Raw genomic sequence first — 46,158 nt, 5'->3', positions numbered from 1 at the left:
GGTCTTTATGAACAAGACCGACCTGGTCGACGACGAAGAGCTGATCGAGTTGGTTGAGCTGGAAGTCCGCGAGCTGCTGAGCTCCTATGAGTTTGACGGCGACAATATTCCCGTGGTCCAGGGATCAGCCCTGAAAGCCCTTGAAGGCGAGGAAGAGCACGAGCAGGCGATCCTGGATCTGATGGACGCCGTCGATGAGACGATTCCGACGCCCGAGCGCGACGTCGATAAGCCGTTCTTGATGCCGGTCGAAGATATTTTCTCGATTACCGGCCGCGGTACCGTCGCAACAGGACGTATCGAGCGCGGGGTAGTGAAGCTGAATGACGAGATTGAAATTGTAGGAATTATTGAAGATCCGATGGACTCGGTTGTGACCGGCATTGAGATGTTCCGCCGGATGCTCGACGAGGGCCAGGCCGGCGATAACGCCGGAATCCTGCTGCGCGGGGTCGACAAAGAAGACCTCCAGCGCGGGATGGTACTCTGCGAGCCGGGTTCCATTACCCCGCACAAGAAGTTCGAATGTGAGGTGTATGTATTGAGCAAGGACGAAGGCGGCCGACACACGCCGTTTTTTGACGGCTATCGCCCGCAGTTCTACTTCCGGACCACAGATGTGACCGGAAGCTGTGAGCTACCCGACGGGGTAGAGATGGTAATGCCGGGCGACAACGTGACGATGGAAGTCAGCCTGATTCAGCCGGTGGCGATGGAAGAAGGCCTGCGATTTGCGATCCGCGAGGGCGGTCGCACGGTAGGCGCCGGTGTTGTAACTGAAATTATTGAGTAATAAGTCGCGTTTCTGCACGTAAAATTGCATGAAAGAATGGGCTTCTTAGAGGTCTGTTCTTTCGGCATATACGGGTGTAGCTCAATTGGCAGAGCAGCGGTCTCCAAAACCGAAGGTTGTGGGTTCAAGTCCTTCCACCCGTGCAAGTTTAGAATTGGATAAAAATTCATGAATAAGATTAAAGAATATTTAGAAGATGTGCGCAAGGAGATGAAGAAAGTCTCCTGGCCAGATCAGGACGAGTTGGTTGACTATACTATTGTTGTGGTAGTGTTTACGATACTCTTGTCTACATTTATTTTTGCGATAGATCAAGTTTATAGCACGATATTAGAAGCCATTTATCAATGACACAAGAAGATCAGCATCAGTGGTACATAGTCCGTGTTTTTTCAAATCACGAGAAGAAAGTAAAGCGTTATTTGGACCGTGAGATTGAAATGCAGGGATTGGAAGATAAGATCAGCGAGGTGTTGATTCCTACTGAAACGGTAATTGAAATACGCTCGGGAAAGAAAAAGACGCGCGAAAAGAACTTTCTTCCGGGTTATATTATGTTAAAGACGATATACGACGAAGAAGTAAATAATCTTATTCAGGGTGCTCCTTCAACGATAGGATTTTTGAAGAATAAAAAGGAGCCCAAGCCCAAGCCCCTTCGTAAGTCTGAGGTAAATAGAATTCTTGGGCAGGTTCAGGATAATGAAGATATGGCTGAACAAGGGGGAAAGATTGAAATCCCCTATGACGAAGGAGATATTGTAAAAGTTATTGATGGACCATTTAAAGATTTTGATGGAACCGTACAAGAGGTTAATACTGATAAACTCAAACTACGTGTTCTTGTAAGTATTTTCGGTCGAAAGACCCCGGTTGAAGTTGGTGTGAACCAGGTAGAACCTGCAACTTGACCATATATTATTAATCACTTGATGCAAAGTGAGCTATTACGCGGCAAATAAAAAATAAGTACAAGCAGTAAATTAAAATGGCAAAAAAAGTAGATCAAGTACTTAAGCTCCAGATTCGTGGCGGGCAGGCAAACCCTGCACCACCTGTTGGACCTGCATTAGGTCAGGCTGGAATCAATATTATGGAGTTTTGTAAGGCATTTAATGCTGCTACACAGGAAGATGCAGGAACAATTATTCCGGTTGAAATTACTGTGTATCAGGATAAATCCTTCACTTTCATAACTAAGACTCCACCTGCTGCAGTACTGCTAAAACAAGCTGCTGGGATTGAATCCGGTTCCGGAGAGCCAAATAGAAACAAAGTTGGCCAAGTGACCTGGACCCAGTGCAAAGAGATAGCAGAACAAAAGATGCAGGATCTCAATGCTTTTGAGATTGAGAATGCTGCAGAAATGATTGCAGGTACTGCCAGAAGCATGGGGCTTCGAGTACAAAGAGATAAATAGAAGGTAAAATTAATTTATGTCAACTAAACGAGGAAAGAAATACCAAGAGGCCGCAGAGCTCATTGATCCCGAGTTGGAATATACTCTGGAGGAAGCTTGTGATCTTGTGAAGAAGACCTCTAAGGTTAACTTTGATGCATCCGTCGATCTGGATTTACGTCTGGGAGTTGATCCCCGACATGCCGATCAGATGGTACGTGGTTCTGTTACTCTGCCGCATGGCACGGGTAAAGAGATAAGCGTATTGGCTTTAGTTAATGAAGCTAAGCAAGAAGAAGCCGAAGAGGCCGGAGCAGATCATGTAGGTCTTGACGAGTATATAGAAAAAATTGAAGAAGGATGGACAGACGTTGATGTAATCATTGCTACTCCGGATGTTATGGGGCAGATAGGAAAGCTTGGACGCATTTTGGGTCCACGTGGACTAATGCCGAATCCGAAAAGTGGTACTGTTACAAACGATGTAGCCGAGGCAGTTGAAGAAGCTAAATCCGGTAAGATTGATTTTCGTGTAGACAAGTATGGTATATTGCACGCTTCAATCGGACGAGTAAGCTTCGATGCCCGCGAAATCCGTGAAAACGCTCTGGAATTTTTGCGTACGGTCATGAGACTCAGACCCGCTTCTGCTAAAGGATTATATATCCGAAGCGCGTTTATGAGTTCAACAATGGGCCCAAGCATTCCGTTGAGTCGTTCATCCGTAATTTCTGCATAAAGACAAAATAGGAACTGAATAATGCCAACATTAGCAGAAAAGAAACAAACTGTTGAAGCAATTACCGAAGATCTGAAAAGTTCAGGTGCTGTATATATCACCAACTACTCAGGTATGTCGGTAAAAGAAATCAACAACATGCGTGGCGAATTCTTTGAAGGCGATATCAAGTATAAAGTGTATAAAAACACCTTGGTAAAACGAGCCATGGACGAAGTGGGAGGATATGAAGATTTGTACCCCCACTTGGTTGAGCAAAATGGTTTTGCCTTTGTAGAAGAAGAGCTTGCCGCACCCGCAAAAGTGATTAAAAAACTTTACGAAGAAACAGAAAGGCCACAATTTAAAGCTGCAGTCATCGATGGAGATTATTACGGTGAGGATGAGCTTGAAAAACTGGCCGCTATGAAGTCTAAGACTGAGGTTATTGGAGACATTGTTGGTCTCTTGCTTGGTCCTGTTTCTAACGTTGTAGGTGCTTTACAAGCTCCCGGTCGAAATATTGCCGGAGCCCTTGAAACAATCGCCGAAGAAGGCGACAAATAACAAATACTAACACTACGAATTTTCAATTCACAAAGATCAATCGGAGATATAAACAATGGCTGACGTTAAAGATTTAGCTGAACAATTAGTCAACTTAACTGTAAAAGAAGCAAACGAACTCGCTGACTTTCTTGAAGAAGAATACGGCATTGAACCTGCAACCGGAGGTGCTGTAGTAGCAGCCGGTGGCGGAGAAGGCGGTGGCGAAGAAGAACAAACAGAATTTGATGTTGTTCTTACCGGAGCCGGAGACAAAAAGATTGCTGTTATTAAAGAAGTACGCAGCATCACTGGTCTCGGTCTTAAAGAAGCCAAGGAATTGGTTGATAACGCACCGAACCCAATTAAAGAAGCTGTCTCTAAAGAAGAAGCTGAAGACCTTAAGTCTAAGCTTGAAGAAGCAGGCGCTGAAGTTGAGCTTAAGTAATTGAGGCTCAATAAAATAACTTATTTGTCATTAGCCAATATCGTTTTACGGTATTGGCTATTGGCGTCTATTTGCATGCTACCCATTCACTTTGTATAAAGTGCTTAGAAGCGGCAAATTCAGCTCATCATCATCTAATTAATTTTAAAGGAGAGGTTCCTTTTGAATAAACAAAGTAAAATGGAGAAAATACCTTTCACCGACCGCTTATCATTTGGCAGTACCGAACATGTGCTTGACTATCCCGACTTTCTGGATATTCAGCTTGAATCATTTTCGGACTTTACTCAATTAGATATTGCACCGGAGGACCGTAAAAATCAAGGTCTCCAAAAAATATTTAATAATAACTTTCCAATTCAGGATTCTAGGGAAACTCATATTTTGGAATTCATGCATTACAGCGTGGATACCCCAAAATACAGTATCAAAGAATGCCAGGAACGAGGACTTTCGTATGCTGTACCACTGAAGGCAAAGCTTCGTCTCTCTGCTGTTGACGATGATGACGAGACTACTGAAACAATTGAACAGGAAGTATTTTTGGGAGATCTTCCCTGGATGACGGAAAAAGGAAGCTTTATTGTCAACGGATCTGAACGAGTGATTGTAAGTCAACTTCATCGTTCACCGGGTGCATTTTTTGGTCAAAATGTTCATCCCAATGGTACACAGCTTTATAATGCCAAGGTAATTCCTTTTAAAGGGTCTTGGATTGAGTTCTCTACAGATATTCGAGATGTACTTTGGGCCTATATAGATCGTAAGAAGAAGGTTCCATTTACGACCTTACTTCGAGCACTTGGATACTCCAGTGATGAAGAGCTGTTTAACCTCTTTGGTGGCACTGAGCTTATTGAAATTGAATCCAAAAAGCAATTCAAGAAAGAGCTTGTCGGTCGACGTCTTGCTACGGATGTCGTAGAAGAAAAAATTGAAGAGGTCATTGATGATGAAACGGGAGAAGTAACTGAGGCAGAAAGCCGAGATGTGCTTCTCGAAGTTGATCATGAGTTGACGGAAGATGATTATGGACTGCTAAAAGAAGCAGATTTAGATAAGATTCGAGTTCAAACGCTTGAGCCGGAAGAGTCTGAGCGTGACGTATTTATGAATACGATGCGTAAAGATCCTTCCCATGATGAAGAATCTGCACTTGCAGAAATTTATCGTCAGATTAGAACCGGTGAAATGCCGGATGCAGAAACGGCACGACAAGTGCTTGAACGTCTTTTCTTTAGTGATAAGAAATATGACCTTGGTGAAGTTGGTCGTTATCGTCTGAATAAACGTCTGAAAATTGACGTGGATATGGATATTCGTTATCTGACGAAAGATGATATTCTGGCTATTATCAGGGAGATTATCAGGCTGAAGAATATGAAAGCTCAGGTTGATGATATTGATCACTTGAGTAATCGTCGCGTTCGTACTATTGGTGAGCAGATTTCACAACAGTTTTCTATTGGTCTTGCCCGGATGTCGCGGACCATTAAAGAACGGATGAACTCACGTGATGCGGAGCAGTTGACACCCCAAGATTTGGTTAACGCACGGACTATTTCGTCTGTTATTAATACATTCTTCGGTACCAATCAGCTGTCGCAGTTTATGGATCAAACGAATCCGATGGCGACATTGACCCACAAACGTCGTATGTCGGCACTTGGGCCGGGTGGATTGACCCGTGAACGGGCCGGTTTTGAGGTTCGTGACGTTCACTATACTCACTATGGACGTTTGTGTCCTATTGAAACTCCAGAGGGACCAAATATCGGTCTTATCACATCACTATGTGTGCACTCTAAAGTGAATGACTTTGGTTTCCTCGAAACTCCTTATCGTAAGATTGAGGATGGAAGGGCAACGAAAGATATTGAGTATCTATCTGCGGAGCAGGAAGATGAAACGATTATTGCTCAGGCAAACGCTCCTATCGATGAGAACGGAGTCTTCAAGAATGATAATATCTTCTCTCGATTCCGTGATGGTGAAGTTGGTTTGGCCGATCCGGAAGAAATTCATTTTATGGACGTGTCAACGAATCAGATTGCATCAGTTGCCGCATCGTTGATTCCATTTGTAGAACACAACGATGCCAACCGTGCTCTTATGGGTGCTAACATGCAGCGTCAGGCTGTACCGTTGCTTCGTCCCAAATCGCCGGTCGTTGGTACTGGATTGGAGCATCGTGCTGCAAAAGACTCACGTGCTATTATTACCGCTGACGAAGATGGTGAAGTGGTATATGTCAGTGCAAAAGAGATCCATGTTAAGTACGATCGTACTGATATGGAGCAGCAATGCTACTTTGATGAAGGAATTAAAAAGTACGATCTGACAAAGTTCGAGCGTACTAATCAGGACACGACAATTAACCAGACGCCAATTGTTGAAGTTGGTGACAAGGTTAAGAAAGGTCAAACACTGGCCGACGGTTGTGCTACTGATCAAGGGGAACTTGCGTTAGGACGTAATGTTCTTATTGGCTTTGTGCCATGGAGAGGATACAACTTTGAGGATGCGATTGTAGTAAGTGAACGTGTTGTCCAAGAAGATATGTACACCTCAATTCATATTGAGGAATTTGAGCAAGAAGTCCGTGACACCAAGCGTGGTGAAGAAGAGTTAACCCGCGAGATTCCGAATGTAAGTGAAGATGCTACCAAAGATCTTGATGAGCAGGGAATCGTCCGAACGGGTGCTAAGATTAGCCACGGCGATATTCTTGTTGGAAAGATTACTCCTAAAGGAGAAACTGATCCTACGCCGGAAGAGAAACTGCTGCGTGCAATCTTTGGTGACAAAGCCGGTGATGTCAAGGACGCATCATTGAAAGTTCCTCCGGGAGTATCAGGTACCGTAATTGATACGAAGCTCTTTAGCCGCAAGCGAGATGAGCAAATTTCCCGAAAAGAGGAGAAGAAACAGGTTGAGCTGGAAAATGAGCGCCACCAGGAAAAAGTTGATGAGCTGAATAGTAAAATGGTGGACAAACTTTATACCCTACTGAGAGACAAAACATCTCCCGGTGTGTACGATTTCAGCGGCGTTGAGCTTATTCCGAAGGGTGAAAAATATCGTAAGTCAGACTTTGAAGAGCTCGATCCCGTTAGAATTAATGAAAATATACAGTGGGCTACTGATGATGAATTGGTAGAACACGTGCGATTACTCTTTAAGAACTATCGTTCGCTTCGTAGAGAAATTGATACCGAAGCCAAGCGAAGAAAATATCAGATTCAGGTTGGAGACGATCTACCGCCCGGAATCATACAGAAAGCAAAAGTCTATGTTGCCAAGAAGCGTAAGCTTCAGGTAGGTGACAAGCTTTCCGGTCGCCACGGTAACAAGGGTGTGATCGCTAAGATCGTACCGGAAGAAGATATGCCGTATATGAAAGACGGAACGCCTGTTGATATTTGTCTCAATCCGTTGGGTGTACCATCGCGTATGAACCTCGGACAGATTTATGAGACTATTCTTGGATGGGCCGGTAAGAAACTGGGTGTTAAATTTGCATCGCCCATTTTTGACGGTGCCAGTGAAGAGCAGGTAAAAGACAAAATGCGTGAAGCGGGCTTGCCCGAAGATGGCCGAGTTACATTGTATGATGGCCGTACCGGTGAGCCTATGGATCAGAAATCGACCGTTGGATATATGTATATCCTTAAATTGAATCACTTGATTCAGGATAAGATGCATGCTCGTTCGATTGGACCATACTCTCTTATTACGCAACAGCCACTGGGTGGTAAAGCACAGTTTGGTGGTCAGCGTCTTGGTGAGATGGAGGTTTGGGCACTGTATGCTTATGGTGCTTCCAGTATCCTAAAAGAAATGCTTACTGTAAAAAGTGATGATGTAAAAGGTCGTTCTCGCGTTTACGAAGCTATTGTAAAAGGCGAAAACTTGCCTGAAGGTGATGTGCCAGAATCATTCAAGGTACTGCTGCGCGAAATGATGGGTCTTGGCCTTGAAATTCACATCGACTAATTAGAACAACAGAATTTATACTGTTAAATAAAGTCAATCCGGAGGTACTTCCTTGCCGACTACTAACACATTAACAGTTTCGAAAGACTTCGATAAAATTGGTATTTCCCTTGCGTCACCTGAGACAATCTTGTCTCGGTCGCACGGCGAAGTCTTAACTCCCGAAACAATCAATTATCGTACATTTAAACCGGAAATGGATGGTCTTTTCTGTGAAAAGATCTTCGGTCCGGTCAAAGACTATGAATGCCATTGTGGCAAATACAAACGGATCCGCTACAAAGGGATTATTTGTGACCGCTGTGGTGTAGAAGTTACCAGAAAAGCTGTTCGTCGTGAACGTATGGGACACATTTCCCTGACCGTTCCCGTCGTACATATCTGGTACTTCAAATCATTGCCAAACAAACTTGCATACCTCCTTGGATATTCTTCTAAAAATCTTGAGAAGATTGTCTATTATGAAACTTATGTGATCATGAATCCCGGCGTTGCCCGTGATCTTGGTTATAAGAAGGGAGATCTTATTTCTGAAGAAGAGTATTATGATATTCAGGAGCAGCTTCCCGAAGATCAGTGGGAGATGGATGAGGATGATGAGGACAAGTTCAGAGCTAAAGAAGGTGCTGAGGCTATTGAAGAATTGTTAGCCACGCAGGATCTGGATGAACTTGCTTATCGTCTGCGTTACGAAGCTCGTAATGAAACTTCGCAGATGCGTAAGAAGAAGAAGCTAAAGCGTCTGCAGGTTATTGAATCATTCCGTGCGGCAAACCAACACACCGAAAACCGTCCGGAGTGGATGGTCCAAAGTGTAATTCCTGTGATACCTCCGGAATTGAGACCATTGGTACCTTTGGAAGGTGGCCGATTTGCGACTTCGGATCTCAACGATCTTTATCGACGAGTTATTATCAGAAATAACCGACTTAAGCGTCTTATTGATATTAAGGCGCCTGATGTGATCCTGCGTAATGAGAAGCGTATGTTGCAGGAAGCGGTTGATTCACTTTATGATAATTCCCGTAAATCCAATGCAGTTCGAAATAATAATCGTCCTCTGAAATCTCTCAGTGATATGCTGAAGGGGAAGAGCGGGCGATTCCGACAGAACTTGCTCGGTAAGCGTGTTGATTATTCCGGCCGTTCAGTTATTGTGGTTGGTCCCGAGCTGAAAATGCATCAGTGTGGACTGCCCAAAGAGATGGCTGTAGAACTATACAAGCCGTTCATTATACGCCGCTTGATTGAGCGTGGATATGTCAAAACAGTTAAGTCGGCTAAGAAAGTTGTTGATCGCCGTGACGCGGTTGTTTGGGAAGTGCTCGAAAATGTTATTGACGGCCATCCCGTTCTTCTTAACCGAGCACCAACATTGCACAGGCTTGGTATTCAGGCATTTCAGCCGGTACTGATTGAGGAAAAGGCAATACGATTGCATCCCCTCGCATGTACCGCTTATAATGCTGACTTTGACGGTGACCAGATGGCTGTTCACTTGCCATTGAGCCATGATGCTGTTCTTGAAGCATCCGTTCTTATGCTCGGCTCTCATAACTTGTTGAGCCCTGCAAGTGGTGGACCTATTGCGGTGCCATCGCAGGATATGGTTCTTGGTATCTATTATATGACCAAGATGGCCAGCGACAAGCGTGGTGAGGGAAAAACCTTTGCCAATTTAGATGAGGTGTTGATTGCATATGATCGCGATCGCATTGATATGCATGCGAAGATTAATCTCCGTATCACCAAAGAAAATGAAGACGGAGAGCAAGTTCAGGAGATTATTAAGACGACAACAGGACGAGTGTTGTTCAATAAGATTCTTCCTGAACCAATGGAATTCGTGAATAAGACGCTCGGCAAGAAAGAGCTGCGTGTGTTAATTGGCGATATTCATTATGAGGTTGGAACAGCTCGTACTGCTGAATTCCTTGATGACATGAAGCGTCTTGGTTTTGAGGAAGCTACAACAGGCGGTATATCCTTTAGTCTCGAAGATATTGTAACACCTGACGAAAAAGATCAGCTGCTTGAAAAAGCGAAAAATGATGTAGCTGAAATTGATGAGCGTTACGAGATGGGTTTCATTACCGACAACGAGCGCTATAATCAGGTTATTGATAAGTGGACAAGTACCACGAACCGTGTTTCTGAATCCTTGTTCAACGCATTGACCGAAGATAAGGATGGATTTAACCCGGTATTTATGATGGCTGATTCCGGTGCTCGAGGTTCTAAAGAGCAGATCCGTCAGCTTGGTGGTATGCGTGGACTGATGGCGAAGCCGCAGAAAAGTTCCCAACAGGAAGGAAACGAAGTAATTGAGAATCCTATTCTCTCATCCTTTAAGGAGGGACTAACGGTACTTGAATACTTTATTTCTACTCACGGTGCCCGTAAGGGACTGGCCGATACGGCTCTTAAAACTGCTGATGCCGGCTATCTGACACGTCGACTTGTTGATGTTTCTCAGGATATAATTATCAACGAAAAAGATTGTGGAACGCTCCGAGGTATTAAAATGAAGGCTCTAAAAGATAACGAGGATGTTATCGAGAGTCTGGAAGATCGTATTCTTGGTCGTGTTTCACTGCACGATATTTATGATCCTATTACTGATGAACTTCTCTGTGAAGCTAATCAGATGATTGATGAAGGTGTGGCTCAGAGTATTGCTGAAACTTCAATTGAGGAAGTTGAAATTCGATCGGTACTTACCTGTGAAACGGAACGCGGAGTGTGTTCTATGTGCTATGGTCGAGACTTGTCTCGCGGCACAATGGTTCAGGTTGGTGAAGCTGTAGGAGTTATTGCAGCACAATCAATTGGTGAGCCCGGTACTCAGCTGACACTGCGTACTTTCCACGTTGGTGGTACGGCCTCTCGCGTTGAGTCAGAATCAATGCACAAGGCCAAGTTCGAAGGTGAGGTTGAGTTCGAAAATATCCGCGTTGTAGAATACGATGACGGAGAAGAGATTCATGATGTCGTGCTTAGTCGTGCCGGTGAAATCAAGATTAAGGATGAGGAAGGGAAAGAACTTATATCCTATAACATTCCTTACGGTTCTGAACTCTTGGTTGAAGAAGGCGATGAGGTTCCCAAAGGAGTACCACTTTGTACTTGGGATCCCTACAACGCCAATATCTATGCTGAGATCGACGGAACTGTTGAGTATAAAGATATCCTCGAAGATATTACCTTTTCGGAAGAAACAGATGCTCAAACAGGTCACCGTGAAAAGGTTGTTATCGACTCCAAAGATCGTTCGCTGATACCGACATTATTGGTTAAAGGTGAAGACGATAGAGTTCGGGAGAAAACACTCCCCGTTGATACACACATTGTTGTGGAGGACGAACAAGAGGTTGCTGCCGGACAGGTGCTCGCTAAAATTCCACGATCTACCGGTCAATCCAAAGATATTACAGCGGGTCTGCCGCGTGTTACGGAACTCTTTGAGGCCCGTTCGCCAAGCGATCCTGCTGCTGTATCAGAAATTGACGGTATTGTCAAGATGGGTGGACGTAAGCGAGGTAAGCAGGAAGTTATCGTTGAAAGTAAAGACGGCAAGACCGAAAAAACCTATCTCATTTCCCTGTCCAAGCACATTCTTGTGCAGGAGAATGATTATGTTGAAGCGGGTCAGCAGTTGTCTGACGGTACTATTCCGGCCGAAGAAATTCTGAATATTCTCGGACCTTATGCAGTACAGTCGTACCTTGTGAATGAAATTCAGGAGGTTTATCGACTACAGGGTGTGAAGATCAATGACAAGCATATTGAGACCATTGTTCGCACCATGATGCAGAAGGTTGAGGTAACAGATCCCGGCGATACAATGTATCTCGAGGGAGATAAAGTTGACCGATTTGAGCTGAACAACAAGAACGATGAGCTTATCGGAAAATATGTTGTTACTGATACCGGCGGAAGTGATCTTAAGCAGGGAACATTGCTTACACGTCGCGAAGTTCGAGAAACAAATAATGAACTAATTAAAGAAGGAGTGGATGAAATTGAAACACGTGAAGCCGAACCGGCTATTTCTAAGCCAATACTACTTGGTATTACGCGTGCTGCTCTCTCTACAGAAAGCTGGTTGTCTGCTGCTTCATTCCAGGAGACTACTAAAGTACTGACACAAGCATCTATTGAGGCCAAAAAGGATCACCTTCAGGGTCTCAAAGAAAATGTAATTGTTGGACACAAAGTACCTGCTGGTACTGGTCTCCGTAAATATGATGATCTGATTGTTGGCAAGAAAGAAGAGCTTGACGAGGATGAGCAAGAAGTTGCAAAAGTCTTCGATGAGCTTGCCGGATCTGAAGGCAATGGAGAAAAAGCGGAACCAACGGCAGAAGCTGATGTAGAGGATGATGAATCCTAATTAATTACTCCATACTAATAATTGGATAAAAAAAAGTGCCCGTCAGTGATGATGGGCACTTTTTTTATTTTAATAAGTTCTGTAAAGGTATAGCTTGACAAATAAGCTATTTATAGCTGGTTAGAAAATCAGGATCGAATAATTATTAGGTAGACTTTTCAGCTTGCTGCTGAGTTGGATTATTTTTTTCGCTACCCTCTGAATCTTCAATGGTGTCCAGTAGATCTTCTGCTTCGCGGATAAGATCCTCGGCCCGGTGACGTGCATCTTCAACAACGAGGTCACCCTGTCGCTTAGCTTCTGATATAGCTTCCTTTTCTTCCGAAAGACGATCAATAAGATGGGTAAGTTCATCCAGATAAGAACTTAGCCTGTAAGAAAGAATATCACGGGTATTACTACCTTTGTCAGGAGCATATAAAAGGGCAACGACCGAACCTACCAGGGCACCGGATAATAAACCAAGGGTAAAATCTTTTGACTTACTCATAATATATAACCTCTTAAACTGTAGCTTCTTTATTCAAGTATATTACTATTAGTAACGATTATGGTGTTTCTTTAATATGCAATTTACTGAACTTATTTAAAAGTGATTGCAAGAATTAATATTTACTTTTTATGTTGGCGTATTGCTTCTCGTCTTTCCTTTTTATTCCCCATAATAAAAGCAGGAATTACATAGAGCGTTAGGATAGAACCGAAAAGAAGTCCGCCAATGACAGCTCGTGCAAGGGGCGCCCAGATCTCTGCTCCGGTACCGATTCCCAATGAAAGCGGTATCATTGAACAAATAGTCGTGATAGCAGTTAAAAGAATGGGCCTGAGACGTCTTTTACAGGCTTCAATGGCATTATTGAGTAAAGAATCAGAATGTGCATTATGTTTGGTATAGAGATGCATATAGTCGACTAATACGATGCCATTATTAACAATAATTCCGACAAGCATGAACATGCCAATAAAGGCAGTAGCACTCAGTGGGGTTCCTATTACCCAAAGCCCAAATAAGGCTCCAAAGAATGCCAAGGGTATGCTGAACCATATTACAAAAGGGTCGACGAAATTTTCAAACAGTGATGCCATAATCATATAAGTCAGCAATACGGCGAAGAGCAGAGCCCATAAAATTTCGTTACTTCCTTCATCGGATTCTTGAAGAGATCCGGTAAATTCATAGCGATATCCTTCAGGTAAAACCACCTGGTCCTGTATAATACCGATAATTTCCTCACGAAATTCATTGGGATTTCCATCTACCTCAATATTTACATCCAGTACGGTTTCGCGATTACGGCGAGAAATTTGATCAACGCCTTCAACGCTTTCAAGAGTACCCAGGGCGGCCACAGGCAATCGCTGATCTTCTATTTGTAATAACTGAAGATCAAGGAGTTGAGCTCGGCTGGTAAGGTCGTTTTTGGAGGCCCGGACTTCTATGGGAATTTCACGGCCTTGCTGACGTAAAAAGCCTACCCGCGTTCCCTGCACCTGCGTTTTAAGCGAATTCGCAACGTCATTGAGAGAGCTCCCCATTCTACTGATCCGTTGTCGATTAACATGGTAATGTAATTCGGGGGTAGGATCAGAACGCCCGTTATCTACAGATATCACATTGGGATTTGAAAGTAGTGTGCGTTCGATTTTGTCTGAAATTGCTTTCAGTACATCTATTTCCGGTCCAACAAGGCTGAGGGTTATGCCTCCGCCAAAGCCGCCAAATCCACCTCCGCCACCGCTTATATTGACGTCCACTCCCGGGGATTGTAATTCCTGACGCAATTGCGCAGAAAAGCGGTTGGTAGTAATGTCGCGTTTTTCTTCATCGACGAGGGTGATCGTCATTTGTCCTACACTTGTTCGGGTGGTGAAGCCTCTCTGGCCAATCTGAGTGACCACGGTTTCAACGACGTCTTTTTGCTGGAGTTGGTCACTAAAGCCCCGCAAGACCTCAGCTGTTTTTACAAGTTTTGTTCCCGAGGGTAACTCTATATTGACGGATACACTTCCCGAATCGGATTGCGGAAAGAACTCAAATTTTAAATTATTATATAGCAGGTATGTGCATCCCAAGATAGCGAGTGCAGTAATGACAGCAGTCCATTTTCGGAACATGACCCACCGCAGAGAACGGGCATACCATTGTTCCAGTTTACCCATACTTGCAGAAGTACCTGCTTGCGAGTTGAATTGGTTGCTGTTTAAGAATAAAAGGGCAAGAACGGGAACTAATATAATTGAAGATATGAAGGATATCCCGATGGCAATACTAATGGTAATGGCAAATTCTACAAATAGTTGAGCCTGAATACCGGACAAGCCAATAATGGGAACAAAAACTCCGAGTGTAGTTAGGGTTGCCCCCAGGAGCGCACCAACCACTTCATTGGTGCCTTCGAGAACTGCCTGCATTTTACTTGAATGCTCTTCCAGCTTCCGGGCAATACTTTCAGAGACGACAATGGCATTATCCACTAATAGGCCTATGGCCAGTGCCAAGGCAGTAATAGTCAAAATATTCAGTGAAAGTCCAGCGGCGTACATCGCCCCAAAACTCGCTGTTATGGATACTGGTATGGTAGCTGCAACAACCAGTGAGATTCGCCATCCCCCCATAAAAAGCAGCAGAACGACAATAACAACAAGTAGGGCGGCAAGTGCTGATTGTGTGAGGTTCGATATCGAATTTTCAATATTTTCTCCGTCATCGGTCAAAACCTGTAGGCTAACACCAGGCGGAAGATTGTTATTGATGTTTGACAGCTGATCTTTGACAGCGTTGACGACATCCAGGGTATTGGCATCGGATTTCTTTTGAACTTCCAGAGAGACACTGTTTTTCCCGTTTATTTCTACAAGCGTTGTAATTTCAGCGAAACTGTCTTCAACCTCGGCTATATCCTTAATGCGAACGGGTACTCCTTCTTCAGTAACCGTTACAATCGTTTGCCTTATTTGTTCTACATCGGAATACATAGAGGTAGCACGAAGACTGAAACTATTTTGGCCATTTCGTATATCTCCTATAGGGACCTGAACATTATTTGATCGCAGAGCCGACTCGATATCAGAAGGGATAAGGCGATGTTGTGCCAGTGACATGGGGGATACATTGATAAATACTTTACGTTCAAGCCCCCCGCGAGTATCTGCCGAGGCTACTCCCTCCAACCGTTCAATACGCGGTTCTATGAATTCTACTCCCAGGCGCCGCAGCTCATCCAGACCAGTGTGATCAGAGTCCAAGCTCAGCCGCATAATGGGAAAGTTATCAGGATCGAACTGAAATATCACAGGTTCTGCGGCTTCTTCGGGCAGTTCATTGCGAATACGCGATAATTCTTCTCGTACTTTTAGTTCTGTATGACGAATATCCACACCTGTTTTCAAACGCAGGATAATAAAAGCACTTCCCTTGCTTATGTTCGATTCAAGTGTTTCTATACCCTCAATTGCCGAAACTGCACCTTCAATAGGTTCAACAACAAGGGTTTGCATATCTTTAGGAGCTACATTGCTGTAGTTGGTCGAGATCGCAAGTATAGGGATGTTTAAAGAGGGGGTGAGTGTCACTTTTAAATTAGAAAGTGAAAATACACCGAATCCGATAATAACCAGCGTAACCATTATTACACTGATCGGTCGTTTTAAAATGCTGCCGGCTAATGTGAATTTCTTCATAGCGTACTTATTGTTTCAATTCCGATTGCAGCAAAGGATCTTCTTTATGGACTGAATCGAATCCAAAATGCTCTACCATGATATTAATCAGCTGATAGAGGCAGGGAACAACAAAAAGCATCAAGAAGGTAGACATAGCCAGTCCGCCGATAACCGTTCGGGCCATGGGGCTCCACGTCTCGGAACCTGAGCCCAGCTCTAAGGCAAGGGGGACCATTGACAGGATCGTTGTAAAAGCGGTCATGAGTATCGGTCGGAGGCGTCGTCCGGCCCCTTCGATAATAGCGTTATCACGCTCCATTTTACGTGCCTGTAGGATTTTAATATAGTCGATCATAACAATGCCATTATTAACAACAATACCTGACAGAAGTATCAGCCCCACCATCGACGTAACGCTGATAGAAGTACTCGTTATCCAGAGCATTAGTAAAACACCAGTTAGGGCCAGTGGAATGGTGAGAATAATGATAAACGGCTCTACCAGGCTTTCAAATTGTGAGGCCATGACCATATAGGTAAGAATACCGGCAATGATAAATGCAATCATTAAATAATTAAATGATGCTTGTTGGTCTTCGGCCGTGCCTGAAATTTCATATCGATATCCGTCCGGCCAGTTAATGGTATCCAGTTGCTGGCGTACCCGAGAGCTGGCTTCTTTGAGGTCCATGTCAGCCAGATCAGCGGTTACCTCCGTAATACGTTCTTGATTAATTCTTTGGATATTGGTTGGACCGCTATAGCGTTCTATGCGGGCCAGGTTTGAGAGTGGTACCCATTCTCCACCGGGTGTTTCTACCTGTAAATTTCTGAGATCATCAATACTCGTTTTGTCCGACTCTTCAAGTTGAACCATAACTTCAAATTCTATTCCCTGATCTACATAAGTAGTTGCTAAATTGCCCTTAACAGCATTTCCGAGGGCTGAAGCGACCTGAGAAGTGTTCATATCCAGCCGAGAAATGCGTTCCCTATCCATTGTAATTTGTAGCTCTGGACGTCCCTCTTCAGCAGCACTATATACATTAGCAATGCCATCGATATCCTGTAATCTGTTTTTAGCAACATTTGCCAGTTCTTCTCTTTGTTCAGATTCATACCCGTATATTTGTACGATAAGTCCGCTTTCTCCTTCTGGACTTAGGGGATCTTCTTGGACTTCTTTAATCTCTGTACCAGGGACCTGTGTAAGTTGTTCGAGCAGGGAAGCTACAATAACTTTCTCGGACCTGGAGCGCTCACTTTGCGGAACTAATTCAACACGAACTCTACCATTGTATCCACCGGGATTTTCTGCCCCCTCAATGCCTTCCTTATCTCCGAAATCGGATACCACAAGGCGTGCCTCCGGTATTTCTCTGTCGATGATTTTCTCAATCCGAGAAACTGAACGCCCCAGTTCAACTAAACTTACTCCCGGTTCCCGTTGAACGTCTAAGATAAATGTATCATCATCTACCTTCGGGAAAAATTCTCCGCCGAGTAAACCAAATATTGGTAATGTCAGAAGAAATAGCAGTACTGCTGATATTACAACGGTACCGCTGTGATTTAAAAGAGTTGTTAACTGCCGTTGGTATGAGGATTCTATACGGTTAAGCCCTCTGTTGATCAATGGCCCCACTTTTTTACTGAAAAACGATCCGAGTTTCTTGCCGATGTATTTGAATCCCCAGATAATCGGATAAATGAGTGCGCCTACTAAAAGTAAGGGTGAAGCTAATATTCGTTTGAAGGTGCTACCCCGGCTCCAGTCAAGTAGTTGTTTAAGGTAGGAATCTTTAACCTTATTGGATGCCTTAGTACCTAATAGTTGAGAACTCATCATCGGGATCAGACTAAGAGCAACAATAGAGGATACCGAAAGCGCAAAAGAGATAGTGAGGGCCAAATCACGGAACAGGAATCCGGCGATACCCGGGACAAACAGGATGGGGAGAAAGACCACAAGCGTAGTCAGGGTAGATATAACGACAGGTACTGCTACCTCCTGCGCGCCCCATACCGAGGCCTTTTTACGATCGTGCCCCTCTTCTTTAAAGCGAAAAATATTTTCCAGGACAACTACAGCATCGTCCACAACCATTCCCACAGCCAGCGTAAGGCCCGAGAGTGAAATGATATTCAGGCTCAGATCTGCCCAATCCATAATACTGAATGTAGAAATTATGGAAACGGGTATGGAAATTGCGATGATGAGAGCTGAACGTCCACTTCGAAGGAAGGCCAGCAATATAAGCACTACCAATATGACGGCCTGCAGCCCCGTCCAGAGCAAGTTATCGATCGAAGTTTTAATAAAGCTTGCCTTATTAGTGAGCACTTTAACAGAAACGTCGTCGGGGAGGATACGATTTAAATTGTTAATATTATCGACTACAGCATTGGCGGTCGTTACTACATTGGCATCGCTTTGGCGATAAATATTCAGGATGACTCCCTCTTCACCATTAACGTGTACGTTGCCAATGGGTTGTGCAATACCGTCTTCTACTGTGGCTACATCTCTTAGCATCAGTGGTTCACCTTCACGAACGGCAATAATAGTATTGCGAATTTGATCTACGTTTTTGAATTCACCGATCGTACGTAGGGAATAGATGGTACGCCCCTCAATAAGCTCACCAGCGGGGACCTGTATGTTTTCTTGCTGCAGCTTATTTGCAATGGTTGAAATGCTGAGGTTATAGGCCCGCATCTGCTTATTGCTGATATCAATATTTATTTGCCGTTCATAACCACCGGATGTTTCACTGGATGCTACACCAGAAATACGTTCTAAGTGTTGCTCGAGGTCTTGTTCGGCAATAGTTCGGAGTTCCCGGGAACTCCTTAAATCAGAAGTCAGCGTTAGGACTACAATAGGTTCCTGGTTGGGATCGTACGAAAAGACGATAGGTTGTTCTGCATCATTTGGAATTGTTCGGCGTACGAAATCAAGTTCTTTCCGCACATCCGATTCCGCATTATAAAGATTGGTTCCCCAATTAAAATCCAGTTTAACAATCGAAGTTCCCTGGTTAGACATTGACCGTACTTCCCTAACCCCACTGATGCTTCCTACCGCTTCCTCTATGGGGCGTGTAACGAGTGTTTCCATATCTCCTGGAGCTACTCCCTCGTATGTGGTGTAAACGGTTATGGTTGGAAATGATACATCAGGATAGAGGTTAAGCCTGAGATTGGAGAGCCCGAAGAGTCCGAAACCAATGACGATCAAGCTCACCATGAAAAAGGTAACCGGACGCTCAACCGCTTTTTTTGCAAGTGCTTTCATAAAAAATGTGGGGTCCTTTTTGGTGAGCTTTTATTCGTCAGATTCAAGATCTGCTGATTGTGCTGTGCTATCTGGAGCTGAGTTTTCAATCGGGATTCGTGAGGGTTCATTGAAATTCTGCTGATTAGCAATCCGAACTTTCGTGCTGTCTCCCAATGATCGTTGACCCGTTATGACTACTTCATCTCCTGCCTCAATACCCTCTAAAATTTCTACTTGGTCTCCTTGTTCAATACCAAGCTCTAATTCACGCTGAAGTGCCAGAGAATCTCCTTCTACCAGGAAAACAGAATAGGAGCGCTGTAGCTGTATTGAATTTGATTCCGGTTCTATGAATGTTTGCACGTTTTCTACCAGCGTTGAGCGTGGAACTACTACGGCATTCTCATGGGTTTCAACATTAATTGTAGATTCCACTAAAACCCCTTGGGCAATGAGAGAGCTTTTTTCGGTAAGACTGATAACTACCTCTCCCAATCCGGTTGTCGGGTCCAGACGAGGACTTATTCGACTGACGCGTCCACGCCCACTGATATCAGACTCGTTGGAGAGTCGAAAATTAACTTGTTGTCCTACCTTCACCTTCCGCCATTCTTCTGCAGGTAAATAGATACGCGTCTGATAGCCCGTCAGGTTGGCAATTTCAAATGCTGTCTGGCCTGTTGCGGCGACATCACCTACGGATACTTCCTTGCTAAGAACAACACCATAGACGGGGGAAGTAATTTCTGTATTATTTAAATTTTCACGGCTTTGCGTCAGGTTAGCCCGTGAAGATTCGTACTGGGCTTTGCTATTTTGAAAGGTTGCGTGTGCCTCATCAAATTCTGAGGAACTGATGAGTTCCTGTTCATAAAGTTTTTTCTGTCGGTTAAACTGCAGGCTGTCCCTCACATAAGCAGACCGGCTCTGTTCTAATTGAGATTTTGCTTGCTCAAATTGATCGCGAAAAGGGGTATCATATATTTTGGCTAAGACATCGCCCTGCCGCACCGTATCTCCCAGATCAGCATAAATATGGGTTATTCTGTTAGAAACCTGTGGGGTAATATTTACAATTTCCTCAGCTTTGATATTTCCGAACGATTTAATTTGATCAGAAATACTCTTTGTTTCAGCGGTAACTGTTTCCACACTGGTACGCTGCTGTTGTTTTCCCGGATTGTTAAAATTAGCCGGTGGGCTATTACTATCACTGCATGCTTGTAAAACAACCAGGGAGATAACGGCAAAACAATAGGATAACTTCTTCACTTGTATGATTTTTTTGAGCATTGTTAATGTCTGTAAGACATGGCCTTACGTAAGCGACTGGAAAATGATACAGGATAATAGGGATAATTCTTAAACTATTATTTTTTAACTTTTTTAATAAGTCTGGGATTGTAGTTGCATTTTATTCGAAGTGTAAGTCTTGGGATAATTAATCAAGAGATAATTAAGAAAGAGAACCAATTTTTTTATCTTAACCTTAGCAAAAACAACCAACAAAGAACAAATTTCTTATGAAGTTTTTTATTGACACCGCTGATCTTGATGAAATCAAGGAAGCAAATGATTTAGGGGTATTAGACGGCGTAACAACAAATCCAAGTCTATGTGCGAAAATTGGAGTTGCAGATTTTGAAGGACACATAGCCAAGATTTGTAATCTTGTGGACGGAGATGTTTCAGCCGAGGTCGTTTCTACAGAATATGATGAGATTGTTTCTGAAGCGCGACATTTAGCAGAGATTGCTGATAATGTTGTAGTGAAAGTACCGCTTATTAAAGAGGGGATTAAAGCAATTAAAACGTTGTCTGATGAAGGTATTCGAACCAACTGTACACTCTGCTTCTCAGCAACACAGGCTCTGTTAGCAGCTAAAGCGGGTGCTACCTATATTTCTCCATTTATCGGACGATTAGATGATATTTCGGACGATGGTATGCAGCTTATCGAAGATGTAGTAACGGTGTACGATAATTATGGTTATGAGACAGAAGTTCTCGCAGCCAGCATTCGTCACCCAATGCATGTTCTTGAATCTGCCCGACTGGGAGCCGATGTTGCAACAATGCCTCTTAATGTGATTGATCAGCTATTACACCATCCATTAACAGATCGTGGACTCGAGCGTTTTCTTGATGACTGGAATGCTCTGCAAGAAGAATTGAACAACAAGTAATCAGATAGCTTTTTCAAGGATTAATGCTCGGTATATTTCATGCCGGGCATTTTTTATTCTTAGTGAGAAGAGAAAGTGAAATTTAAAGCGTTAGGTAACATTGGAAATTAGTGAGCAATTATAATGGATTTGTTTAATGAAGAATCCGATTCTGAAAATGATGAGGGAAAAACGAACTTTGTAAATCCCCACGAACCTCTTGCTACGCGTATGCGGCCTCGTTCTCTCGACGAGTTTGTAGGACAAAATCATATCGTCGGTGAAGGTAAAATGCTGCGCCGGATGATCGAATCGGGAGTTATTGGCTCGCTAATTTTTTATGGTCCGCCCAGTTCCGGAAAAACCACTTTGGCTCACGTAATTTCACGCGAAATTAACGCTCAATATGTGGAACTTAATGCAGTACTTGATGGCATTAAGGATCTTCGGAAAGTGGTAGCAAAAGCCGAAAAAGTACAGCAGATGAATGGACGAAAGACCATCCTGTTTGTGGATGAGATCCACCGTTGGAACAAAGCTCAGCAAGATGCGTTGCTTCCCCACCTGGAATCGGGAGTGATAACCCTTATTGGGGCAACAACGGAAAACCCGTTTTATTCCTTAGTCAGTCCATTGTTATCCCGCTGCCAATTATTTGAATTGTATGATTTGACTACTGATCATGTGCTAATCATGATTGATAGATCGTTAAAGGATGAAGAGCGTGGCTTGGGTAAAAAGGATGTGAAAGTAACGGATGAGGCCAAGCAGCATCTCGCAGAATTTGCTGGTGGCGATATCCGTAATGCGATTAATGCCTTGGAAGTAGCGGTGCTATCCAGTGATCCCGATGATGAGGGAGTTATCCATATCGATCTGGAAATAGCAAAGGAATGTATTCAGCGTCGAGGTGTTCGATACGATGGTGGAGGTGATGAGCATTATCACTATGCATCAGCTTTTATAAAGTCGTTGCGCGGTTCGGATGTGGATGCCGCCCTGTATTGGATGGTGGCGATGTTGGAAGGGGGAGAAGATCCCAACTTTATTTTTCGCAGAATGCTTATTCAATCTTCAGAGGATGTGGGAATGGCTGATCCGCATGCCCTGTCGTTGGTTAATTCGGCCCACGAAGCGTTTACGAAATGCGGGATGCCAGAGGGACTTTATTTTTTGGCTCATGCCTGTATTTATGTTGCCCTTGCTCCCAAGAGCAACAGTGCCGGAGCCGTCTTTTCCGTCCGAAGGGAAATCCAGAATAGTGGTATTGGGGAGGTGCCTCCTCATTTACGGGATAAAACGGCTAATTCTAAACAGTCGCGGTACCTTGGTGTTGAGAATGCTTCAGATGATTATCACTATCCGCATTCGTATGATCATCACTGGGTTCCCCAAAACTATGTGCCGGATAATGTTAAGAATAAACAGTGGTATGAGCCCGGAAATATTGGTCGTGAGGGCAAGCTTTGGGATCGTCTTGAGAAGATCAAGGAAGCCTACGAAAAAGCATCCAAAAAGAAACGATAGCATAGGCGATTGAGTTGAATATGCTTGAATAGGTAGGGACTGAGTGATCCCATCTTTCATCTAAAAAATAATACCTTTGGATATAGTTTGTAGTTAATGAAATATTATGATTGATCTTAAAATTATTAGCGGTACTGATCGACCTAATTCCAATGCTCTACGTGTTTCAAAGTATGTACAGCAGTTATATCAAAAGGAAAGTATTGATGCTGAAATTATAGATTTGCAGGAGTTCCCGTTGGAAAAAGTCAGTGGAGGGAGGTATGGAGAAGAACTACCCGAAGTTGAGAGTTTTGTTGGTGAGGCGGTTACTGCGGATGCATTAGTGGTGGTATGTCCCGAGTATAACGGGGGGTATCCGGGAATTTTGAAACTATTCATTGACTATTTACCGTTTCCGAATAGTCTGGATAAAAAACCGATTGCATTAATCGGAGAGGCCAATGGTGCATTTGGAGCCATGCGTGCAGTGGAGCAGCTGCAACAGGTGTTTGGTTATCGAAATGCTCACATCTTTCCCGAACGAGTTTTTATATCCCGCGTTAATGAAAATTTTGATGTTAAAGAAGGGATTAAAGATGATTTTCAACAGCAGCTGCTAAATACTCAAATCGATGGCTTTCCAAAATTTATCAGAAATTTGCAGGCAGATGGGACTCTCATAACTGACGGATAATTTCCCCGTCTTATTAGTTGTTCCAAAGACCGTTAGAACTATTAGTCCATTTTAAGCATGTAGCCAACACCGTGTAGGGTAACCAAGTATGTGGGATCATCGGGGTGTTGCTCAATCTTTGATCTGAGCTTTGATATATGAACATCAACAGTACGTGTATTTGTGCTGAATTCATATCGCCATACATTTTCCAGCAGATCATCGCGCGAAACCGGTTCATTAGAGTGGGCTACGAGATAGCGTATAAGTTCTACTTCTCTGGTAGTGAGCTCAAGATCACCTTTTTCAGGATGTTCGGCAATCGCATTCTTTAGGTTAATATGGATCGGATCGAGATCAACTTCTTTAATGGGTTTCATTTTGGAATAAGTCTCAGTCCGACGCAAACGTGCTTTTATACGAGCAAGGAGTTCTTTAACGCCGAAGGGTTTGGTGATATAATCGTCTGCGCCAATATTGAGACCGGTAACCTTGTCAATTTCCTGATCTCTGGCTGTAAGAATAATAATTGGGAAGGTGTAATTCTGATCCCGCACCGTACGACAAACATCAAAACCACTCATGCCCGGTAGCATGAGATCTAAAATCATTAAGTCGGGCTGCTGTTTTTTGACGGTTTTAATAGCTTTATCGCCGTTTTCGGCAATATAAACGTCATATCCCTCGCTTTCTAAGGTGTCTTGCAATGTAAATACCAAGCTGGGTTCATCCTCGACGATAACAATTTTTTTGGGATCAGCTGACATGTTCCTCAAGCTCTTTATTTCTTGACTTTGATTCAGGTTGCATTGATACCGAATTGGGTGAACCTTTTTGTTCGGACTCACTTAAGATAGGAAATGTTATGATAAAAGTAGATCCCTCACCTGGTTTACTTTCAACATCAATAGATCCTGAATTGAGTTCAACTAAATTTTTAACAATCGATAGGCCTAACCCATGTCCCTTGGTTTTGGCTGTTAATGAATCTTCAACTCTGAAAAACTTAGTAAAAATATCAGATAGACTTTTCTTGTCAATGCCAATTCCGTGGTCTTCAATGCAAAGTTTTACCTGATTGTTTTGGGCAGTAACTTTGATACCAAGATACTTTTCATCAGCACTGTACTTGATAGCATTATCAATTAAATTACTGAGAATGGTTTCTAAGCTATTTCGATCTATATTGACTTTGGGAAGGTTGTCATTAATGGTGAGATCAAGATGAAAACCCTTTTCCCGGAAAAATTTCTGATGTCTTTCGAGATAAGACTGTACGACATCTCCAACATCAGTAGGTTGAGGTTCTATAAGTGATTCCTCCGCATTAGATTTTGCTACATCAAGAAGTTTGTCGATCATCTTTCGCAGACGTACCGCCTCGCTGAAAATATGATTACCGTAGCTTTTAAGTCTCTGCTGATCTTGTACTCGTCCGTCGGCAAGGTTTTCACCGGCCGCTTGCATTACTGATAAAGGTGTTTTGAGCTCGTGGGTGACATTAGCCAGAAATTCTGACTGTCGTTCGGCAAGAGCTCGTTCTTTTTGGGCAGATATAAACATGAACACCAGGGCACCCAAAAGCAGTAGCATTGCCGCACCCAAGACAATAAGATTTTGAATTAGTGATGCGTTACTGGCTGCGAGAGTAGATTCATCCGTAAAAGCAACTTCGACAGTCCAATAGTCAAAAAAATCGGGAAAATTTTCTACAAACTGTATTTGCTCACTTTCGTATTTTGCATTGGGACTACTGCTGGCAATAATTTTGTTGTTTGTCCAATCTCGCAACCAGACATTCAGACCGGGATGCTCATCGGGTCCAAACTTCTGTTCCAGTATTTTTGGGAGATAAGAATTACGGAGAAAGTCTTGATTAAAAGGCATTGTAAGATAGCCTAAGACTTCCCGATCAGACGGATCTATAAGGACAATTGTAATACTGCGGTGGGAATCAAAAATTACCTTATTATTGTATTGGTAATCCGCCAACAGACTTTTTATTTGTGTTCGAGCAATACCCATCCCATCACAAACCACTTCTGGGTAATTAGAGGTTAGCTCAAATTTCTGGTTGGAAGTGTATTTGTGGATAGGAGTGTGTTGTTGGCAAGCATCAGAGCCAGAGGGGATAAAAAAGATATCTTTGTAAATAGAATCTTTAGCTGCTTTTTTTAGTAGATTGTTTACTTCGGATGTGAATTGCCCCGTCTTCCTATAGTTATCTTGCAGCCGATCAATATCAACAGATCCAAGTCCCATGAATTTCTCAAAAAATCGATATCGGATTTTATCTGTAAACTCGGCGATCTGGAGCTTTTTATTCTCTCTGGATGATTCCAGCGTATTTTCATGTAGCGCATATAGCGAATACACATTCATTCCAGTGAGCCCTAAAATGGCAACTACACCGGCAGCAAGTAAGATCCATCGAAGTGATCCGTATCGCTTCATCTTTTAGAAAGTTATTGACTTTAAGAAAAGCAAGGTAATAAATTTGTGGTGGGATTTAATGTTATTAACGCACCATTTTACGTGATTTAATACAAGAAATCTTAATAACTGTAAAATAACAAAAAGGGGCACAAAAAGTGCCCCTTTAATATGCTCAATAATTTACTTGATGCTATTTCTTCCAGCTATTGTTTTGCCGATTAGTATCAGGATAGTTCTTGTCGGGATCGATTAATACATTGGTAACTTCTCCATCAACGGTGATTACTGCTTGTGTTGCCCCTTCTAACCATTTTTTGACGGGAATGGTACGGCTAAGGGTAGATCCGTCACTTTTGGTAATTTCAACATTGGCCGGCATTGGGGCTTGGCCATGATCTTCAATTATGATGCGGGTGGTACCATCTTGTGTGCTAACATTGCCAACAGCCTGGTCAAGCGTCCAGGTTTCGTAGTACCAAGCTCTCCAAAACCAGTCCAGATCTTGTCCTGCGACATCTTCAAAAGTATTAAACATATCCCAGGGATAAGGGTGTTTGTACTTCCACCGCTCGATAAATTCGTGCAAAGCCTTGTTGAATGTCTCTTCGCCTAAAAGGCTGCGCAGACTTACAAGCATTGTTGCTGGTTTGGGATAAGAAGCGATGCCATAAGCAAACCCATTATAGTGATGATTAGACCATCGCATTATTGGTCCTTCGGCATCCGTATTCGTGATTTGCAGGTAGCTGTTTATATCTTGCAGATCAAAATCCAGTCCTTCCGGATAGGATGCTTTTTTGGCCTGGTTTTCATTATAGGTAGTGGTACCCTCATCCATCCAGGCATAATGACGCTCGTTTGTGCTTACAATCATCGGCACCCACATATGTGCCAATTCATGTGCTATTACTCCGTAAAGGGCTTGCGAGGATTGATTATTATAATCACCAATAATGGTAATCATTGGAAACTCCATGCCCCCGCCGATGATGCCTCCCCCTTCTACCGAGGTCATGTGAGGCCAGGGATATTCGAGGTCAGTCTGTTCTGACAAGAAGGTGATAGCATGCTGCGTAAACTTAGCGCCATCTGTCCATTTTGGAGCAGAACTGCGATAAATAGCATTGATATCTGTATACTCTTCTTCGCCGTCGTTATCAAGATCACCAACACTTGCGCGGGTGGCATCCCATTTGGATTCTTTGGTTACGCTAAAAGCAAAATCTCGTACTTTTTGGGCTTCGAAGCTCCAGGTAAGGGTACCATTCTCAGGTGATTTTGTTGCCGATCCGAAATCATCTTCAGTAACAACAGATACTACTGTATCGCTTTTATGAGCTTTATCAAGCCGTTGAAAAATGTCTTTGGTAAGAACTTCTTGTCCATTTGTAAGCTGACCGGTAGAGCCCACCACCCATTGTTCGGGGACGGTAATGTCAACGTTATAACCTGCAAAGTCGTGGTAGAATTCGGAAGTTCCGGTAAACTGGTCAGTCATCCATCCGAAAACATCATCATAAACGCGCATCTGCGGGTACCAGTATGCAATATAGAAAAGATTGTCTTCATTATATCCCATGCGTCCACTTGCCCCTCGCTGGGGGATTTTGAAATCCCAAGCGACCTGTATTTTAGCAGAGTCACCGGGTGTAACAGCATTTTGGGGTCGAATAAAAAGATGTGTTCCATTAACACCATATCCCGTTGGATCTCTGCGTGTTTGCAGCTGGCTGACCTCATCACCATTAAGGCCAACCTTATGTAGGTTTATACCTCCGGTAACTTCCTGGGGGCTGCTTCGTTGTGCTCCTTCGGCATGCAGATTTTGCGCCAGTTCCATATGAAGAGCATCTAACGTATCGGGAGAATTGTTGTAATAGGTAATGGTTGCACTTCCCTTTACAAGCGTATCGGCGGGGATTAGCTCAACATCAATATCATAATTGGCCGTTTGTGTCCAATAATTGTTGCCTGGTTCGCCAGACATGGTCCGGGTACCATTATCGATAGCATTAAAAAATGCATTGGGGATTTCTTCGGTGATTGGGTTGGGGACCAATCGATCTAATTCCGAAGGTTTTTGAACGGCTTTTTCTTCGGATGTTTGTTGAGGATCTTCAGTAGTTTGTTGTGGTCCGGTGCATCCAAAAAATAGAAATGCAGCAAAAACCACTGGCAATATCACATTCTTTGATGATGGCAATGGTGTAAACATAGGTTGGGTGGTTCAGGAAATTATAATTCCGGATCTTAGGAGTTGGAAGAAAAGTGTTTTTGAATAGACTTTTTTAAATCCTCGAACTCTATGGGTTTGGTGAGGTAATCCAAAGGATCTGTTTCTTTGGCTCGTTCAACATGATAGGGATCAGAATTACCGGTGATATAAATGACCGGTACTTCAGAAAACTCGCGGATTTTAAGCATAGCGTCGATACCGTCTATCTCTCCTTCCAGAGAAATATCCATGACCACTAAATCCGGGTCAATTTTTTTTGCTGTTTCAATAGCTGTTTTACCGTAAACAAGCTCACCTTCCGTTTCGAATCCGAGCCTCTCCAAATAACTCTCGTACAGTAAATTGAGAATGAGATCGTCTTCTACAATGATGACCTTCTTCTTTTCTTTACTCATATAATATTAGTAATCGTTTTTAGATAATGTATTTAAAATAGTAAAATCGTGGTATAAGACAATCTATTTATTTGACGAGGAATTTATCACAAGAGTTTTTGTAAGTTTAGAATAGTAAATAAATGTAATCCCTTATAACCTTTGAAAAGTATAAACATGCAGATCAATATAGTCATATTCAAGGAGTAAAATGAAGCATTTATGTAATGATTATTTATGACGTCTTTATCTAAAATCACATAGGCAATAGTACTACATTCCCAAAAATTTTTATTCGGATAAACGTTTTGGATAGTAGTATTGTTTGAAAGTCGTCTTTCGGAAATATAGTAAGCATAAATGCTTCAAACTTCCTATAGATTTGGGTGCTATAATAAACAACCCACAAATAATTTTTTATAAAGTGGCAGAGAAATCGCAGGATGAGCAGAGATCTCTTTATGAATGTTAACTATTTGCTGTGGGGATCTATTTTCCTATTGGTACTGGGGTGTGCACCTCAAAAAGAGACGTTGGAACCTCCTGTTCAGGAATCGGCTTCTTTTTCACAAAGTGGTGAAGCGGAAGTCTCTTCCCGTTGGTGGACCTCTTTTGAGAATGACCAACTAAATACCCTCGTTGATACGGCGTTAAGTTCCAATTTTGATATTCAAACGGCATGGCAGCGCCTGCAGGCATCAGAGGCCGTAATTGATCGTGAAACGGGCGGTCTTTTCCCTACGTTGGATGCAAATGCAGAAGCTCAAACGACGCGCAACCAGCAATCACCCTTTGGAAGCTCCGATGATTTTAGCGCGGGATTAAGTTCTTCGTATGAAATTGATTTATGGGGGCGAATTGGTTCACAGGTAGATGCTGAAGAATATCGTGCGCAGGCTACATTGGCTGACTACCAAACAGCAGCACTTACCGTTTCGGCAGAAGTGGTACGAACCTGGACTCGGCTGGCTGAGGCAAAAAAGCAGTTGGCACTTGTTGAAAGCCAGATCGAAACAAATAAAAAAGTGTTGGAGCTGCTGAAGAATCGATTTGGGACCGGGCAGATCAGAGGTGTTGATATTCTTCGTCAGCAGCAATTGTTGGAGTCCACGCGTGAACAGAAATCAAATGCCGAAGCAAATTTGGATGTATTACAGCATGAGCTTTCGGTGTTACTTGGACGATCGCCTCAGGATACAATTGATATTGTACCGGAACAACTGCCTGAGCTACCACCATTGCCAAGCACGGGCGTCCCGATAGATCTTGTTCAGCGTCGTCCCGATGTTAAAAGCGCTTTTAATCTGGTTAAGGCTGCCGACCGTGATCTGGCTTCGGCAATCAGCAACCAGTACCCACGCCTGACGTTGTCAGCCTCACTGACTTCTTCAAGTAATACGGTCGAGGATCTTTTTGAGAATTGGGCTGCCTCGTTTGCCGGGAATCTGTTGGCACCTATTTTTCGTGGCGGTGAGCTAAGCGCCGAGGTTGACCGGTTAGAAGCCGTTAAAAAACAGCGACTCTATGAATATGGACAAACCATACTTACGGCTTTTCAAGAAGTGGAGGATGCGTTGATCCGTGAGCAAAAACAGCGCGAAAGTATTGAACGATTGGAAGAACAGGTAACATTGGCTGAACAGGCCTATGATCAGCTGCGACTGGAATATCTCAATGGAACATCGAATTATCTGGATGTACTTACGGCACTTGATGAGGTTCAGCAATTGCAAAGAGATTTATTAACAGCAGAGCTGACACTCGTTGAATACCGTATTGGACTATACCGGGCATTGGCCGGTTCTTTTGAAACTGAACGTGAAAATGAGAATTGACGATTTTATTTAAGCAGTTTACTTAATCATATAAAGGGGCTTGGACACTAAACCATTTTAAAAATGAGTTGGAAACAGACACTTTTTATTAGTATCGGTATTTTAGCAACAGCCGGTGTGGTGACAGTACTAATCTTTTCGACTGAACCAACGGCAGAGCAGGCGGGAGCCACCCGGGCAACCCCTATGCTTGTGGATGTGATAGAGGTGGAAAGGGATAACTATCGGCCGACAATTCAGGCTATGGGAACGGTTCGCCCGTCACAGGAAGTAAACTTGAGTCCCAGAGTGAGTGGGGAAGTGGAAGCCCTGTCGGACGCATTTACCCCCGGCGGTTATATTGAAAAAGGAGAACAGTTGCTGCAAATTGATTCTTCTGACTATAGAAATACACTGGAACAGCGAAAAAGTGAATTACGCCAGGCCCGGGCTGATCTCAATATTGAAATGGGTCGACAGGATGTGGCCCGGCAGGATTACCAGTTATTTGCTGATACCTTGTCAGAAGAAAATAAATCGCTGGTTTTACGTGAACCGCAGCTGGAATCTGCCCGATCGAGCGTAGAATCTGCCCAGGCAGCTGTTGATCAGGCCCAACTGGATCTTGAACGAACGACAATTAAAGCCCCATTTGATGCCCATATTTTAACTCGTAATGTAAATGTAGGATCGCAAGTGTCTACGAGCGAAACTTTGGCTCGTTTAGTGGGGCTCGATACCTATTGGATTGAAGCAACCGTGCCTGTTTCCAAGCTTCGGTGGATTACCATTCCAGAGGGAAATGAACAGCGTGGTTCCGAAGTGAGAGTTAGAAACAGAACCGCCTGGCCTCCTGAAACCTACCGACAGGGGTATTTGTATCGATTGATTGGTACGCTTGAAGATCAGACGCGGATGGCCCGAGTGTTGGTTTCGGTACCAGATCCGCAGGCATATAAAACAGACGAGCCCGATGTGCCGCGATTAATGCTGGGATCATTTGTAGAAGTGCATATTAAGGCCGATGCGCTTGAGGATGTAATTCGGTTGAATCGCGATTATGTAAGAGATGATGACACGGTTTGGGTTATGAATGATGGTGAATTGAATATCAGTGATGTACAAATAGTGTTTCAGGATGCCCAGTATGCTTATATCAAAAGTGGCTTGTCGGAAGGAGATCAGATTGTCACTACCAATCTTTCTACAGTGAGTGAGGGTGCTCCGCTTCGACTTGAAGGCACGGGAAATGCAGAATCAGATACGTCAGCTGCATCTCAATAACAAACTTGACTCCCAACTTAAGGATTAATGAGTAACTCCGGATCAAATACAAACGAGTCAGACAGCAATACAGGGAGTGGATTTATATCCTATATGGCGCAAAATCCCATTGCGGCCAACCTGTTAATGATTATTCTGATTGGCGGTGGTATATGGACGGGATATAATATGCAGAAGGAGGTATTTCCCGAGTATCAGCTGGATATTGTAGAGGTCAGTGTGGTTTATCCGGGGGCTTCACCGGCCGAGGTAGAGCAGGGGATATTACGTCCCGTGGAAGAGGCCATTCGAGGCGTGCAGGGTATTAAAGAAGTTACATCAACGGCATATGAGGGGTCGGGCAGCATATCCATAGAGTTGGTGACCGGTGCCGAGCGGATGAAAACTTTTCAGGATATCGATCAGGCTGTTAATCGTATCCGTACTTTTCCGGATGATATCGAAGAACCGGAAGTGCAGCTGCAATCCAATCAGCGAGAGGTAATGACTGTTGGCCTATATGGGGATTCCGATATATGGACACTTCGTAAGTTAGCCGAAAATATGCGCGACCGCCTGTTGAGTAAAGAAAATATTACCCAGGTCGAAATTGGTAACGTCCCCGATTATATAACACATGTGGAGATCCCCCGGAATACACTGCGCGAGTATAATATAACGCTGGACGAAGTGGCAAATGTTATCCGTCAATCCAGTGAAGATATTCCCGCAGGTGTTATCGAGACCAATGCCGGTGAGATACTTTTGCGGATGCAAGAGCGAAAGCAGTGGGCCGATGAATTTGGTAATATTGAGATTGTAACATCGGATGTGGGGAGTAATATTACGCTGGCGGATATTGCAAAAATTACCGATGGATTTGAGGAGACCGGATTCCATGGACAGTTTAATCAACAGCCTACAGTAGATCTTCAGATTTATCGCATTGGTAATCAATCACCGCTCGAAATAGCAGAAACAGTTAAAAATGAACTGGAGATTGCAGAGTCAGCGTTTCCGACCGGCGTAAAGTATCGTATCGACAGTAATAGTGCGGACGATTTTAGCGAACGTCTTTCACTGCTGGTCGAAAATGGAGCCCTGGCCATTCTTATTGTGCTGGTTATCCTGGCCTTGTTCTTGGAGTACAGGCTTGCTTTTTGGGTGATGATGGGAATGACGATTTCTTTTGTAGGCGGGTTGCTGTTTTTACCGCTGCTGGGATTAAGTATCAACATGATTTCTATGTTCGGATTCCTGGTGGTGCTTGGTATTGTAGTTGACGATGCCATTGTGGTGGGGGAGAATATCTACGAGTACCGTCAGCAGGGTATGAACTTTCTGGAAGCGGCCATCAAGGGGGCCAAGGAAATGAGCAAGCCGGTGACTTTCGCCATTTTGACGAATGTGATTGCCTTTTTCCCGTTACTCTTTATCCCGGGAACTACCGGAAAATATTGGTGGCCACTGCCGGCAGTGGTTATTGTAGTATTATTGGTATCGCTTGTAGAGGCGCTATTTATCTTGCCGGCTCACCTTGCTCACAGCTCCAAAAAAGAAAGCCGGTTCAAAATTGGGCGACGGTTACATCGTTTTCAGCAGAAATTTGCTAAGCGGTTTAATCATTTTGTTGAAACTTATTATAGGTCGTTTTTAGATTACTGTCTTCGATACCGGTATATCACCTTAAGTGCAGCTGTTGCCTTATTGGTAATGGTAGGAGGATTCGGGTACAGTGATCATATGGGGATGATTATGATGCCCGAAGTAGCGGCCGACGAAATTGAGTCCGGAGTGTCGCTGCCGGTAGGAACGACAGCTATACAGGCGGGTAAGGTTGCCGAAGAAATTACGAAGTCAACACAACGTATGTTTGATGAGCACAACCTGGATCGTGTGGCGGAAGGTATCAAAACGAACGTACGGGGTCAGAGTTTTATTGATGTGGAGATTGTGATGAAGCCACCAACCGAGCGAGATATGACGGCCCAGAAAGTCATTGAGCTTTGGCGGGACAGTATCGGCGATATCGAGGGAGTGGATCAGATTACTTTTGAGGCTGAACGAGGTCCGGCCGGATATCTGCCTGATATAAGCGTAGACTTGAGCCATTCCGATATTGATGTTCTTGAAAAAGCCAGCCAGGCATTCCTGGAGCGTGTAGAGCGTTTTGAAGCTACGCGGGATGTCAATGATAATTACAACAGGGGAAAGGCTCAGCTTGATTTTAAATTGCTTCCCGAAGGAAGACGACTTGGCTTGACCTCAGAAGATGTTGGACAACAGCTGCGAAATGCTTTTTACGGATCGCTCGCAATGCGTCAGCTGAGGGGCGTGAATGAGATTGAAGTACGCGTAAAATTACCCCGGGAACAGCGTCAGGATGTATATAATTTGGAGGATTTTGTAGTACAAACTCCCACCGGAGTAGAGGTTCCGCTCTTGGATGTGGCAGAGTTCGAAAAGGGAGAAGCTTTTACCAGTATCAATCGTCGTAACGGTCGGCGCGTGGTAACAGTAAGTATGGACGCTGAACCGGCTAATGCCGTCTCACGGGTGCTGGAGTCGATACAAACCGAAACGTTGCCTCAGCTCCGAGAAGATTTCCCGGGCATAACATGGTCCTTTGAAGGGAGCCAGGCCGAAATGCGGGAATCAACGCAAGCCCTGTGGGGTACCTTTGGGCTGGCGATGATTGTCATTTATGCTCTGTTGGCTGTGGCATTTCGAAGTTACTTGCAACCAATTATTGTGATGGGAGCGATCCCTTTTGGTATTGTGGGAGCGGTTATCGGACACATTTTACTGGGTTATGATTTGTCGTTGGTAAGCATGATGGGAGTAATAGCGTTGTCGGGAGTAGTACTTAATGATTCTCTTATTATGATTGATCTGGCGAATAGAAAACGAAAAGACCCCGATATATCGATATATGATGCTATACACGAGGCGGGGCTTCGGCGTTTTCGTCCTATCATCTTGACAACACTAACCACATTCGGTGGATTAACCCCGATCATTTTAGAGACCTCTCGTCAGGCGGCACATTTAGTACCTATGGCTATATCACTTGGATTCGGTATTGTATTTGCGACTTCCATAATCTTGGTTATTGTACCCTGTCTATATTTAATTCTCGAAGATATAGTTGCTAAACTTTATTCCTCTCCCCAAAAAGAAATTGCAGAATAGACGCTGGTATTGTACAAATGAGAAAATGATATGCGTATTCTATATTTAATAGGGTATCGCAATTACAAAAAACTTAAAAAACCATTGTAGAAGTAATTTGTAATCCCTTATATTTGGTTTCTCGAAAAATTGGTTATCCTTTGTAGGGAATCAATCAATTGATATGTTTGCCCGAGTGGCGGAATTGGTAGACGCGTTGGACTTAAAATCCAATTGGTATCTAAATACCAGTGCCGGTTCGAGTCCGGCCTCGGGTACTTTTGTTACCTATAAGTCATTGTTTTTCAATGACTTATAATTTCGTGGTGAAAATTTGGTAAAACAAAGTCCCATAAAAGTACCTTAAGTGGCAATAATTTCTGATGATTTGTCAGTTAATTGTACTAAGGGCCCGTAGCTCAGTTGGTCAGAGCAGTCGACTCATAATCGATTGGTCGCAGGTTCAAGTCCTGCCGGGCCCACTTTTATTTTCCCTCCTTTTAAGACCTCTAAAACATCCTTTATTTTATTTAAGCGGCACTTTTAGGCCCTTCCTGTCCCTTTCTTGTAAAAATTTCTGCGTGAAATCATTTCACTTTTTGCAACGATTTATGTAAATAGTTGGTACAAAAGTTGGTACATTGGTACAGTCAGTTACTAAGATTAATTACTTATTTGGAGCAATTGACAAGAAGCAATGCACATGAATGAGTTGGTACATCGTGTACCAATTCTGTACCAACTCGTAATTTTCACACACAATATTGATTATATGGCTAGTCTGAAAAAGAGAAAAGGGACGTATTACATTCGTTTTTTCAAAAAAATCAACGGGAAGAGAAAACAAAAGGCCCTGAGCTTGGGTACAACGATCAAGCGAGAAGCACAGAAACTTCTGATCGAGTATGAGGATAAATTTCAGCGGGGTGAAATCGATCCCTTTAACGGCTGGACCCCTCGTAAGGAAGCCAAGAAAAAACGATCAAAGCTTCGTGGCAAATACATCCCCTTGCACAAGGCGGCCGATCAATTTATTGAGGAGCGCAGCCAAGCTAATCAGAAGACGAAAGATAACTACCGTCGTCACCTAAATATGCTGGAAGACCAGCTTGGACGCACCATGCCGGTAACAGAAATTCTGGAGAAAGACATTCGGGAGTTTTGTTTTCGGGATGATATCGCACCGGCAACCCAGGCAAGTTATCTTCGACACCTGAAAGTGTTCTTTAAATGGATGCACGAAAGGGAGATCCTCAAAGAGGATATTACCGCTGATATTAAGCCACCAAAAGTCCCACAAAAAATTGCTCAAAAGATTATTTCAAGAGAGCAGCTCGATAGAGTTTTCGATGCATTTGACAAATTCTACAAAGAACAGAAAGAGAAAGGCTATGTAACTAAACCTCATCAGATGCGACTGTGGTTTAAACCAATGATTAATACCATGTATTATTGTGGGATGCGAGCCAGTGAGGGGGTAAACCTTCAATGGAACGAGGTAGATTTAGAGGGTAATTCCGATGACCCGGATGACCACGGACATATATTGATTATCAATACCGATGATAATACCACGAAATCAAAGCTGGAACGCGTAATTCCGATTAGAGAGCCTTTGAAACCCTGGTTGGTAGAATGGCATGAGAAACAAGGAGAACCCAAGGATGGTTACGTTTTTCCCAGTTCTACGGGATTGAATCGCTTTCATGGCATGACAGCCGGATCATTGTCAAGATCTTTTAAAAAATTTGTCCGATTGGCCAAAGATGTTCCCAACTCCATTACCCTTCACGGACTGCGGCATTCTTGTGTTACCGACTTGTTACGTAAAGGAGTACCCATTCATATGGTCCAAAAAATAATGGGACACTCTTCTATTGATGTCACCCAAATTTACGAGCACCTGGATCAGAAAGATATTAAAAATGCAATTAAGGGAATTGACTAATTAAATAACCTGCCCTATGTCACAACGAGAAGTAAATACTCTTATACAAATACTATGTAGCTCATTTTATATAAGCCGATATGTTGATCAAGAACTGCCTATAAAAGAGTTGGCTATTGATCTCTATAAATTGATTGGCACTTATGGAAAGGAAGCAGAGGAGACCTTACAGGAATTTGATGGCTACACTTTTGAGGATGTCGAAGCAGCCATATTCAAGAGCCGAAGAAATAAGCTGAAAAAGAAATTAGATAGTTTAGTTGAGAAACTAGAATTTGAAAGTCCTGAACCAATTAGGAGTCAGAACGGTTCTGGCAAGAATAGCTCTATCTATAAAAAAGTGGATAGACTTAATGCAGATACTCATCGAATCATCCAAAAATGGTACAGTGAGTTTAAGGCTTTAGGCGGCAGCACATGTTACAAATTTGAGCAAGAGGAATTTGATAAAATAAAAAAGAAGCTAAAACACATTGCCCGATATCAGATCAAGTTAAAAGCTATGGACCAAGTAGCTGAGGAAGCTTCTTTAGAAGGCAAATATAAATTTTATAAAGAATTTGAAAGTGTACCAGATGCCTGCAGTTACTACGAAAAGAAATTGGGTGATAAGGTATCACGTGATCTGCTGAAAGCACAAATTAAAGATAAGGCTAGAATAATAGAAGACGGCCAAGAAGTAAGCTGGAAGAAAATCAATGGAAGGATCAACTCTTGGGTGGATTACGAAAATGATAAGCCCAATAAAAAGAAAGTGATTCCTACCGACTAATAATTATTTCTATAGCATTTCTGTAGAATATTAAATCCTTTCTATTGATAAAAAGAAGAATCTATAGCAATAGTGGAATATTCTATACAATGGGTAAAGGCTTAATATGCGTAAATCTTTGCTGCTCAACTACTTAGGGGATAAATTAGGGATGAAAATAAATCACTAATTAATCCCTTTACCCATGAGTGACGAAACGTTAAACAGAATCGAGAAAAAGTTAGATCTTCTCCTCAACTCAAACAAGCATCGCATTAATGAGAAGAAATATATAACAGCCCGGGAAGTTGAGGATCTTACCGGGCTTAATTATCGAACCATTCTAAACCGATCTAACTTGGACGAAGAGCATCCCCGCTTTATTCCGTCTATTCAGTTCGGAGGAAGCCGCCGAAAATATTTCGAGAGAAAGGTAATCGAACGCATTTTCCATCTGAGTTAATACGACTATGGCAGGATTACCAAAAGAAATACCATATACCAAGGTTCCAAACTTTATCATAGAAGATCTTATGGCAGAGCTACGGGGAGGTGAACTAAAAGTAGCAATTGCTATATGCCGAAAAACCTTTGGCTTCCATAAGAAGACAGATGGTATAGCTCTTTCACAGATAATGGATCTAACCGGTCTAGCAAAAAAGACAGTTATTGATTCATTGAGAAGACTTGTAAAGAAAAAAGTTATACATAAAAACATTTCTTCTACTCCCTATCAGTATAGCATTAATGTGTCAAACCACATTGACGCCAAACCACAAAAACAGAAAATCATGAAGGTAGGCCCCACAAACTTAGAACCGGGCGGGGGTTTAAAAATTACACCCCAAAAGGTTCAAAAATTACACCGTTCAGAGGTTCAAAAATTAAACCCACAAAAGAAACCTATTAAAGAAATAAAAAGAAATACTACTAATAGTAGCGGTTTGTCTGATAATATTGTTGAAATAATCGAGACCTGGAATACTGTATTTGAAAGGAAGATGAACATTGACAACAACAGAGATATAGAAAAAGTCAAATCTGCCTTAAATGACTTTTCAGCTGATCAAATTTGTAGAGCCATTTTCAATAGATCAGAGGCTGAGTATTACAAAACGATCCCATGGCACAGAGATAACCCTGAAATGTTTTTTAGTATACCCCAATACATAAGAAATGATTTACAACGCAAACCTGAAGGCATCTTTACATTTGAAGAGATGACAAATAAGGTTGGAGAAACACCCGGCATGACAACAGATTATTTTGAGATGGTACCTAAAATGAAAGACGATAGGGACCGACCATTATGGAAGCTAAAAGCTTCTGACATGTAGAATTTATTATTACAAACCTACAACAATGACAACTGCTTAACTTTTAAATCCTCGTGTTTATGAAAAATGCTATACAAATAACTTTGAATGATGAACTGCTAGACGTACTTACTCAGGCAATTAAAGAAGCCGTTAAAGAAGAGCTACCCAAGTATCAGAATAGTTTTCAGAAGGACTGGCTTTCGACTGAAGAAGTCATGGAAATGCTAAACGTTTCCAGACGAACGATTCAAAATTACCGGGATGAAGGGAAAATCTCCTACTTCCAGGAAGGACGAAAAATTTTGTATCCCCGAGAAGGGATTGAAGAGTTTTTGCGTAAAAATATGATCAAAGCATATCGATGATTTGGGTGAAAATCTGAAAACACCCATTTGTTTAACCTTTTCGATATAACAACCTCAATTTTCTTTTTTATGCCTAACAAGTCTGAACATTGCTGCCTTTCCTGCGGCATAGATATCTCAGATAAACGCATTGATGCGAAGTACTGTAGTGACCGTTGCCGGATGAGATACCGTAGGACCCAGAAAAACAGTAAATTGTTAACCGAACTGATTGATCTTTTCACTCAGTTGCCGAACCATTCCATACAAAAAACAGATAATGGCTTCTACCTTCAATCGTATAACGCATTAAACGGAAAAACAGAAAATTGGCGGGATTCCGAGCTAAAAAGTATGTCAAATCCACGATTGAAAGACCTTGTTAGCAAGAAAAGGGTACTGTTAACCGGGGATGCCGTAGGAAAATTCGTCAAACAATTCTTCCAAAAAAGGTAATTTGTTTAACAAAAACTCTGTTATACAAAACCTGAATGTTTAACGCTTTTTGTTAAACATTCAGATAAAAACGCCTGTTTCTTTGTGCAAAGCATCAAAAAACAGGAAAATGATAGTTTTAAAGATCATACTTTTAATAAAACTTTATCAAAAATCTGATAATTCGGCCGTTTGTTAAACATTTCATCTATATGTCAGACCAATAAAGAGGTGAAAACCATAAAAACATATAGATGGTTTTATGTTAATGTGGTACAACATTTAAAGCAGAGGACTAAAAGAACAGACTTTTATATAACCGGGGATCCAAATGTTTAACGTTTTCTAAAAAGGCCGTTGCACTACTTCAATATGTACATAATATTTAACCTACCGGATATGTGTTAATGTGTTTTGAGGCAATACTCGTTCACACAAGCAAATGTTTAATGCTTCGGATTGTGCTTTTTATGAAGCTGCGTTAATGCGTCTATGCGTTTTTACGTTACTGCGTTATTCATCCTCACCAAACAATATATCAAACGTTTCTAGCGAATGGGGCTTGGGTGGATCCGTGAGTTCAGCATCAGATTCATAAATGGTTTGGGAAAACCGATATTTCATCGGATAGTAATAATATTCCTCTCTTTCAAAGTCATACTCGATGAAATCAATGGTGATCGTTTTCTCTCCGTTTGTTATAGTTTGGCCTTGTTTAAATTTAGGATCAGGTAGGTTGGTTAAGCTCATTTGATGAATCTTTAGTTATGAAATTGGGATACCACTGAATAGTAAATCTAATTAATTTTTATGTATAACAATTGGAATATATTTATTTGTCTTAATAACACTTTGGATTAATTCTTATTACGTTGTCATATCAGAAGTTAGAAATAGACTGCATTTTTTGGGTATGCAAATTTTTCATAGAAATTCTAAGAAATGAAAAGATTTTACGAGCCGGATTCGAGATGGGAAATGCACCAAATAAATAACAATGAGGATTATGCTAAAAAACTAGTAATTACTGGCTATTTCCATGACCAAGTACCAGAGGATGTAATAAAAGCATATGAAACTGTCGAGTATTTGATGGCTCATGCATACTATTACTGGCCAATGTTTGACGAAGCATTTAACAAAATGCTTTTTACAATTGAAATGGGGATAAAGCTAAAGGCTAAGCAGTTAAATATTCCTATATACAGAAGAAAGGAGAATGGGGAAAGGTGGTATAGAAGATTATCTCTTATTATAGATGATATTTGTGATGAAGATTATCTGAGGGACTTAAAGAAAAAATTGGAAAGGTCAGCAGGTCTTCGTGATATGAAGGCACATCCTAAACAAAATTCATTTTCAGGGCCTAGTGGAGGTACACATAGAAATATTAAGTACTGTATAAATATTTTAAATCGGTTGTTTCGGGGGAGGGAATGGCATAAACAACAACAGAAAAAGATTGTTAAAGCCAAGGAATCTATTACTAATCTTAAAAATGAACTGTTGGTTGTCGAAAGTGGTGAGAGAGGGGAAGTAATTAGGTCAATTCTCGATTTTGATATAATTGATGAGGCATTATTTGTAGTCTGTCTTCCAGTTCTGGATGTTAGAAAGTTAGAGGCTAAAAGCAACCAATTTCCTCATCTTAAGAGTTTTTCTATTCTAGATTATCAGTTTTTGAATGATAAAGTAATTGGCAGAACCTTAGACGGAAATGATATAAAAATATCACTTACAAATGATAAAGAGGTACGCAATGCTTATAGCAGGTTTAAAAAATATTTAAAAGAGATACCTGAAGAAGAAATGAAGATTAATTTAAATATTAATGCTATTGAGACTCCATGGTTTTTGTCTAATGCAGAGTATCAATACTTAAATGAAAGCGACTTTTTCAGTAAGTATTCATAGTCCTTTTTTTTCTAAAATTGTTTAGTCCATAAGTTGATATTTTCAATGTTCTATCCAGCTTTAAAGTTGCTGATATCATTTTTAATTGCGTGGTTTTATTGATATCGTTGGCTGAAGTGTAAGAGTAAATAAGTCGTAATATAGTCGCTGTTCATGAGCAAAAACGCGAAATCAATAAAGAGTAATATTAATATTCTGGGAGGTTATAAGGATTTTGATGCTATCCCTATGATGATCGGCAATAGTGAGCTACAGCTTGATGAGCGTACACAAGCTTCTAAGAAAAGATACATCAAAGCTATTGAAGAGACCTTTCTTAATTATGAGTCACCAGAGTCGGGGCTTCTGTTTAAGCAAGCTATGGCATCTGAGAACCTATCTATAAATGCCAAGCTTCGAATAATGACATTGCAGTTCTATGCAGTTGATAGGTTATTCCAAATTTTGTTTGATGATTGCTTTTTAAATATTCTCAGCAGTGGAAGGGTTACCATTACTAAACATGATGTAATTGCTTTTTTGGATGAAAAAATAAACAATTTTGAAATCGCTGTTGATTGGAGTCGCGAAACGATTGATACCGTCAGTAGAAAATTCCTGACCATTTTAAAGAAGCTAGACTACTTAGAAGGGAAAAGGAAGAAAAGGTTTAAAGGCGTTTATAATGGAGCAGATTTTTTAGTTTTTTATCACTATTGGTTGGAAGCTTTTGATGATACCTCCGATGTTTTTGCATCAAAGTTTTTCTCATTGTTGATGGTCTCTGAGGAAAAGTACCTCTTCCTTATGAAGCAGGACGAAATAAGAAATAATCTTGATTGGCATTATTCGGGTGATAGATTCACAGTTGAGCCAAAACTTTTAATCAAGGAGTATGTAAATGAACTTTGAAACTGATCATCAGGAAAAATTCCAGAATCTTGCGGTGGCCCTGGCGGAGGAAAATCGGGATAACATTCGTATTGAAGCGAATGGCGGTAATAGCATTCTGTTTGTTTATCCACCAAAAGATGAGCTAAAATATATTGAAAAGGCTAAGGAGAAATATCCCAATGCCGAATTTATAGATGTTAGAGAGGCTCTTGTAGAATTTATTGATAGTATCGGCTGGGAAGATTTCAAAGACTACTACAAAGGTTATCAAACAGAGCCGGAAAACATATTTCGAGATTCAGATGACGAGGAGAAATTGGAATCCTTGATCATCGGAAAAATTAAGAAGGCAATTAACGAAGAAAAACTACCTTTTTTAATTCACACCGGGGCGCTGTTTGGGACTGAAATTGAAAACATCCACATAGTGGAAAACCCGGAGGTTATGAAATTTGGGATTCCATTAGTAGTGTTTTATCCCGCAGATATTCAACCGGATGGACAAATAAAATATTTAGGATTTAAACCAGCATCTAAGTATCGCTGCAAATTGGTTAAATAATTTATATGAGTATTCAAGACATTTTAAAACTCGATTTTTCAGAGGACATCAAGAATGTGATTGATCTTGAGGATCGATCAGAATTAGAGATTCAAAAAGAAATTGAATCTTACATTGTCACTGATAACATCGCAGATCATTTTCAGAAGTTCATAAGCCTATACACCTCTAACATTAAAGAGACTGGAGTTTGGATCTCGGGATTCTATGGCTCTGGTAAGTCGTATTTTGGAAAAATGTTGGGTTATTTGCTTGAGAATCCAACGATTAATGGGACTCCTGCCAGAGACCGATTCAAGCCAAGACTTTCAGGAGTAAAGGGTGAAGAACTTCTAAAGAATGAGATAGGAAAACTGGAAGCTTACGACACACTATTGGTGATGCTTGATGTGGCCAAACAGAGCGGACAGCATGGATTGCATTACATGTTGTTCAGAAACTTTTTAAGAAGTCTTGGTTTCCTCGATAACTTATACGGTATTTTTGAGTTTGAGCTGTTTCTAGATGACGAATTGGATGAGTTTAAAGAGCGTATAAAAGAAAATGAGGGTAAAGAATGGAGCGAAATAAAGAAAAGCTCCATGAAAGTGCCTGCTGCGGTTGGCCGTGCACTTATTGGTTGGAAGTTCACGGAGGAAGAGTACAATAAAACAAGGGAGTTTCTGGAAGATGAGATCGAGTCTTTTTCACCCTCCAAACTAAAGGAAAAGCTAGAACGTTATCTGGAAAAATATCCTGATACGAAGATTGTATTTATTTTTGATGAGGCCAGTGAAGCGATCGCTCAGGATAAAATTAAGCTGGATGATCTTGAAGGGGTAAGTGAAGCTCTTTCCGGTATTGCACAAAAAGTATGGACGATTGCCATCGCCCAAGAAAAACTGGATGATGTTATCAACAATTCCAATGTATCCAAGCAGAACCTTGTCAAGGTAACCGATCGCTTTAAGACAAAAATTCCGCTTGAAAGTACAGAGGTGGATAAAATCATTCGGAGCCGGTTACTTGAAAAGCAAGAAGAGGCCTTGCCGGAATTGGAAAATTATTATACCAAGAATATTGGCTTGGTATCAGAGAACACCAATCTGGAATCAACATTTCCCACCAAGACGGAGGATGTTGAGGAGTTTAAAACCTACTATCCGTTCCACCGGTACCAGTTTGACCTGCTTCAAAATTTCTTGTTTCAATCGAAGACACTTACAAGTACACAGGTTGCAGCACGTGGTATGATTATCACCACTTTCGATGTACTTAGGAAACAGCTAAAGGATACCGATTTATTCAATTTTGCGACCTCGTATCACTTAACGACTGAAGCGCAGCCTAATCCTGATGCAGCATTAGTGAATAAGTATGATAATGCATCTAAGATACTCCATAACGAAGGATCAGAGATAGATGGGAAGAAACTTCTTAAAGCGATCCATTTTATCAATGAGTCTGAACGGGTGAAGGCCACGGCCAGTAACATCACCAAGATGTACCTGTCTGATATCAGTCAATATCATGATGTGAAGCCAGATATAGATGAGGCTTTAGATCTTTTGTATGATCAAAAAATACTGATTGAAAATAATCACGTATATAAGATTACCTCAGATCTTGAAACGAAGCTGTTGGAAGAACTAAATGAATTTCCTGTTGAGCTGCATCGCAAGAAAAGGGAGGTTATTCAGCTCTTGAAAAAGAATACACATCTGAAGTCTGTTCAAACCGTTCAGGATAATAGTGATACCTATTCTTTTCGTATTGTTTCAGATCAGGATGATGATATTTTTGGCTCCTCCACTTCTGATATGAGCATTGAGGTGCACAATATCTATAATATTAATGAGGATAAGCTTGAGGAATTTGTAGAGAAGCAAAAATTAAAGTCTCAAGATGATAAGAGAACCATCTACCTGGTACCGGATATCAGCTTGTTTGATGAGATAGACCGACTGATTCAGGAAGTTCAGCAGCATGAATATATTGCTGACAAGTATAAGACGGATAACGATGACAGAGTACGGCAAATAGCGCGAGAGTTTGAACTGATTAAAGACCAAAAACAGAAGGAACTCAACAGGCAATTAGAAAAAGCCTACTTAAACGGTCATCTTATCTATCTTTTTTCAGATAGTATTTTGGATAAAGACCAGTTTACAGCCACTGTTGCAAAAACGCAGAAGAAGCTGATCGGAAATATATTTACCAAGCGACTGGATCATCAGCTTTCTGATGAAACTGCAGCTAAAGTTCTGAAAGAGAATCACAAAGATCGGCTACACCGTTTCTTTTCAGGGGATGACTTCAAGTTTTTTGATAAGAAAGGAAACTTTATTGGTGAAAGCCTGAAGGTTGTTGAAGAAATCACCCGCCTAATTGACACCAAATTTACGGATGGAGACCACATTGAGAAGGAGCTGAAAAAAGCCCCAACCGGTTATTCCTTTGGTACGGTAAGTACCACATTGGCGGTGTTGATGAAAGCAGGTAAACTGGTGGTTAAATATGGTGGAAATGAGTTCTTTGATCCTACCGATAAAGAAGTTTTGAAGGTATTTAGCAATTCTCGTGAGTTTAAAAAAGCTTCCTTCAAAGCGATCTCAGAAACGCTGGATACTGCCACCAAACAGCAGATTGTTGAAACGTTAATGGACGTTAAATACAACGAGCACATCAAAAACCCAGACGATCCACGAGTAGATTATAATCTAAATGATTTTCAGGTTGTGCAAGCAACGGTTCAGACGGCTCAAAGCTTTGCGCAACAGATTCAGGGTATGGAGCAGTCAACTGCTGACTTCCAGCAACGCTTCTCCAAGATTGCCGACATGAAAAGTGAATTGGGTAGCTTTACCGGACAGGTGACCGAACACAACTATATTGACAAAGCCAAGCATTTCATTGAGCAGTCTGATCGAATTCGGGAGATTCGAAAATCCATTCAGAAGACCCAGCGGTTTATTAAAAACAATCTGAATAAGGCCAATGAAATGAACCGCTTTGTGGACGACCTGAAGATTGAGCTCAATAAGGCTGAAGTAGATATCGGCTTATTCGAAGAGGATATTCAGGCATTCAAAGAAATTTATAACAATAATCTGGCCGAGCAATATGGGGAGCTTCAGCAGAAGGCGATTGCTATAA

At 42.0% G+C, this 46,158-nt stretch carries 33 protein-coding genes and 3 tRNA genes (1 of these 36 cut by a window edge); 27 read left to right on the top strand and 9 right to left on the bottom strand.

The window, feature by feature from the left end; translation table 11 throughout:
* The 10 genes from CK503_RS11395 to rpoC form a co-directional block, all read left to right on the top strand.
* Positions 1-793 (top strand): elongation factor Tu (locus CK503_RS11395; protein WP_095606951.1); only part of this gene is annotated, 793 nt, incomplete at its 5' end.
* A gap of 70 nt (positions 794-863) precedes the next feature.
* A tRNA-Trp gene (locus CK503_RS11390) sits at positions 864-936 on the top strand.
* Between the two features lie 25 nt (positions 937-961).
* Complete coding sequence (secE, locus tag CK503_RS11385) at positions 962-1,144, top strand: preprotein translocase subunit SecE (RefSeq protein ID WP_095606936.1); 183 nt, start codon at positions 962-964, stop codon at positions 1,142-1,144.
* Positions 1,141-1,704 (top strand): transcription termination/antitermination protein NusG, encoded by a 564-nt coding sequence (nusG, locus tag CK503_RS11380; protein WP_095606935.1) that lies wholly within the window; start codon positions 1,141-1,143, stop codon positions 1,702-1,704. Before secE ends, nusG begins: the two co-directional genes overlap by 4 nt.
* Positions 1,705-1,781: 77 nt before the next feature.
* Entirely contained in the window at positions 1,782-2,213 is a 432-nt protein-coding gene (gene rplK, locus CK503_RS11375; protein ID WP_095606934.1) for a 50S ribosomal protein L11, read from the top strand.
* A gap of 16 nt (positions 2,214-2,229) precedes the next feature.
* Complete coding sequence (rplA, locus tag CK503_RS11370; protein WP_095606933.1) at positions 2,230-2,931, top strand: 50S ribosomal protein L1; 702 nt, start codon at positions 2,230-2,232, stop codon at positions 2,929-2,931.
* Between the two features lie 21 nt (positions 2,932-2,952).
* On the top strand, positions 2,953-3,477 hold the full coding sequence (gene rplJ / locus CK503_RS11365; RefSeq protein WP_095606932.1) for a 50S ribosomal protein L10: 525 nt from the start codon (positions 2,953-2,955) through the stop codon (positions 3,475-3,477).
* A 55-nt stretch (positions 3,478-3,532) separates the two neighbouring features.
* Complete coding sequence (gene rplL / locus CK503_RS11360; RefSeq protein WP_095606931.1) at positions 3,533-3,904, top strand: 50S ribosomal protein L7/L12; 372 nt, start codon at positions 3,533-3,535, stop codon at positions 3,902-3,904.
* Between the two features lie 180 nt (positions 3,905-4,084).
* Complete coding sequence (gene rpoB, locus CK503_RS11355) at positions 4,085-7,900, top strand: DNA-directed RNA polymerase subunit beta (RefSeq protein ID WP_095606930.1); 3,816 nt, start codon at positions 4,085-4,087, stop codon at positions 7,898-7,900.
* A gap of 52 nt (positions 7,901-7,952) precedes the next feature.
* Positions 7,953-12,293 carry a DNA-directed RNA polymerase subunit beta' gene (gene rpoC, locus CK503_RS11350; protein WP_095606929.1) on the top strand — a complete coding sequence of 1,447 codons (4,341 nt, stop codon included), beginning with the start codon at positions 7,953-7,955 and terminating at the stop codon, positions 12,291-12,293.
* Between the two features lie 145 nt (positions 12,294-12,438).
* Here the strand turns inward: rpoC and CK503_RS11345 are convergent, their stop codons facing one another.
* The 4 genes from CK503_RS11345 to CK503_RS11330 form a co-directional block, all read right to left on the bottom strand.
* A complete protein-coding gene (locus CK503_RS11345) occupies positions 12,439-12,783 on the bottom strand; it encodes a YtxH domain-containing protein (RefSeq protein ID WP_095606928.1) in 345 nt (114 codons plus the stop codon).
* Positions 12,784-12,905: 122 nt separating this feature from the next.
* Positions 12,906-15,974, bottom strand: coding sequence for an efflux RND transporter permease subunit (locus CK503_RS11340; protein WP_095606927.1), 3,069 nt, complete (start codon positions 15,972-15,974; stop codon positions 12,906-12,908).
* A gap of 7 nt (positions 15,975-15,981) precedes the next feature.
* Positions 15,982-19,254, bottom strand: a complete 3,273-nt coding sequence (locus CK503_RS11335) for an efflux RND transporter permease subunit (RefSeq protein ID WP_095606926.1) — start codon at positions 19,252-19,254, stop codon at positions 15,982-15,984.
* A 30-nt stretch (positions 19,255-19,284) separates the two neighbouring features.
* A complete protein-coding gene (locus tag CK503_RS11330; protein ID WP_176466296.1) occupies positions 19,285-20,508 on the bottom strand; it encodes an efflux RND transporter periplasmic adaptor subunit in 1,224 nt (407 codons plus the stop codon).
* A gap of 251 nt (positions 20,509-20,759) precedes the next feature.
* Between CK503_RS11330 and fsa the strand changes: the two genes are divergently transcribed.
* The 3 genes from fsa (at position 20,760) to CK503_RS11315 (ending at position 23,604) form a co-directional block, all read left to right on the top strand.
* The gene (fsa, locus tag CK503_RS11325; protein WP_095606924.1) at positions 20,760-21,422 is read left to right on the top strand and encodes a fructose-6-phosphate aldolase; all 663 of its coding nucleotides are present in this window, start codon (positions 20,760-20,762) and stop codon (positions 21,420-21,422) included.
* A 123-nt stretch (positions 21,423-21,545) separates the two neighbouring features.
* Positions 21,546-22,928, top strand: coding sequence for a replication-associated recombination protein A (locus tag CK503_RS11320; protein ID WP_095606923.1), 1,383 nt, complete (start codon positions 21,546-21,548; stop codon positions 22,926-22,928).
* Positions 22,929-23,034: 106 nt separating this feature from the next.
* On the top strand, positions 23,035-23,604 hold the full coding sequence (locus CK503_RS11315; RefSeq protein WP_255233397.1) for an NADPH-dependent FMN reductase: 570 nt from the start codon (positions 23,035-23,037) through the stop codon (positions 23,602-23,604).
* Between the two features lie 41 nt (positions 23,605-23,645).
* Here CK503_RS11315 and CK503_RS11310 read toward each other — a convergent pair whose 3' ends face one another.
* The 4 genes from CK503_RS11310 to CK503_RS11295 all read right to left on the bottom strand — a co-directional run bounded on the left by CK503_RS11310 (position 23,646) and on the right by CK503_RS11295 (position 28,650).
* Positions 23,646-24,350 (bottom strand): response regulator transcription factor, encoded by a 705-nt coding sequence (locus CK503_RS11310; RefSeq protein WP_095606922.1) that lies wholly within the window; start codon positions 24,348-24,350, stop codon positions 23,646-23,648.
* Positions 24,340-26,037, bottom strand: a complete 1,698-nt coding sequence (locus CK503_RS11305; RefSeq protein WP_095606921.1) for a sensor histidine kinase — start codon at positions 26,035-26,037, stop codon at positions 24,340-24,342. Before CK503_RS11305 ends, CK503_RS11310 begins: the two co-directional genes overlap by 11 nt.
* A 172-nt stretch (positions 26,038-26,209) precedes the next feature.
* Positions 26,210-28,234, bottom strand: a complete 2,025-nt coding sequence (locus tag CK503_RS11300) for a M1 family metallopeptidase (RefSeq protein ID WP_095606920.1) — start codon at positions 28,232-28,234, stop codon at positions 26,210-26,212.
* A gap of 35 nt (positions 28,235-28,269) precedes the next feature.
* The gene (locus tag CK503_RS11295) at positions 28,270-28,650 is read right to left on the bottom strand and encodes a response regulator (RefSeq protein WP_095606919.1); all 381 of its coding nucleotides are present in this window, start codon (positions 28,648-28,650) and stop codon (positions 28,270-28,272) included.
* Positions 28,651-29,072: 422 nt separating this feature from the next.
* Here CK503_RS11295 and CK503_RS11290 point away from each other — a divergent pair, with 422 nt between their 5' ends.
* The 10 genes from CK503_RS11290 to CK503_RS11245 all read left to right on the top strand — a co-directional run bounded on the left by CK503_RS11290 (position 29,073) and on the right by CK503_RS11245 (position 39,260).
* The gene (locus tag CK503_RS11290) at positions 29,073-30,464 is read left to right on the top strand and encodes an efflux transporter outer membrane subunit (RefSeq protein ID WP_217988404.1); all 1,392 of its coding nucleotides are present in this window, start codon (positions 29,073-29,075) and stop codon (positions 30,462-30,464) included.
* A gap of 63 nt (positions 30,465-30,527) precedes the next feature.
* The gene (locus CK503_RS11285) at positions 30,528-31,727 is read left to right on the top strand and encodes an efflux RND transporter periplasmic adaptor subunit (RefSeq protein ID WP_095606918.1); all 1,200 of its coding nucleotides are present in this window, start codon (positions 30,528-30,530) and stop codon (positions 31,725-31,727) included.
* 27 nt (positions 31,728-31,754) lie between these two features.
* Positions 31,755-34,898 (top strand): efflux RND transporter permease subunit, encoded by a 3,144-nt coding sequence (locus CK503_RS11280; protein ID WP_095606917.1) that lies wholly within the window; start codon positions 31,755-31,757, stop codon positions 34,896-34,898.
* A 169-nt stretch (positions 34,899-35,067) separates the two neighbouring features.
* Positions 35,068-35,155, top strand: a tRNA-Leu gene (locus CK503_RS11275).
* A gap of 130 nt (positions 35,156-35,285) precedes the next feature.
* Positions 35,286-35,359, top strand: a tRNA-Ile gene (locus CK503_RS11270).
* 290 nt (positions 35,360-35,649) lie between these two features.
* A complete protein-coding gene (locus CK503_RS11265) occupies positions 35,650-36,825 on the top strand; it encodes a tyrosine-type recombinase/integrase (RefSeq protein WP_176466295.1) in 1,176 nt (391 codons plus the stop codon).
* Between the two features lie 16 nt (positions 36,826-36,841).
* The gene (locus CK503_RS11260; protein ID WP_095606915.1) at positions 36,842-37,597 is read left to right on the top strand and encodes a hypothetical protein; all 756 of its coding nucleotides are present in this window, start codon (positions 36,842-36,844) and stop codon (positions 37,595-37,597) included.
* Between the two features lie 184 nt (positions 37,598-37,781).
* The gene (locus CK503_RS11255) at positions 37,782-38,039 is read left to right on the top strand and encodes a hypothetical protein (protein ID WP_095606914.1); all 258 of its coding nucleotides are present in this window, start codon (positions 37,782-37,784) and stop codon (positions 38,037-38,039) included.
* Between the two features lie 7 nt (positions 38,040-38,046).
* Positions 38,047-38,913: a replication protein gene (locus CK503_RS11250; RefSeq protein WP_095606913.1), complete on the top strand. Its 867-nt coding sequence runs from the start codon at positions 38,047-38,049 to the stop codon at positions 38,911-38,913.
* Between the two features lie 59 nt (positions 38,914-38,972).
* Entirely contained in the window at positions 38,973-39,260 is a 288-nt protein-coding gene (locus CK503_RS11245) for a helix-turn-helix domain-containing protein (RefSeq protein ID WP_095606912.1), read from the top strand.
* A 927-nt stretch (positions 39,261-40,187) separates the two neighbouring features.
* On the opposite strand, the gene CK503_RS11235 is transcribed toward CK503_RS11245, so the two are convergent.
* Positions 40,188-40,424, bottom strand: coding sequence for a hypothetical protein (locus CK503_RS11235; protein ID WP_095606910.1), 237 nt, complete (start codon positions 40,422-40,424; stop codon positions 40,188-40,190).
* A gap of 192 nt (positions 40,425-40,616) precedes the next feature.
* Between CK503_RS11235 and CK503_RS11230 the strand changes: the two genes are divergently transcribed.
* The 4 genes from CK503_RS11230 to brxC form a co-directional block, all read left to right on the top strand.
* Positions 40,617-41,588 (top strand): hypothetical protein, encoded by a 972-nt coding sequence (locus CK503_RS11230; protein WP_141239924.1) that lies wholly within the window; start codon positions 40,617-40,619, stop codon positions 41,586-41,588.
* Positions 41,589-41,741: 153 nt separating this feature from the next.
* Complete coding sequence (locus CK503_RS11225) at positions 41,742-42,479, top strand: BrxA family protein (RefSeq protein WP_095606908.1); 738 nt, start codon at positions 41,742-41,744, stop codon at positions 42,477-42,479.
* Entirely contained in the window at positions 42,469-43,023 is a 555-nt protein-coding gene (locus CK503_RS11220; protein ID WP_095606907.1) for a hypothetical protein, read from the top strand. Before CK503_RS11225 ends, CK503_RS11220 begins: the two co-directional genes overlap by 11 nt.
* 5 nt (positions 43,024-43,028) lie before the next feature.
* Positions 43,029-46,158 carry the 5' portion of a BREX system P-loop protein BrxC gene (brxC, locus tag CK503_RS11215; protein ID WP_095606906.1) on the top strand. Its footprint extends 512 nt past the window's final position, so only the first 3,130 of its 3,642 coding nucleotides appear in the window; its start codon is at positions 43,029-43,031; its stop codon lies beyond the right edge, outside the window.

Source organism: Fodinibius salipaludis (assembly GCF_002287075.1).
Classification (GTDB): Bacteria; Bacteroidota; Rhodothermia; order Balneolales; family Balneolaceae; genus Fodinibius; species Fodinibius salipaludis.
Note: the sequence above shows the minus strand (reverse complement) of the source record. Positions and strands in the feature narration are given on the sequence as shown.

What these genes read in the sequence shown, in the direction of transcription:
- secE (WP_095606936.1), top strand. Translation starts at nt 962, where the DNA reads ATGAATAAGATTAAAGAATATTTAGAAGATGTGCGCAAGGAGATGAAG.
- nusG (WP_095606935.1), top strand. Translation starts at nt 1,141, where the DNA reads ATGACACAAGAAGATCAGCATCAGTGGTACATAGTCCGTGTTTTTTCA.
- rplK (WP_095606934.1), top strand. Translation starts at nt 1,782, where the DNA reads ATGGCAAAAAAAGTAGATCAAGTACTTAAGCTCCAGATTCGTGGCGGG.
- rplA (WP_095606933.1), top strand. Translation starts at nt 2,230, where the DNA reads ATGTCAACTAAACGAGGAAAGAAATACCAAGAGGCCGCAGAGCTCATT.
- rplJ (WP_095606932.1), top strand. Translation starts at nt 2,953, where the DNA reads ATGCCAACATTAGCAGAAAAGAAACAAACTGTTGAAGCAATTACCGAA.
- rplL (WP_095606931.1), top strand. Translation starts at nt 3,533, where the DNA reads ATGGCTGACGTTAAAGATTTAGCTGAACAATTAGTCAACTTAACTGTA.
- rpoB (WP_095606930.1), top strand. Translation starts at nt 4,085, where the DNA reads ATGGAGAAAATACCTTTCACCGACCGCTTATCATTTGGCAGTACCGAA.
- CK503_RS11345 (WP_095606928.1), bottom strand. Translation starts at nt 12,783, where the DNA reads ATGAGTAAGTCAAAAGATTTTACCCTTGGTTTATTATCCGGTGCCCTG.
- CK503_RS11340 (WP_095606927.1), bottom strand. Translation starts at nt 15,974, where the DNA reads ATGAAGAAATTCACATTAGCCGGCAGCATTTTAAAACGACCGATCAGT.
- CK503_RS11335 (WP_095606926.1), bottom strand. Translation starts at nt 19,254, where the DNA reads ATGAAAGCACTTGCAAAAAAAGCGGTTGAGCGTCCGGTTACCTTTTTC.
- fsa (WP_095606924.1), top strand. Translation starts at nt 20,760, where the DNA reads ATGAAGTTTTTTATTGACACCGCTGATCTTGATGAAATCAAGGAAGCA.
- CK503_RS11320 (WP_095606923.1), top strand. Translation starts at nt 21,546, where the DNA reads ATGGATTTGTTTAATGAAGAATCCGATTCTGAAAATGATGAGGGAAAA.
- CK503_RS11315 (WP_255233397.1), top strand. Translation starts at nt 23,035, where the DNA reads ATGATTGATCTTAAAATTATTAGCGGTACTGATCGACCTAATTCCAAT.
- CK503_RS11310 (WP_095606922.1), bottom strand. Translation starts at nt 24,350, where the DNA reads ATGTCAGCTGATCCCAAAAAAATTGTTATCGTCGAGGATGAACCCAGC.
- CK503_RS11305 (WP_095606921.1), bottom strand. Translation starts at nt 26,037, where the DNA reads ATGAAGCGATACGGATCACTTCGATGGATCTTACTTGCTGCCGGTGTA.
- CK503_RS11300 (WP_095606920.1), bottom strand. Translation starts at nt 28,234, where the DNA reads ATGTTTACACCATTGCCATCATCAAAGAATGTGATATTGCCAGTGGTT.
- CK503_RS11295 (WP_095606919.1), bottom strand. Translation starts at nt 28,650, where the DNA reads ATGAGTAAAGAAAAGAAGAAGGTCATCATTGTAGAAGACGATCTCATT.
- CK503_RS11290 (WP_217988404.1), top strand. Translation starts at nt 29,073, where the DNA reads ATGAGCAGAGATCTCTTTATGAATGTTAACTATTTGCTGTGGGGATCT.
- CK503_RS11285 (WP_095606918.1), top strand. Translation starts at nt 30,528, where the DNA reads ATGAGTTGGAAACAGACACTTTTTATTAGTATCGGTATTTTAGCAACA.
- CK503_RS11280 (WP_095606917.1), top strand. Translation starts at nt 31,755, where the DNA reads ATGAGTAACTCCGGATCAAATACAAACGAGTCAGACAGCAATACAGGG.
- CK503_RS11265 (WP_176466295.1), top strand. Translation starts at nt 35,650, where the DNA reads ATGGCTAGTCTGAAAAAGAGAAAAGGGACGTATTACATTCGTTTTTTC.
- CK503_RS11260 (WP_095606915.1), top strand. Translation starts at nt 36,842, where the DNA reads ATGTCACAACGAGAAGTAAATACTCTTATACAAATACTATGTAGCTCA.
- CK503_RS11255 (WP_095606914.1), top strand. Translation starts at nt 37,782, where the DNA reads ATGAGTGACGAAACGTTAAACAGAATCGAGAAAAAGTTAGATCTTCTC.
- CK503_RS11250 (WP_095606913.1), top strand. Translation starts at nt 38,047, where the DNA reads ATGGCAGGATTACCAAAAGAAATACCATATACCAAGGTTCCAAACTTT.
- CK503_RS11245 (WP_095606912.1), top strand. Translation starts at nt 38,973, where the DNA reads ATGAAAAATGCTATACAAATAACTTTGAATGATGAACTGCTAGACGTA.
- CK503_RS11235 (WP_095606910.1), bottom strand. Translation starts at nt 40,424, where the DNA reads ATGAGCTTAACCAACCTACCTGATCCTAAATTTAAACAAGGCCAAACT.
- CK503_RS11230 (WP_141239924.1), top strand. Translation starts at nt 40,617, where the DNA reads ATGAAAAGATTTTACGAGCCGGATTCGAGATGGGAAATGCACCAAATA.
- CK503_RS11225 (WP_095606908.1), top strand. Translation starts at nt 41,742, where the DNA reads ATGAGCAAAAACGCGAAATCAATAAAGAGTAATATTAATATTCTGGGA.
- CK503_RS11220 (WP_095606907.1), top strand. Translation starts at nt 42,469, where the DNA reads ATGAACTTTGAAACTGATCATCAGGAAAAATTCCAGAATCTTGCGGTG.